Annotated in this window: 44 protein-coding genes (2 of these 44 running past the window's edge); 24 read left to right on the top strand and 20 right to left on the bottom strand. The window is 66.4% G+C overall.

The features are described from left to right. Positions 1-185, bottom strand: partial view of a TIGR03915 family putative DNA repair protein gene (locus DES44_RS00700; RefSeq protein WP_058936642.1) — the beginning only. 655 nt of this gene lie to the left of the window's left edge; only the first 185 of its 840 coding nucleotides appear in the window; it begins with the start codon at positions 183-185; the stop codon falls past the left edge of the window. Then, positions 182-1,486, bottom strand: a complete 1,305-nt coding sequence (locus DES44_RS00695) for a putative DNA modification/repair radical SAM protein (protein WP_083525878.1) — start codon at positions 1,484-1,486, stop codon at positions 182-184. Before DES44_RS00695 ends, DES44_RS00700 begins: the two co-directional genes overlap by 4 nt. A 201-nt stretch (positions 1,487-1,687) precedes the next feature. Here DES44_RS00695 and DES44_RS00690 point away from each other — a divergent pair, with 201 nt between their 5' ends. From DES44_RS00690 to DES44_RS00665, 6 genes are all read left to right on the top strand, one after another. Further along, positions 1,688-2,881, top strand: coding sequence for a zinc-binding metallopeptidase family protein (locus DES44_RS00690; RefSeq protein WP_116001242.1), 1,194 nt, complete (start codon positions 1,688-1,690; stop codon positions 2,879-2,881). Further along, positions 2,878-3,732 carry a transglutaminase-like domain-containing protein gene (locus tag DES44_RS00685; protein WP_058936644.1) on the top strand — a complete coding sequence of 285 codons (855 nt, stop codon included), beginning with the start codon at positions 2,878-2,880 and terminating at the stop codon, positions 3,730-3,732. Before DES44_RS00690 ends, DES44_RS00685 begins: the two co-directional genes overlap by 4 nt. Before the next feature lie 205 nt (positions 3,733-3,937). Continuing rightward, the gene (yccS, locus tag DES44_RS00680; protein WP_232309850.1) at positions 3,938-6,181 is read left to right on the top strand and encodes a YccS family putative transporter; all 2,244 of its coding nucleotides are present in this window, start codon (positions 3,938-3,940) and stop codon (positions 6,179-6,181) included. Between the two features lie 236 nt (positions 6,182-6,417). Next, positions 6,418-6,681 carry a hypothetical protein gene (locus DES44_RS00675; RefSeq protein WP_058936645.1) on the top strand — a complete coding sequence of 88 codons (264 nt, stop codon included), beginning with the start codon at positions 6,418-6,420 and terminating at the stop codon, positions 6,679-6,681. A 267-nt stretch (positions 6,682-6,948) separates the two neighbouring features. Further along, positions 6,949-7,164, top strand: a complete 216-nt coding sequence (locus DES44_RS00670; protein WP_058936646.1) for a cold shock domain-containing protein — start codon at positions 6,949-6,951, stop codon at positions 7,162-7,164. A gap of 52 nt (positions 7,165-7,216) precedes the next feature. Beyond that, complete coding sequence (locus DES44_RS00665) at positions 7,217-7,432, top strand: hypothetical protein (protein ID WP_083525879.1); 216 nt, start codon at positions 7,217-7,219, stop codon at positions 7,430-7,432. 47 nt (positions 7,433-7,479) lie between these two features. On the opposite strand, the gene DES44_RS00660 is transcribed toward DES44_RS00665, so the two are convergent. From DES44_RS00660 to DES44_RS00645, 4 genes are all read right to left on the bottom strand, one after another. Further along, positions 7,480-8,718 (bottom strand): PepSY-associated TM helix domain-containing protein, encoded by a 1,239-nt coding sequence (locus DES44_RS00660; protein WP_058936647.1) that lies wholly within the window; start codon positions 8,716-8,718, stop codon positions 7,480-7,482. 12 nt (positions 8,719-8,730) lie between these two features. After that, positions 8,731-10,977 (bottom strand): TonB-dependent receptor, encoded by a 2,247-nt coding sequence (locus DES44_RS00655; protein WP_198164832.1) that lies wholly within the window; start codon positions 10,975-10,977, stop codon positions 8,731-8,733. Positions 10,978-11,112: 135 nt separating this feature from the next. Continuing rightward, positions 11,113-11,733 carry a DUF4124 domain-containing protein gene (locus DES44_RS00650; protein ID WP_058936648.1) on the bottom strand — a complete coding sequence of 207 codons (621 nt, stop codon included), beginning with the start codon at positions 11,731-11,733 and terminating at the stop codon, positions 11,113-11,115. 183 nt (positions 11,734-11,916) lie between these two features. Next, positions 11,917-12,696 (bottom strand): MBL fold metallo-hydrolase, encoded by a 780-nt coding sequence (locus DES44_RS00645; protein ID WP_058936649.1) that lies wholly within the window; start codon positions 12,694-12,696, stop codon positions 11,917-11,919. Positions 12,697-13,360: 664 nt separating this feature from the next. On the opposite strand from DES44_RS00645, the gene DES44_RS00635 reads away from it, so the two are divergent. Together DES44_RS00635 and DES44_RS00630 are read left to right on the top strand one after the other, a co-directional pair. Next, positions 13,361-15,115: a hypothetical protein gene (locus DES44_RS00635; RefSeq protein ID WP_058936650.1), complete on the top strand. Its 1,755-nt coding sequence runs from the start codon at positions 13,361-13,363 to the stop codon at positions 15,113-15,115. After that, a complete protein-coding gene (locus DES44_RS00630) occupies positions 15,116-18,247 on the top strand; it encodes an AAA family ATPase (protein ID WP_058936651.1) in 3,132 nt (1,043 codons plus the stop codon). A gap of 249 nt (positions 18,248-18,496) precedes the next feature. Here the strand turns inward: DES44_RS00630 and DES44_RS00625 are convergent, their stop codons facing one another. Next, positions 18,497-21,430, bottom strand: coding sequence for an adenosylcobalamin-dependent ribonucleoside-diphosphate reductase (locus DES44_RS00625; protein WP_058936652.1), 2,934 nt, complete (start codon positions 21,428-21,430; stop codon positions 18,497-18,499). Between the two features lie 159 nt (positions 21,431-21,589). Between DES44_RS00625 and DES44_RS00620 the strand changes: the two genes are divergently transcribed. After that, complete coding sequence (locus DES44_RS00620; RefSeq protein ID WP_058936653.1) at positions 21,590-22,252, top strand: PleD family two-component system response regulator; 663 nt, start codon at positions 21,590-21,592, stop codon at positions 22,250-22,252. A 104-nt stretch (positions 22,253-22,356) separates the two neighbouring features. On the opposite strand, the gene DES44_RS00615 is transcribed toward DES44_RS00620, so the two are convergent. Further along, positions 22,357-23,016: a DUF1134 domain-containing protein gene (locus DES44_RS00615; protein ID WP_058936654.1), complete on the bottom strand. Its 660-nt coding sequence runs from the start codon at positions 23,014-23,016 to the stop codon at positions 22,357-22,359. A gap of 259 nt (positions 23,017-23,275) precedes the next feature. Between DES44_RS00615 and DES44_RS00610 the strand changes: the two genes are divergently transcribed. Together DES44_RS00610 and DES44_RS00605 are read left to right on the top strand one after the other, a co-directional pair. Then, the gene (locus tag DES44_RS00610; RefSeq protein ID WP_147306908.1) at positions 23,276-23,701 is read left to right on the top strand and encodes a hypothetical protein; all 426 of its coding nucleotides are present in this window, start codon (positions 23,276-23,278) and stop codon (positions 23,699-23,701) included. Positions 23,702-23,906: 205 nt separating this feature from the next. Further along, on the top strand, positions 23,907-24,287 hold the full coding sequence (locus tag DES44_RS00605) for a PilZ domain-containing protein (RefSeq protein WP_083525881.1): 381 nt from the start codon (positions 23,907-23,909) through the stop codon (positions 24,285-24,287). A gap of 112 nt (positions 24,288-24,399) precedes the next feature. Here DES44_RS00605 and DES44_RS00600 read toward each other — a convergent pair whose 3' ends face one another. Continuing rightward, positions 24,400-25,248, bottom strand: a complete 849-nt coding sequence (locus DES44_RS00600) for an alpha/beta fold hydrolase (RefSeq protein ID WP_058936657.1) — start codon at positions 25,246-25,248, stop codon at positions 24,400-24,402. 101 nt (positions 25,249-25,349) lie between these two features. Here DES44_RS00600 and DES44_RS00595 point away from each other — a divergent pair, with 101 nt between their 5' ends. After that, positions 25,350-27,653, top strand: a complete 2,304-nt coding sequence (locus DES44_RS00595; protein ID WP_058936658.1) for a molybdopterin-dependent oxidoreductase — start codon at positions 25,350-25,352, stop codon at positions 27,651-27,653. Here DES44_RS00595 and DES44_RS00590 read toward each other — a convergent pair. From DES44_RS00590 to DES44_RS00575, 4 genes are all read right to left on the bottom strand, one after another. Next, positions 27,616-28,611, bottom strand: a complete 996-nt coding sequence (locus DES44_RS00590) for a hypothetical protein (RefSeq protein ID WP_058936659.1) — start codon at positions 28,609-28,611, stop codon at positions 27,616-27,618. The genes DES44_RS00595 and DES44_RS00590 overlap by 38 nt on opposite strands. Positions 28,612-28,924: 313 nt before the next feature. Beyond that, positions 28,925-30,355 carry an efflux transporter outer membrane subunit gene (locus DES44_RS00585; protein ID WP_058936660.1) on the bottom strand — a complete coding sequence of 477 codons (1,431 nt, stop codon included), beginning with the start codon at positions 30,353-30,355 and terminating at the stop codon, positions 28,925-28,927. Between the two features lie 48 nt (positions 30,356-30,403). Beyond that, positions 30,404-33,568 carry an efflux RND transporter permease subunit gene (locus tag DES44_RS00580; RefSeq protein WP_058936661.1) on the bottom strand — a complete coding sequence of 1,055 codons (3,165 nt, stop codon included), beginning with the start codon at positions 33,566-33,568 and terminating at the stop codon, positions 30,404-30,406. 28 nt (positions 33,569-33,596) lie between these two features. Then, positions 33,597-34,853, bottom strand: coding sequence for an efflux RND transporter periplasmic adaptor subunit (locus DES44_RS00575; protein WP_058936662.1), 1,257 nt, complete (start codon positions 34,851-34,853; stop codon positions 33,597-33,599). A 259-nt stretch (positions 34,854-35,112) separates the two neighbouring features. On the opposite strand from DES44_RS00575, the gene DES44_RS00570 reads away from it, so the two are divergent. The 3 genes from DES44_RS00570 (at position 35,113) to DES44_RS00560 (ending at position 39,180) form a co-directional block, all read left to right on the top strand. Then, positions 35,113-35,865: a TetR family transcriptional regulator gene (locus DES44_RS00570; protein WP_083525882.1), complete on the top strand. Its 753-nt coding sequence runs from the start codon at positions 35,113-35,115 to the stop codon at positions 35,863-35,865. 12 nt (positions 35,866-35,877) lie between these two features. After that, on the top strand, positions 35,878-36,381 hold the full coding sequence (locus tag DES44_RS00565; RefSeq protein ID WP_058936663.1) for a hypothetical protein: 504 nt from the start codon (positions 35,878-35,880) through the stop codon (positions 36,379-36,381). Positions 36,382-36,453: 72 nt separating this feature from the next. After that, positions 36,454-39,180, top strand: coding sequence for a YgiQ family radical SAM protein (locus tag DES44_RS00560; RefSeq protein ID WP_170156572.1), 2,727 nt, complete (start codon positions 36,454-36,456; stop codon positions 39,178-39,180). Positions 39,181-39,303: 123 nt separating this feature from the next. Here DES44_RS00560 and DES44_RS00555 read toward each other — a convergent pair whose 3' ends face one another. Both DES44_RS00555 and DES44_RS00550 read right to left on the bottom strand, forming a co-directional pair. Then, positions 39,304-39,639, bottom strand: coding sequence for a hypothetical protein (locus DES44_RS00555; RefSeq protein ID WP_058936664.1), 336 nt, complete (start codon positions 39,637-39,639; stop codon positions 39,304-39,306). Beyond that, positions 39,639-40,022 carry a phage holin family protein gene (locus tag DES44_RS00550; RefSeq protein WP_058936665.1) on the bottom strand — a complete coding sequence of 128 codons (384 nt, stop codon included), beginning with the start codon at positions 40,020-40,022 and terminating at the stop codon, positions 39,639-39,641. Before DES44_RS00550 ends, DES44_RS00555 begins: the two co-directional genes overlap by 1 nt. A gap of 149 nt (positions 40,023-40,171) precedes the next feature. On the opposite strand from DES44_RS00550, the gene DES44_RS00545 reads away from it, so the two are divergent. Further along, entirely contained in the window at positions 40,172-42,421 is a 2,250-nt protein-coding gene (locus DES44_RS00545; RefSeq protein WP_058936666.1) for a putative bifunctional diguanylate cyclase/phosphodiesterase, read from the top strand. 219 nt (positions 42,422-42,640) lie between these two features. Here DES44_RS00545 and DES44_RS00540 read toward each other — a convergent pair whose 3' ends face one another. The 3 genes from DES44_RS00540 to DES44_RS00530 all read right to left on the bottom strand — a co-directional run bounded on the left by DES44_RS00540 (position 42,641) and on the right by DES44_RS00530 (position 44,865). Beyond that, positions 42,641-42,943 carry an ElaB/YgaM/YqjD family protein gene (locus tag DES44_RS00540; RefSeq protein ID WP_058936667.1) on the bottom strand — a complete coding sequence of 101 codons (303 nt, stop codon included), beginning with the start codon at positions 42,941-42,943 and terminating at the stop codon, positions 42,641-42,643. Between the two features lie 163 nt (positions 42,944-43,106). Beyond that, positions 43,107-43,385, bottom strand: coding sequence for a hypothetical protein (locus tag DES44_RS00535; RefSeq protein WP_058936668.1), 279 nt, complete (start codon positions 43,383-43,385; stop codon positions 43,107-43,109). Further along, positions 43,375-44,865: a C25 family cysteine peptidase gene (locus DES44_RS00530; protein WP_058936669.1), complete on the bottom strand. Its 1,491-nt coding sequence runs from the start codon at positions 44,863-44,865 to the stop codon at positions 43,375-43,377. The genes DES44_RS00535 and DES44_RS00530 overlap by 11 nt, the downstream gene beginning before the upstream one ends. Before the next feature lie 202 nt (positions 44,866-45,067). Between DES44_RS00530 and DES44_RS00525 the strand changes: the two genes are divergently transcribed. From DES44_RS00525 to DES44_RS00495, 7 genes are all read left to right on the top strand, one after another. Then, positions 45,068-46,648, top strand: a complete 1,581-nt coding sequence (locus DES44_RS00525; protein ID WP_058936670.1) for an AAA family ATPase — start codon at positions 45,068-45,070, stop codon at positions 46,646-46,648. Between the two features lie 15 nt (positions 46,649-46,663). Continuing rightward, a complete protein-coding gene (locus tag DES44_RS00520; protein ID WP_083525883.1) occupies positions 46,664-47,650 on the top strand; it encodes a hypothetical protein in 987 nt (328 codons plus the stop codon). Between the two features lie 11 nt (positions 47,651-47,661). Further along, positions 47,662-49,485 (top strand): vWA domain-containing protein, encoded by a 1,824-nt coding sequence (locus DES44_RS00515; protein WP_232309853.1) that lies wholly within the window; start codon positions 47,662-47,664, stop codon positions 49,483-49,485. A gap of 140 nt (positions 49,486-49,625) precedes the next feature. Then, on the top strand, positions 49,626-50,204 hold the full coding sequence (locus DES44_RS00510) for a hypothetical protein (protein ID WP_232309854.1): 579 nt from the start codon (positions 49,626-49,628) through the stop codon (positions 50,202-50,204). 5 nt (positions 50,205-50,209) lie between these two features. Next, positions 50,210-51,559, top strand: a complete 1,350-nt coding sequence (locus DES44_RS00505; protein ID WP_058937631.1) for an AMP-binding protein — start codon at positions 50,210-50,212, stop codon at positions 51,557-51,559. Then, positions 51,556-52,188, top strand: coding sequence for a nicotinamide riboside transporter PnuC (gene pnuC, locus DES44_RS00500; protein WP_058936673.1), 633 nt, complete (start codon positions 51,556-51,558; stop codon positions 52,186-52,188). The genes DES44_RS00505 and pnuC overlap by 4 nt, the downstream gene beginning before the upstream one ends. Then, entirely contained in the window at positions 52,185-53,279 is a 1,095-nt protein-coding gene (locus DES44_RS00495) for an AAA family ATPase (protein WP_083525884.1), read from the top strand. The genes pnuC and DES44_RS00495 overlap by 4 nt, the downstream gene beginning before the upstream one ends. 70 nt (positions 53,280-53,349) lie before the next feature. Here DES44_RS00495 and DES44_RS00490 read toward each other — a convergent pair whose 3' ends face one another. Beyond that, complete coding sequence (locus DES44_RS00490; RefSeq protein WP_083525885.1) at positions 53,350-56,364, bottom strand: di-heme oxidoredictase family protein; 3,015 nt, start codon at positions 56,362-56,364, stop codon at positions 53,350-53,352. Between the two features lie 484 nt (positions 56,365-56,848). Here DES44_RS00490 and DES44_RS00485 point away from each other — a divergent pair, with 484 nt between their 5' ends. After that, positions 56,849-57,400: a hypothetical protein gene (locus DES44_RS00485; RefSeq protein WP_058936674.1), complete on the top strand. Its 552-nt coding sequence runs from the start codon at positions 56,849-56,851 to the stop codon at positions 57,398-57,400. A gap of 190 nt (positions 57,401-57,590) precedes the next feature. Here DES44_RS00485 and DES44_RS00480 read toward each other — a convergent pair whose 3' ends face one another. Beyond that, positions 57,591-57,671 carry the final stretch of a hydroxymethylglutaryl-CoA lyase gene (locus DES44_RS00480; protein WP_269465239.1) on the bottom strand. It continues 855 nt past the right edge of the window, so 81 of the gene's 936 nt are visible here — the last part of the coding sequence; its start codon lies beyond the right edge, outside the window; it ends in the stop codon at positions 57,591-57,593.

Raw genomic sequence — 57,671 nt, 5'->3', positions numbered from 1 at the left:
AAGCGGGATGACGCGGCAGGCGGGGTGTCGGCGTCCTCGTCCTGCATCGAACTGAACAAGTCGTCGGCCTGCCCGACCGTGGCCCACACCACCTGGTCTGGCGGGACATCTGCCGCCGCCAGTGCTCGTGCCTGGCGACGAAAACCGGCCACGTCCGCCGGCCCTTGCAGAACGACGCGCCTCATGCGAACAGCCCCAACTGAACGGGTGCATGAGTGGGTGCATGAGCACGATCCGACGTCGCGGGGGCCGCCCACTGCCGAAGGAGATGCTCACCCACGTCACCGCGAGGCCGGTGCCCGTCCACCTCCACAAACGGCAGCACCTTGCGCAGCCCCACCTTCATCTGCTGCAGGTCTTCCGCGCGGATGCGGCGCAGGCGCCTGGCCTGCAGCAGCTTTCCCACCGACTCCACGCCCAGGCCCGGCACCCGCAGCAGCAGTTCCTTGGGCGCTGCATTCAGGTCCACCGGAAAGCGCTCCGGATGGGCCAGCGCCCAGGCCAGTTTCGGGTCCACGTCCAGGCGCAGCAGGCCGGTGCCGTCGTCCACGATCTCCTCATGGCCAAAGCCGTAGAAGCGCATCAGCCAGTCCGCCTGGTAGAGCCGGTGCTCCCTCACCAGCGGCGGCGCCTGCAGCGGCAAGGCGCGGGATGCATCCGGAATGGGGCTGAAGGCCGAGTAGTAGACCCGGCGCATGCGATAGGTGCCGTAGAGCGTGGCGCTGCTGCGCAAAATGCTGCGGTCATCGCTGCCATCGGCGCCGACGATCATCTGGGTGCTCTGGCCCGCCGGCGCAAACCGCGGCGGCTTGGCCGGTCGGGCCCCCGCCCCGGGAATGACGCGGATGGGCACCGCCGCGGACGACTTGCGCGCCTCCTTGGCATCGTCGATGTGCAGCTTGAGCCGGCCCATCGAGCGGCGGATGGCCACGCCGTCCTTTTCCGGGGCCAGTTGTTGCAGGCCTTGTTCGGTGGGCAGTTCGACGTTGATGCTCAGCCGGTCCGCATAGCGGCCGGCGCGCTGCAGCAGGTCCTCGCTGGCATCGGGAATGGTCTTGAGGTGAATGTAGCCGCGGAAATCGTGCTCTTCCCGCAGCACTCGCGCCACCTCGACCACCTGCTCCATCGTGTAGTCCGGACTCTTGACGATGCCGCTGCTGAGAAACAGCCCTTCGATGTAGTTGCGGCGATAGAAGTCCAGCGTCAGGGCCACCACTTCATCCACGCGAAAGCGCGCCCGCGCCACATTGCTGGAGGCGCGGTTCACGCAGTAGAGGCAGTCGTACTGGCAATGGTTGGTCAGCAGGATCTTGAGCAGCGAAATGCAGCGGCCGTCCGGGGCATAGCTGTGGCAGATGCCCATGCCTTCGGTGGATCCGATGCCTTTGCCCTTGGACGAATCGCGTTTGTCCGTCCCGCTGGAGGCACAGGAGGCGTCGTACTTGGCGGCGTCGGCCAGGATGGCCAGCTTGCGTTGGGTGTCCATGGAAGTGTTGTCAAAACTGCTGGATGAATATACAGGCTTTGCCAACTTGTTTGTGTCAGCAAGCCTTGCGATGTGGGTATTCATCCGCGTGTCGCCACATTGACTCAGGATTCATGCAGGCAGGCGTGTCGGTTCACACGGGCAGGCGTGACGGTTGCCTGTGAAGCACTCCTTCATTCCCTCCACGCTCCCGGTGCCCTCATGACGTCCACGCTGGCTCGAAATTACCAGTGCAGTTGCGGCAAGCCTGTGTTCTTCCGCAACTCCTCCTGCCTGTCCTGCGGCTCGGCGCTGGGCTATGTGGCGGACGAGGGGGCGCTGCGCGCCATGCGACCCACGCAGGCGCCGGACCGTTTCCATCTGGACGGAAATCCGTCGGTCACCTATCGCCGCTGCCAGAACTTTTCCAGCGCCATTGGCTGCAACTGGCTGGTGCGGGATGACGGCGGCACCACGGCCCCGCTGTGCCTGAGCTGCCGCTTGAGCCGGATGATTCCGGACCTCTCGTACCCCGGCAATGGCGAGCTGTGGCGCCGTGTGGAAGCGGCCAAGCGGCGACTGGTCTCCCACCTGCTGGGACTGGGTCTGCCGGTGGTTCCGAAGGCGGACGACCCGCAGCGCGGACTCGCGTTCGACCTGCTGCATTCACAGCCCGGCATGCCGGTGATGACAGGCCATGCCACCGGCGTCATCACCATCAACATCGAGGAAGCGGACGATGCCTACCGGGAGCGGGCTCGGGCGCAATTTGGGGAACCCTACCGGACCCTGCTGGGGCATCTGCGTCACGAGGTCGGGCACTATTACTGGGACCGGCTGGTGGCCGGCACGGAGTGGCTGGCACCCTGCCGGGCGCTGTTTGGCGATGACCGCGAGGACTACGCTGCCGCGCTGAAGCGCCATTACACCCAGGGACCGGTGCAGGGCTGGCAGCGGCGCTACATCTCCGCCTATGCGGGCGCGCATCCCTGGGAAGACTGGGCCGAGAGCTGGGGCCACTACCTGCACCTGCGCGATACGCTGGACACCGCCCAGAGCTTCGGTCTGGTGGCGGACGCCCAGTGGCTGGAGGGGCACGAGCGACAGGAGCCCAGCGTCTCGCCATTCAAGCCCAGCGACCTGTGGCGGGAGGATCACCCCACCGGCGCGGAATTCCTGACGCTGCTGCATGACTGGGTGGCGGTGACCTGTGTGATGAACGAGATGTCCCGCGCGATGGGACAGCCCGACTTCTATCCCTTTGTGCTGCCGGCGGCGGCGGTGGCGAAGCTGCACTTCATCCATTGCCTGATCGATGCCCATGTGCGGGGCGCGCTTGGGGCGGAGCCGGAGGTGACGGCAGCGTGGGGGGCAGCGACGGTGGCAGCAGGCGGGCCCGCGGAGGTGGCAGCATGATCCGGATGCAACTGCACTTCGAGCTGGACTATCTGGTGAAGGATGCCCGGGCCAGCCTGCTGTTCAACGTGCAGCCGGCGGTCACGGCACTTCAACAGGTGGCGCAGGAACGCATGGAGCTGACGCCCGGCTCGACCTGGCATGAGCGGGAGGTGCCCGGGTCGTCGAACCGGCTGATCAGCGTGAAGGCGCCGGCGGGGCGGTTCCACCTGACCTATGAGGCGGAGGTAGCAGCCCAGCCCGTGCTGGAGCCAACGTCCCCGCTGGCGGAAGCGGATGTGGCCGGCCTGCCGCACGACGTGCTGCTCTACCTCATGCCGAGCCGCTATTGCGAGTCGGACCGGCTGATCAATTTTGCGGAGGCAACTTTCGGCCACCTGCCTTCGGGTTATGCGCGGGTCGTGGCGGTGCGGGACTGGGTGCGCAAGAAGCTGCGTTATGCCAGCAGCGGCTCGACCACCCGCACCTCCGCGGTAGAGACGCTGACCGATCGCGTGGGGGTGTGCCGGGACTTTGCCCACGTGATGATCGCCCTGTGCCGCGCCTTGAGCATTCCGGCCCGCTATGTGACCGGCACGGACTTCGGGGCGGACGCGGGCAAGCCGATGGACTTTCATGCCTACGTGGAAGTGTGGCTGGGCCAGCGCTGGTATGTGTTCGACCCGTCGGGCCTGGGCATTCCCATGGGCTATCTGCGCATCGGCACCGGCCGCGACGCAGCGGATGTGCCTTATGCCATGCTCTTCGGCGATGTGACCTCGGACTATGCACCGCTGGTGCGCGTGAAGGCGGTGGAAGGGCCGGGGCTGGAGTTGCCGCGGCATGTGGAGGAAGCGCTGTCCACAGCATGACTCACATGCAGCATCTGGTGAACGCTTCGTTCAAGAATGCTTCGACGTCCGGCATGCCTTGTCGATCCATCCTTTCACACCGACGCCGTGCATCGGCGTGACGAATTTGTCGGCACTTGCACCGTAGGCCACCTTGTCGGCTTGATACTTGCTTTCTGGAGGCCCGGGCGTCAGAGGGGTCAGACAGGCCAGGAAAGGTAAGACAGTGCTGAGTGCAGGCGAAGTGCGGGGATGGGGACAGTGGGCCTACCAACTGTGGCAACGGGAAGCCGTGTCCGGCAGCTTGCGCGCCTTGCTGGCCCTGGCCTGCGTCATGGCCGGCTGCTGGTGGGCGGGGCGGATGTCCGCCGCCTTGCCGCTGCTGCTGGGCGTGATTGCCAGTGCGCTGGCGGAGACCGATGACAGCTGGCAGGGCCGGCTGCGGGTGCAGGTCATCACGCTGCTGTGCTTTGCTGTCATGGCGCTGGCCGTTCAGGCGAGCCTGGGGCACCCGTGGCTGCTCGGGGGCCTGCTGGCGGCCGCCGCCGTCGGCCTGACCCTGCTCGGCGCACTCGGCGAGCGCTATCGCACCATGGCCTTCGCCACGCTGGTGCTGGCCATCTATGCGTCGCTGTCGTCCAAGCCCCATGCGGTCGAAGCCATCGCCTTCCTGCTGCTGGGCGCCGCCTGGTATGGGGCCATCTCCGTCCTGTGGGCCGCGCTGCTGCCGACGCCGCCCGTGCGCCAGCACCTGGCCGCCGTCTATGAAAGCCTGGGCGAATATCTGCGCCTCAAGTCCGGCCTGCTCGAACCCGTGCGCGGCGCCGATCTGGAAGGACGTCGCGTGGCGCTGGCCCTGCAGAGCGGCCGCGTGGTGGACGCCCTGAGCCGCTGCAAGGAAGCGCTGTTCAGCCGCAGCGGTGCCGGCACACCCGCGCCCTGGTTGCGGGAAGCGATGCAGGCCTACTTGGTGGCGCAGGACGTGCACGAACGCACCAGTTCCTCCCACGAGCATTACGAAGTCCTGTCCCAGCAGTTCTTCCACAGCGACGTGCTCTACCGTTGCCAGCGGCTGTTGGCGCTGCTCGGGCGGGACTGCCGCAGCCTGGCCCGCCACATCCGGCGGCAGCCGCCATGGAAACGGCACGGCACGACGGCGCACGCGATCGAAGATCTGCATGAGGCGCTGCGCCATGTGGAACAGACGCCCGGCCCCTGGACCGAAGGTCGAGCGCGAGGGCTCGCGGCCCTGCGCGGCCTGGCCGCCAACCTGAGCGCGCTGGACCGCTCGCTCTCCAGCGCCCTCCAGCCCCCCGAACAGTCCGCCGACACGACCCTGCTGGACCGCGATCCCCGCAGCCTCTCCGAAGCCTGGCAGCGGCTGCGCGCCCAATGGAACTGGAGCGCCCCGCTGCTGCGTCATGCGCTGCGTCTGGCGGTGGCACTGACGGCCGGTTATGCGGTCATGCTCAGTACTGGCGACAGCCACGGCTTCTGGATCCTGCTGACCATCGTGTTTGTCTGCCAGCCCCAGTACGGCGCCACCCTCACCCGATTGGCGCAGCGCATCAGCGGCACGGTGCTGGGGCTGGTGGTGGGATGGGCGCTGCTGCGCCTGTTCCCCGACCTGCTGCTGCAAGCGGGATTCACCGTGGCCGCCGGCGTGGTGTTCTTTGCCACCCGCCACACCCGCTACACGCTGGCCACGGCGGCGATCACCTCGCTGGTGCTGTTGTCCTTCAACCAGGCCGGCGACGGTTTCGGGCTGATCCTGCCCCGCCTGCTGGATACGGTCGCGGGCAGCGTGATTGCAGGGCTGGCGGTCTGGCTGATCCTGCCGAGCTGGCAGTCCCATCAACTGCACCGGTTGGCGGGGCAGGCGGCGCGCGCCCAGGCCCAGTACCTGCGCGAGATCATGGCGCAGTACCAGTCGGGCAAGCGGGACCACCTGGCCTACCGCCTGGCCCGCCGCAATGCCCATCTGGCGGACGGCGCCCTGTCCCGCGCGCTGGCGGCCATGCGGCTGGAGCCGGCGCGCGCGCGGATGCTGGCGCCGCAGGGCATGCGGTTTCTGGTGCTGTCGCACACGCTGCTGAACTATCTCTCGGCACTCGGCGCGCATCGCAACCAGCGGCTGGCGCTGTCGGACGAGGCCGCCCCATCTCGGGCCGCTCACCTGCTGGTCACGACACTGGAATCGATGGCCAACGCGCTCGAGGCGCAGCCGCCCGGCGTGGCGCAAGATCTGGACCTGCCGCAGGATCTGATGACCGCCCTGATGACGCCGGCATCGGCTTCCGAGCCAGGCGCTGACACCTTGCGTCTGGTCCAGGCCCAGCTCGCGCTGAGCCTGCGCTTGCTGCCCGAGCTGCATGCGCAGGCGGTCGCCCTGGTGGCGCCGCCGCAAGACGACGTGGACGGTGCGGGCGATGGCGCTGCCGGCGATCTGCGGCTCAGCCGCTTCCGCTGACAGGATGAGGGGACTCCGACCGCAAATACTTCCTGGCCTGCCGGGTTCAAGGCGTACGATGCACGCATAGACCGTGAGGTTGTCAACCCGACGTCCTTGGTGCGCTCTCACCTTTGTTGAGCGTCCCAGCGTGCTCGCCTTGATCGCTTGGCGCCTCTGTTCTGGCCATATGTCATGGCCAGACCTACAAGGAATCGGGACATGCCGTCACTCATCCAGTCCCGCGCGAGGTCAGCATGCTGATCCGCATTCACCTGGCGAGCCTTCGCGGGCTCCGCATCACGTCGTTCGACCAGGTGTCGGTGGGACGTGCCGGCCAGCGGGTCGGGGACATCGTCTTCCAAAGGCCGGAGCCATCGCAGCGGCGTGAGCTCTACGTGCACGCGTCTGCCGCGGACATGGCGGGCGCCGCGCACGCCATCCAGTTGGCGCTGGACCCTGATCGCGGCGCCAACGGCTGGATCGCGCAGGACGGTCCAGAGCATCCCCTGCTGGCCTGAGCGCCGCGCGCCGTGGCATTGCACCGGCAATGGCCCTTTTCACAAAAGGTCACCTGCTTGCCGCAGCTCACGTGTTAGAGTCGGCTCCATAGATTCGCCCAAGACCTTTCCTCTGAGGTCTTTTTCTGCGGCCCCGCTGGTCTCCCCAAGACCCCTTCCTGCGAGCGGCTCGCTTCAGCATCACCCCCCGCTGTCAGTTCTTGCGTGTGTCTTACCCTGTGTGCGTCCGCATGCCGGGAACTTTCGTTCATCCTTCAAGGACACATCATGACCACCAAGCAAACCGGCACCGTGAAATGGTTCAGCGACGACAAGGGCTTTGGCTTCATCAGCCCGTCTGACGGCTCCAAGGACCTGTTCGCCCACCACAGCGAAATCCGCAGCGACGATGCCCGTCGCAGCCTCGCCGAAGGCGCGCAGGTTGAATTCGAATCGAAGAACGGCCTCAAGGGCCTGCAAGCGACCAACATCCGCGTCTTGTGACGCCGGGGCCGCAGGTCGGCCCTCTCTCTTCTCTTTCTCTTACAAGAACAATATGCAACACAAGAATCTTGCCGTGGGACGCTATACCGTCTCCCCCATGAGCCACGCCGCCACTGAAGGCCACTTCGTCGCGTCAGTCTCGATTCGATCCGGCTCTGGCGCGTCCAGCACCGATCGCGTCTGGCGTTTCACCCACCAATTCCCGTCGTCGGCTTCGGCCCTGCGTTACGCCACCACCGAAGGGGCGAACTGGGCGCGTCGCCACTGATGGATTGAGCCAGGGCGCACGCAAGCCGGGCGCCCCGGCGGTGACGATCAGGCTGCGCGCAATGCCGCGTCGGGCCGCGCCCGGGCCACCGCCCGGCGGCGTCGCCACCACAGCCACAGGCCCGTGCCCAGCAGCAGCGTGGGCAGCAGTCCGAACACACTCCACACCACGCGCAGCACCGCGCCAAACGCTTCGGCACTGTGCAACGGGAACAGCCAGTTCAGCAGCACATTGCCGGCGGGCGCGTTCAGTGGGTCGTAGCGATTCAGCACGACGCCTTGAGGACTCAGCCGGACGCGGGTGTTGCCCGTGTCGGCGCGTGGTTCTCCGGGCTGCAGCAGCCTCACTTCCACAGGACCATTGCCGACCGGCATCGTCACGCGGCTCCAGCGCGCGGCAGGAAACTGCTGCTGCGCCATGTCCACCCAGTCGTCCGGGGAGGCCTGGTCGTTTAGGCGGGTGTCCGGCTTGTCGGTCTTGTCGGCCTTTGAGATCGTGCTGGGTGTCGTGTCGGGCGTGGCCTTGGAGGTCGTCTTGGCACGAGCCATGCGGACATCCGCCTGCGTTGGCAGCACGGCAGCGACCCACGCACGTGCCGTGTTGCCAAACACCAGCGCGGCGCCGGTCAGGCTGATCAGCAGCAGCACCGGCAGCAGCCAAAGCCCCACGGTGCGGTGCACGTCGTACCAGCGCCGCGCGGGTGCTGAGTCCCACCGGATGGTCAGCACACGGCGCCACGATGCCCAGCGCAGCGCCTGCCGCGGCCAGGCCAGCACAAGGCCGGTCAGGCCAAGTCCGAACAGCACCAGTCCGCCGGTCCCCGCCACGGTGGCACCGCTCTCGCCACTCCAGAAATAGCGGTGCAGTTCATAGACCGTCGGCACGAAGTGGGCAGCGTCCCATCGCACGAGCCCGCGGTCGCGAAAGCCCAGATACCGTCCGCAGGTGGGGTCGATGAAATGCTCGCGACGCACGCCTTGCCGGTCGCGGCGTTCCCACACCTGATAGGCCGCTCCCGCTTCATGCGGTGCCACGACGATGCCGGCCTGGCGACCTGGAGCCGCTTGCGCGAGCAAGGCCAGCACACGGGCCACGGGACGGTCCTGGGCAGTGCCTGCGACACCGGCCCCATCACACGTCGGCAGCGCACGGAACCAGCCAGGATTGAGCGCCGCATCGAGCTCCGCCTGCCAGACCAGCAGACTGCCGCTCAGGCCCAGCACCACCAGCACCAGTCCCGCCATCAGCGACACCCAGCGATGCAGCCAGCTCAATCCCTTGCGCAACACACCGTCTCCTTAGAAGCTTCGACGCCAGCTGAGCGTCAGTGAACGACCGCGACCGGCGTAGTAGTCGTCATTGGTGCCCGAATAGTTGGCCTGCGAGTAGTAGGTCAGGTAGCGACGGTTAAAGAGGTTCTCCATGCCGGCGCCCAGTTGGCCCCAGGGTGAATCCCAGCTCACCGAGACATCCGACACCGTGTACCCCTTGAAGCGTTCCTCCAGCGACGTCTTGCCGGAGAACTTGCCCACGTTCGCGTCCCGCGAGAAATACACCGACTGGGTCCAATGCGCCTGCCAGCCCGGCGCCAGACGCCAGAGCGCGCCCAGCACGAGCTTGTCCGGACCCTGCGAGCGTGCGCCGAGGTCCAGGTCCAGCGCGCCGCCGGCGGTGCTGGCGGTCCGTCCGCGGGTCAAGGCATAGCTGCCGGTGAGCTGCCAGTCCCGCGTGGGCCGCCATTCACCGCTGATCTCGAAACCGCGCACGGTGATCGGCACGCGCTGCAGCGAGCCGATGCCATTGCTCACCACCAGTTGACTGCCCAGGTCCGAATGCGACCGGTAGACCGATGCAGACACGCTTCCCTGTGCCCCGCGCCAGGCCAGCCCGGCCTCGACGTTGTCGGTCAGGATCGGCTGCAGGTCCACCAGCGTGGTGACCGAGCGCCCCGCCGTGTTGACCGCCCGCAGGATCAGGCCCACGTCCGGCGATCCAAAGCCCTCGTTGTACGACACGAAGCTCGACCAGCCGCTCTGGCCGAAGCGCCAGACCGCACCAAGGTTTTTCACCAGCTTGCTGGCACTGCGCTCGCCCCCTTGCACCGCGCGGCTGCCGTAATAGGCCAGGGTGCTGTAGTCGTCCACCCGCAGGCGGCTGTGTTCGTCGCGCAGGCCACCGCGCACGGTGAACGGGCCCCACTCATATTCGAGCTGGCCGAAGGGCGCGAGGCTGCGGTAGGCCATCGGCGGCACCCAGACGCGGCCGGTCTGCGTCAGCCGCTGCTGGGATTCGTCGTCCAGGTAGTCGGTGCCCAGCGTCAGTTCCAGGCCCGGCGTCCACAGGTCCGGACGCACCCAGCTGGCGCGCACGCCCCATTTGTCGGCCTTGATTTCGCTCTGGTCCACCAGCGTGCCGACGGGCGCGATGCTCGCATCCTGGAAGGTGGTGATCACGCCGCCGCTGTAGCGGGCACTGAAGTTCTGCTTGAAGAGCTGCACGGAGGCAGCCCCCTGCGCCAGATCCGAATGGGTCCATTCCAGGCTGGCGGACCGCACCTCATTGCGCGGCGCCTCATAGGGCAATGTGCCGCGAGCCGAGGTGGTGGGCTGGCCGGTGGCGCGGTTGCCGGGCACATCCACCCGGTCGTCAAAGCCATCAGCGTGGTAGCGGTTCAGCATCAACTGCACGCGCTGAGGCCCGAAATCTTTGCCGATCTTGAGGAAGCCGTCGGCCGATTGGTGCAGGGACTCGGTGGCCAGCGCCCGACCGGCACCGTCCACGCCAATGTCCTGCGTCCGGGCGCCGACGTAGGCCACCACGTCGAAGTCACTCTTGTGCTCGACCATGTAGCCGGCCTTCCAGTTGGCGGTGTCGCCATGGAACTGGGTGCCGTATTTGAGTTCGACCGTCTGGCGGGTGCCCGGCTCGGTCGGACGGCGGGTGATGGTGTTGATGATGCCGCCGGTGGCGCCCATGCCTTGCGCCGCGGATGCGCCGGAGACCACCTCGATGCGGGAGACGATCATCGGATCGGCGAAATAGCCTTCCCGTCCGCCCAGGCGCAGGGGATTGGTCTGGGGAATGCCGTCGAGCAGCAGCAGCGCATTGCGGCCGCGCAGCCCCTCGCCGAAGTTGCTCAGTTTCTGGCGCGAGGGCGCGTAGCCGGGGATCTGCAACGCGAGCAAGGCGCTGGGGTCCTCGCTGACTAGGCCCTGGGCCTCGATCTCCTGCCGGCTGATGACGCTGACGGCGCCGGGGATCTTCTCGAGCGCCTTGGCGCCCCGGGTGGCTGTGACCACGACCTGTCCCAGCGTCTGGGCGGTTTGGGCGGTTTGGGCGGTTTGGGCGGTTTGGGCGCTTGGGGCGGTGGGGCCGTTGGCGGGGATGCCCTCGGTGGCAGCGGCGCCCGGCTCAACCGACGGTGTGGCCGCTGTAGCCGGTGTGGTGGGCACAGTCGGCGCGGCCTGTGCCGTTTGCGCCTGGGTGGAGGACAGACCAAAAAGACAAACGCTGGCCCAGGCCAGCGCATTCAAACGCAACTGCATGGAGGACTCTCGAAGAGCAGACTCGGTGGGGTGGACAGGGCCACCGGCTAGTCCGCCACAACGGTTGGCTGAGCCCCTTGGCGGGCGATTCTATCCGTTGTTGAGAATTGCTCTTATTTGGGCACCAGTGCCGCATCAGTGCCGATTAAGGCAGGTGCGGTTGTAGTTGTCCTGCATGGTCTGGAGCAGTTCGCGCTGGCGGTCGTTCAGCGACGCCAGATTGGCCCGCTTGTCCGCGATGACGGCCCGCATATTGGCGCACTGGTTGTCCACCCGCTGGCTCTCCGCGAGCTGCGCTGCGGCCGCCTGACGCTGCTCGATGCGCGCGCGGTCCTGCTCCCGCCGCTCCGCATAGAGCTTTTCCTGGGCGTCACGGACCTGGAACTCGCAGCGGGTGCGGTAGTCCTCATACAGACTGCGCAGCGTGTCACCGCGGATGCCTCGCACGGGTGCGGTCCGGATGGCTTCTTCCATTTGGGCGCATGGACCAGTGAGGTACTTGGCGTGCTCGGGCGGCTTCGGAACCGTCGGGGTGTAGCTGTAGGAGCGGCTCTGGGTCTGGCCCGTGTCCACCGGGCCGGCGGTGCCCAGCTTGGTGGAGCCGTTGGCAGCGTCGGATGGTCCGGCGCAGGGGCGATCCGAGTAATACACCTGCCCGGTGCCCGACGTGCAGCGGAAGGTGGCAGCCGCTGCGCCATCAGAGAAGGACAGGGCCATTGAGGCCAGGAGGACCAGCAGCCAGACGCGCACGGGCATGGATTTGTCAGATTTGTGAGCCAATGTGAACGCGCATTGTGGAAGCGCTTTCGGCTCCCGCCGCGAGAGGGAACCCGCTCTCCCCCTTGAGGGTGAGACGGGTGTTGCGGATGGGCGTCACAGGATCTTTCAGCACCTGCGCGCGAAGCGCTGAAGCACGCCACCGCCGCCAGTCCCCATCATTTACCGGGCCGGGGCGGCCTCATAGTTCAATGGCACCCACTCAAACGCCGCGCCGACCTTGCGGATGTGCCCCACGCCCGGGAACGACAGGTGAGCCGCGGCGATCAGCGTCCGGCTCTTGGCAGCGGATGAGAAAAGACTGATGCGGCTCTCGCGCGCGGCCACCGCGCTGGAGTCATAGGTCACGGTGACGTCCGGATGCGGAAGCTGAAGCGCCCCCACATGCACCAGGTCGCCCACGACGAGCAGCGTCTGGCCCTCACTCGAGAAGGCATAGCTCAAGTGACCTGGGGTGTGCCCGGGAGACTCGACCACGGACACCCCTTCATCGATCGACCCCGCGCCTTCAATGGCCCGCAGATGACCCGACGCCTTGTAAGGCGCGAGGGACGTCACCGCAGCGTCGAAGAATGTCGACAGAAATGACGGCGCTCGCGCCTTGTCTGCCTCCGAGTTCCAGTAGTCGATATCGGCCTTTGACGCTCTCACGACGGCATTCGGAAACACCGCCCGGCCGTTGTGGATGATGCCGCCCACATGATCCTTGTGCAGATGCGTGAGCAGCACGAGGTCCACCTGCTCCGGTGCATAACCGGCAGCGCGGATGTGCCGCTCGACCTGGCCGCAGCAGTCGCCATACAGCGCACCGGCGCCAGCATCGACCAGGATCAGCTTCTTGCCGGTATGGATGAGGAAGGCGTTGATGGATCCGGCCGGTGGCCTGCTGAGGAATTTTCGGTCCAGGGCCTCGCCAATTTGTGCGGGGCTGGTCCCCTGCATCACGGTGTCTGATACTTTGCATACCTGCCCAAGGCCGAATGGCAGGTCCGAAACTAGACCCCGCGACTCCCTCTAGGGCCCAAAGCCCGAAGTAAAGACTGGGGCTGGATTCGGTATTCGACGTTGTAGCTCGGACGGTGTCTTCATCCGTGAGCAGCCCTGAGGTCCGCCACCTTCTCGAAGCACTGGATGCCATGGCATGACCTGGAGGCGTGCACAACATGGCTTACTCCAGCACATCTCAACGCGTCAAGCGACCTGCCAGAAGTGGCACGAGCGCCAGAAGCCCCGCAAGCAGCCAGAACGCGGTTGAGAGGCCCACCACTTTCGCGAGGAACCCAACAAGGGCCGGCCCAAGGAGCACTCCTGCGTAGCCCGCCGTTGTAACTGCAGCGACGGCGAAGGCAGCCGAGCTTGCTCGCCTCTTGGATGAGTAGTCCGCTCTGACCTCGTCGTCCTGACATCCGCTGAGCAGCGTTGTGGTTCACAGCCCCTGTAGTTCCGTCTCAGCCCGTTGCACCAGCAGCCGCAATGCGCCCGCCCATCCCGCTGCCCCCCTCGTACAGGGGAACGAGAAGGGCGCAGCCCCGTAAGTGGCTGGTAACTGATTGATACAATAGGCCGCACAACGAAGAGACCAACACAGGCACATCAGGGAGGCCGTGTGAGCATTTCCATCCGCGACGTGGAGGGCATCCTTTCCGCGCGCAATCTGCAGAACCCATCGCTGGATGCGCTGCGGCCGGACCACCAGCCCTATCGGACGCTGCTGCTCCAGCCATCCGGCCCCATCTTGGCCGACGACACGCGCATTGGTCCGCTTGACCTTCAGTTGGCTGACCAGCAAGCCCGCAGCTTCCTCGAGCTTGCCATGAAGGGTGGGCACCATCTCGTGGTCACGCCGGAGTACTTCCTCCCCATCTCGACGCTCGTGTGGGCCGTTCAGGGCCCGACCTTCCCTGCGGTGGGGACGCTATGGGTTCTCGGGTGCGAGAGCATGACTCCGAAGCAGCTCGAAGGTTTGGTGGAGGCCTGCAGCGGGCATGCGGACGTCATCTTCGAGAAGGATGACTCGGCCGCGGTGCAGGGCGTGTATTTCGACCCGGTGGCGTACTGCTTTCAGACGAAGGATGGAGAAGGAAACTTCAAGCGGGTGGTCTTGATTCAGTTCAAGACCATCTCGTCGCGCGACGCCCACTTTTTCGAGAACAAGAATCTCCGCTGCGGAACGACTCTCTACCAGTTCAAGGGCGACGAGGACGTGCTCTCGCTGGCCACCATCATCTGCTCAGATGCCTTCAACGTGGCTCAGGACGACCTGTTGCGAAGGAAGCTGTCCAACCTGGCGACGCTCATCCACATCCAGCTGAATCCGAAGCCGAGGCATTCGGACTACCTTCGATATCGCATCGACACCTTCAGCAAGAACAAAGCACTCAACAACTGCGACATCGTCTGCCTCAACTGGGCCGAGAACATGGTGCAGTACGACGCTCCTGGCGGGAAGCACGAAGCATGGAAGAACGAGAGCGGCTCAGCGTGGTACATCTCCGACGACCGCTGCTCATCAAAGGACGAGGAAGTTGAACGAAACGAGCGCCTTGGCCTGTACTACTCGCGTCACGTCAAGCATCGCCACGTTCTGCATTTCCACTTCGCTCCCGCCGCATTCGAGCTCACCGTCGCGAAAATTGCTCAGACCGGCTCGTACGTTCATGACAACGTCACCGGCCCCAAGCTGGATGCCAGGTACACCTGGGACAGTGGCAGCCAAACTTGGGCATCGAACGCCGACTCTCCGGAGTCAGGTCTCACGTCGCTCTGCTCATTGACCGAGCGGGTCGGCGAAGCCTTCTCCACGCTCCGAGCCAGCGATAGCCGCCTTCGCATTGAGCGGGCAATTGCGTTGTCGTGTGGATTGACCAGCAGCAAGCCGAGTTGGTATGGCGCTGCGAGCCTGGAATCCTGCAGGCTCGGCGAAGACGAAGTTGTCCGGCGCGACACCCTCGCGTTGGACCGCGATGCCTCCGCACAGTCAACCCGTGAGGAGCGCGCGAAACGAGTGGGCTCTCTGAACCACATCCTCAGTACCGAGACGCTGCCGTTCAACATCCGAGACCTCGGCAAGGGCGGTATTCGCGTGGATTGGCGGCCGGACAAGCCCCACGTGAACATCTACAAAGATGGGGTTCAACCAGCCCTCGTCGCATACCTGGGGATGGACCCTCACCCTGACCTGGTGCGTGGGGTCGGAGACGCCGCCTTCGAGTTATTGAGGCTTGAGAACAAGCAGCATCAGGACCGTGTGGCGGTCTGCTATCGCGACCAAGACGGGCGGGCGGTGTTTGCGCGCATGACGCAAGTTACTGATATCACCCGCGGTGGCGGCAAGGCCACCAACATCGACGAGGGGCTTTGAATGGAGCAGCTGGAATCGGCCCGCAAGAAGGTTGTCGAGCTACTTGGCCAAGTTGACGAGGTGGACGACGGCGTCGTCCGCGCGGAGCGGTCCTACAACGGTAAGTGCTACGCCGTTGCCTATTTTGACCTCGCTGACGACATCGTCGCCAGAGCAAGCTCGCTTCAGGACTTCCAAGAACGGATTCTCGGCGATGACTTCTTCGGCACCCCCGGAGACTTGCGTTGGAACAAGTACCTCTACTTCGTCGCTGGACCTAACTCACGCAGCAACGGTGGTTTCGAGAAGGCGAAGGCCACCATTGAGTCGGACAAGGAGTACGCGCGCAAACGCGTGGTGACGGAGGAAGAGCTCGAGGCACTTCTTGGCAACGTCAAGCACTTCACGCCCGGTACCGGCGACAAGGACTACAACGTCGTTGCCGAGTGGGAGAAGCGCCTAAGTGCCGTTGGCCTCGACGAACTCCTCGACAAGCCGACGCGGAAAGACGTCGTCGAGCGCATCGGCTCGGGAACAGTCGCACGCGTGCCCGTGGCAGAGAAGGTAGTGGCTCTGGTTGATGCGGATAGGCCCTTAGCTAGCACTTGGTTGGAGCGAATCTCCATCGACAAGTTCCGCCCGGTGCATGACGGTGAGACCTACAAGTTTGGGCAGGTGACGCTCATCGTCGGTCCCAACGGCACAGGCAAGACGTCCCTTCTTGAAGCCATCGAGCACTTCTATTGCGGCTACAACCGCAGACCCGGCACCTCAGGCAACCCAAAGATTTCCGGCACGTTGGTCGGCGCTGCCGCCCCAATCGCCTCGCCAACTGACCCGGGGCGCATTCGCGCACGTTGCATCAGCTGGTACAACCGAAACGAGCAACGGTCCAACCGAATTCTTGAAGCATTCACCCGCTTCAACTTCCTCGACACCGATGCAGCCTTCCGTCTGGCGACCGACTCGGGTGCGGACGCGCCCGACATCCCGGGCGACCTGGGCCGACTGCTGGTTGGCTCTGACGCGTCCGGGATATCGGACTACCTCTCGAAGCTCGCTCCAGAGGTCACAACTGCGCTCACTGGCGCGGTGTTTCGCGCCGATGACCTCACCACAAAGCTCACCGAGGCCCAACTCCAGCTCAAGGAAGTCCAAGGTCGTCCGTCAAACAGCAAGGCCCTCGCAGACGCTTTCCGTGCCGCTCTGGTTGCACTGAAGTGGAAGGCAGCACCGCCTGCAGGCCCGCTCCCGACGCAAGAAGAGAGTGGCAGCCTGCAAGAGAGCATTGGCCACCTTGAAGGCGTCCTATCTGCCGGCGCTGGCGCCACAACCCCGGCCGCGCTGTCGGCGCGCATCGAAGTCGTCCGGCAGGCCCACGAGGCCGCCAAGCCGTTCGAACTGACTCGCGTCGAGAGCGCGAAAGCCTCCAAAGAGCACGGTGACGCGGCGCTACGCGATGAGCAGACCGCAGGTTTGCTCGACCGATGGCTCACTTATCTGAGCGCGGGTTATGCGACCACGCTCGCTCGATACCAGGCCGCGAAGGTCAATGCTGATACGGCGCTTGGCAAGCTCGGTCGATACGCTGCTGCCGACACTCCAGAAGTGCCCGAGGAGTACGCAGGAATCTCGCTGGAAACCGCGTTGCGCGAAGCGCGGTTGAACCTGCAGAACGCGGAAGCTCAGGTTCTGAGCCTTGAAAAGCAGGCTGCGGCGTTTGGCAAGCAGGCGGCCCTGCGTGCAGAGGCGGCCCGCCAGCTACAGAAGGCGGCGCAAACTTCTTTGCACTCGGGACACCCTCCGGACGACTGCCCCATCTGTCGCGCCAAATATCAGCCCAGCGAACTTGCCAGTCTGATTGCAAACATCACAGTTGCGCTCGAGCAGCCTGCGGAACTTTCCTTGGTGTCGGAAAGCTTGATTAACGCACGCAGGGACGTCGAATACTTTCAGGGGTGGGTCAAGTTCTTCAACTTCATTACGAGTGCAGCTGACTTCCTTGGCATCCCTCCCGACGCCGAGTGTGCAGAACTTCCACGGACGATTATCAAACTAAAAGCTGGGCTGACGCAAGCAGACGCTGAACTCCAATCAGCGGAGAAGGACTGGACGCAGCTATCAAACTCCGGGCTGTCTTCGAACGAACATGACCTTCTTCTTTCGAAAGCCTCTGTACTCGTAGACACGGTTGACGAGATTTATGACCGTTCAAAGGTTGAATCCCTGAAGCAGGCCCTTTTGCTTGGCGCCGCAGCGTCGAAGCAAGTGCAAACACAATCCCTTCAGCGTCTACGTGAGGCAGAAGGCCAGTTGCAGCTTAGACTAACGGCTGTACTGAGCGATTCTTGGCCCACCCGAGCGGGCAGGGATAGTGGATTCGCTGGGCTCCAAATCTTGCTCCAGGAGACAACCGCAGTTCAGAATCGCCTGGACTCCCTGTTGCGCATGGTCGAAATTGCTGAGCACCAGAACCTTGCGGACGTCTCCAACGCTCTGGTTTCGGCGTCAATGCTGCTGGCTCAGACTTTGGAGGCGGCAAAGGCTGAGAGCACATCGTCGCAGACCATCATCGAACTGAATTCCAGCATAGAGCGGCTAACCAACCAGTCGAACGCGGCCAAATCACGCGTCAAAAATCTCCGCACCGCTTCCGAGACTCTGGATGCACTGCTGCTGGAATGCTCAATTGAACATGCGACCAAAGAATCTCTGCTTGCCATCGGCGCTCAAATCAATGAGATTTTTAGCCGCATTCACGCGCCGAACGAGTACGAATATGTCGGCAGCGATGGGACCCTCTTGCGAACAGTCGCGACAAACCAGACGAGAAACCTTCAACAAGTAAGTACAGGACAACGTGCCGCATTCGCACTATCTGTATTCTTGGCGATGAATCGAACAGCGGCTGCGGCGCCGCCCGTCATACTTATCGATGACCCCATTGCACACATTGACGACCTCAATGCACTATCCTTCTTGGACTATCTTCGCGACTTGGCTGTAAATTCCAATCGACAGATATTCTTTGCTACCGCCGACACAAAGATTGCCGCACTCTTCATTCGAAAGTTTGGCTTCCTCGGCGACGCGTTTAAGCAGATTCCACTGTCTCGGGAATCCAAACAACCGCCCGCTCCAGTCGCGCCCTGATTCAGAGCCAAGTGGCACGACGCGGAAAGGGCTGAGCCACCGTCTTGGCTTGGCGCAAGAGTTGCGACCGATGTGGCCCATCAGTCGCAACTTATGGGGCCAAAATTGCTGCTGTCGGGGTGCAACGGAGCGACGTCTTTTCTCGAAGGTCTCGCTTTACGGGAACGGTTTGCCGAAAGTCGCGTTTTATGGGGTCGATTAGTCTCGGCATACGGGCCCAAAGTCTCGGCATTTGGGGCATCGAACAACTCACCCACACTGCCCCACAAACCCACAAGCCGTACAGAACTCACACCCATCCCGGTGAATGACGGTGAGGTTCCCGCACTCCGGGCACTTCTTGCCCGCCATGGCCGGCACGCCGGCCGTGGTGGCCACCGTCCGCCCGCTGCTGGCCGGCGCCTGCTGCAGCAGCCCCATGTCCACCAGCGGGAAGCCCTGCTCATCCAGCACGCCCAGCATGGCATAGCGATGGATGATCAACCGCGCCACATAGGCCACCGTGGACGGCCACACCTGCTGCCGCCGCTCGCCCGACAGGGTCGGCACCGGCGCCATGAAATGCCCCAGCGGCTCGCCCACATTCAGTAGCTTGCGCAGCTTCATGCCAATCCAGCCCGGGTCCAGCACCCGCATGTCCAGGGACAACAGACGCGCCAGGCCATCCAGCGCCTTCGGATAGTTGCCCGAAAATCCCATCGCACACGGCCGGGTCACCGAGCCGCCCTCCGGCGTCGGCAGGCTGACCTCCTTGAGCGTCAGCGTGAACACCTCCCCGGTCGCCGGGTTGTCCACGTCCACTGCCCAAGCCAGCGTCCCCATCGTGCCGGTGCGAGGTTCCTCGCGCGAGAACATCGCGTCCATCACCGGGGTGGGTCCCCCGTCCTGCAAGGCGCCCAGTTGCTCGCAGCGCCAGCGGATCACCGCCGCCGTCGCGGCCACCACGCCAGGGAACAGGCGGGGCTCGCCCATCGGCGGCATCGGCATTTCAAAGGAGCGCTCCTCGGCCACCGTCGCCAGCGCATCCAGCTTCAGGCGCAGCCAGGCGGTGTCATTGGTGCGCAGGTCCATCGACAAGGTCTTGGCCAGCGCCGACAGGCCGCGCGGTTGCTCCGCCCCGTTGACCCACACCTCGAAGGGCAGCGTGCGGCCGAACAGTCCCGCCTCCGGCCCTTCCGCCGGCAGCTCCCCCACGAACAGCGCAAAGTCGCCATGCGGATGCCGGATCATGGTGGACCAGGCCGGATTGCCACCGGGCAGCTCCGGACGGCTCGGCCAGCGCAGCGACGCCAGCACCGGCTTGGGCAGGCGGTCCACCCGCAGCCGCTGGTTGGGTCCCACCTCCGGTTTGAGCGGCTCCGGCTGGGCCACCGGCTCCACGCTCAGCACCGACCCCAGCACCTGGTTGGGACGATAGGTCGCCAAGCCCTTCAAGCCGCTTTTCCAGGCCAGCCGGTACAGGTCCTGGAAGTCCTGGTAGGGATAGTCCGCCGGCACGTTCACCGTCTTGGAGATGGACGTGTCCACATACGGCGCCACCGCCGCCACCATCGCCTCATGGTCGGCGGCCTTGAGTTCCAGCGCGGTCACGAAAGCCTCCGTCAAGGGCGCGTCCGCGCCATGCAGGTGCCGGTACAGACGCCAGGCATGGTCCTCCACCGCATATTCCTTGAAGCTGTTGTCCGGCATCCGCTTCTTGCGGGTGTAGCTCCAGGAGAACGGCGGCTCGATGCCATTGCTGGCGTTGTCGGCAAAGGCCAGGCTGATGGTGCCGGTCGGGGCAATTGACAGCAGGTGCGAGTTGCGCAGGCCCTGTGCCCGGATCTTGTCCTTCAGCCACGGCGGCAGGCGGGACGCGAAATTCCCGCCGGACAGGTACAGGTCCGCATTAAAGAGCGGAAACGCCCCGCGCTCCACCGCCAGATCGGCGCTGGCTTCATACGCCGCATCCCGCATCACCTCGCTGATGCGCCGCGCCATCTGCCGCGCCGCTTCGGTGTCGTAGCGCAGGCCCAGCATGATCAGGGCATCCCCCAGCCCGGTGAAGCCCAGACCCACCCGGCGCTTGTTGGCCGCCTCCTGCGCCTGCTTGGGCAGCGGCCAGGGTGTGACATCCAGCACGTTGTCCAGCATGCGGGTGGCCACACGGCATACATCGGCAAAGCCGGCTTCGTCGAACCGCGCCTGCGGGCCAAAGGCGTCCTCCACGAAGCAGGTCAGGTTGACCGACCCCAGGCAGCAGCAGCCATACGGCGGCAAGGGCTGCTCGGCGCACGGGTTGGTCGCGCTGATGGTCTCGCAGTAGTGCAGGTTGTTGTCCGCATTGATGCGGTCCAGGAACAGAACGCCCGGCTCGGCATGGTCGTAGGTGGAGCGCATCACCTGGTCCCACAACTTGCGAGCTCTTACGCGTCGATACACCCACTGCCCGTCGGCCCGCTGGACGGCCCCGGCCGCCCGCACCTTGGCGCTGGGAACGGCCTTGTGGACCAGCTCCACCTCGGCGTCCGCCTCCACCGCTTCCATGAAGGCATCGGTCACGCCGACCGAAATATTGAAGTTGCGCAGGTCCCCCTGGTCCTTGGCGTGGATGAATTCTTCGATGTCGGGATGGTCACAGCGCAGCACCCCCATCTGAGCGCCGCGACGGGATCCGGCGGACTCCACGGTCTCGCAGCTGCGGTCGAATACCCGCATGTAGCTCACCGGTCCGGACGCACTGGACTGGGTGGATTTGACCCACGCGCCTTTGGGCCGGATGCGGGAGAAGTCATACCCCACGCCGCCGCCCCGGCGCATGGTTTCGGCGGCTTCCGTCAATGCGGTGTAGATGCCGGGAACCCCGTCTTCCTCCTCGGCAATGGAATCTCCGACGGGTTGCACAAAGCAATTGATGAGCGTGGCCGACAACTCGGTCCCCGCTGCCGATGCAATGCGTCCGGCCGGCACAAAACCGCGCTGCTGGGCCTGCAGGAATCGCGCTTCCCAATCCTGCCGATGCTCCGGCGATTCCGCCTGGGCCAAGGCCCGCGCCACCCGCCGCCGCACCTCTTCCAGGTCGCGCTCATGACCCTTGGCGTACTTCTCAAGCAGCACTTCCGCGCTGATGTCCTGAGCGGGCAGCGTGTCCGCGCTCGCATGCGGGAGGGCGGGAACAGCGGAGGGCACAGAAGGCTGGGTCATTCGAAACTCCACAAGGCGATCGAACGATATTAGTCCTGCCAATGACTACCGACCTGAGCTACATCAAGACACAAAGCTGCAACTAACGGCCCGTGAGCAGCCACTCCGCTGGGAAGCCCCAATGGGCCAATGCACAACAGCGGACTATTCTTGAATCCCATGAACCCCGACAAGGTCTTGCGATCCAGCCCCGGCACCCTCGGTGAGCTGGAACTTGAATGCGCTGAAGCCCGACGCCTGATCCAGGACGGGGACTTCACTGCTGCCCGTGATCAGCTGCTGGCCCTGCAACGTGCCCATGGCGACGAGCATGCGCCGCTGCAGGAAGCCTTGAGCGCCCTGGCCGAAGCCGAGCAGGACTGGGCCGCCGCGCTGCGCTTTTACAAGCGTTTCCATGCGCTGGCGCTGCAGGCGGGCAGCTCGCCCCTGGCCTCGCGGGACCAGTTGTTGTCGCGGTTGGCGGAGCATCAACGCAGCTCGCCCGACCTGTCCTGGTGTCTCGTTGCGCTGGGCGCTATTCGCGCGCCGGCCGGTGTGCTGCCGCAAATGCTGCGTCAGCAATGCCGCTCGCAGGATGTGCTGGCGCTGGGCAAGGGCGAAGCGATGCTGATGCTGCTGCATGACGTGGACCTGCCCACCGGCCGCAAGGTCTGCGAGCGGCTTCGCACCGTGTGGTTCCAGCAACACTCGGGCGCTGGCGCCCTGGCCATGGGCCTGACGGCCTGGCGCGGCCCGGGCGACACCGGCGGCGCCTTCCTGGCGCGGGCCGAAGGCGCCCTGGAGCGCAGCCAGCGCGAAGGCGGCCCGCTGCGCACCGGCTGACTCGGGCGTCGCTGGAAGGCAGTCGGCAATCGGCAATCGGCAATCGGCCATAGGCAATCGCCGACGACCCACCGCTCGCGCTCGGTGAGGGTCGCCGCTCTCCCTCAGAAGGGGTTGTAGGTCTTCTCTCGGCGGTAATGGATGTAGCCCACGCTGGCGCCTGCCCGCAGCCCCACACCCAGCCGGATCGGCGCCAAGGTGATGCCGTCCGCCCGCTGGTAGTTGATGCCGGCGCCGCCGACGTAATACAGGCTGCCGTCGACGCCGGGGAAGCGGCGGTAGATGGCCGCGGGCTTGGGCAGCTTGTAGACCAGCGTGAAGACCTTGGACGCATTGGCACCCAGGTCGAATCCCACCGACGGCCCGGCCCAATACACCTGCGCGGTGCCGCCATGCTTCATCACCAGCGTGCCGTCCCCGTAGCGCAGCCCCACCGTGATGGCCGCCCCGGCTTCCTGGCCCTTGATGTAGGCATTGGGCCGGCCCTGTTCCTTGAAGGCCTTCTCGATGACCTTGGCCAGCCCTTCGGTCGTCTGGCCGAAGAACTCGGCGGCGTCCTTGAGGACGGAGTCCTGGTCGAAGGTGTCGTCTTCGTCGTTCTTGTCACCCCTGTCGCCGGGGCTGCCCTTGTCTTCGGCCGCCAGCGCCGGCCAGCTTGCACCCGCCGCCACAGGCAGGATCAGCCCGCCCGCCGTCAGCCGCCCCAGCCGGGTCAGCGCGCCGCGGCGAGACGCGGCCAAGTCTTCGGACTCCATACGATTCATGCTCACTCTCCGGGTTTTCCATGAGGCCGGCGCACAAAAGGGGTGCGGTTCTCCGGTCGGACACGTTTTGCAAGACGATGCTACGCCTGCTTGTGACAAACGGCGCGACAACCCGGTGCGCCGTTCTATACACTGCGCGAACGCCAACGCGGAGGGTCGCGGAACGACGACAAGATTGGCAGATGAAGACCGATCCACCGATTCCTATCGACGACCCATCCGCACACAAAAGCGAAGATAAGCAGCAAGGAGGACCCCCGTGAGTGATTTGCCCCGTCTGGCGAGAGCCCTGGAATATCTGGACATGGCCTCGGCCCTGTACATGGCCGGCGGTGCCGATCATTCCGCACAGTTGCTCGCCGCCGCCGGTGAGCGCTTGCTGGGGGACCTGGCGCGGTTGATCCAGTCGCCGGAACACGGGCCGGAAGTGCAGCAGTTGCTGTCACGGGTGGCGCAGACCCATCCGGGGTATTCGCTGCCGGAAGTGCCTGGGCATGCGCCCAATCGACAGCTGCAGCAGATGATGTCCCGCGAGGATTCGCCGGAGCTGATGGCGCTGCGCCAGGCGACTTCGGCGCTGCTGCGGGCGTCTTGGTATTTGCTGGAAACGATGGGCCTGGAATCGCTGGCGCCGTCGCGCCTGCACCAGGCCATCGAAAAATCCACCATCTACGCAGAGCTCTAGACCCCCCCTACGCGCTGCGCGCGCCCCCCAAGGGGGCAAGACGGAGCCCGGCGGAGCCGGATCTCCAGTCTTCGCTTGGCTCGGGCGACAGGGCGACTGGGTTCACCTATCTCGGGCAAGCGGTCGCCCTTGGTCGGGGGGCAGCGGCGGGCTTTGACGAAGTGCGTCGGGAAGCGGATAGTCTGCCGAAAACGCCGGAGTTGTGATGTCCAACGATTCAAACCGCGAACGCCGTCATTTCTCGCGTATCGCCTTCGCCAGCGCCGCCCACCTGGTCACCGTCGATCACCGCATCACCGTCCAGGTGCTCGACCTCTCCCTCAAGGGCGCCCTCCTCCAGTTGCCCGATAACGCCCCCGTGGAACCCGGCATGCTCGCCCTCCTCGACCTGCCCCTCCACCCCCACGACGGCCGCATCTCCATGGCCGTCCAAATCGCCCACATCGACGCCTCCAAAGCCGGCCTCCTCAGCCTCGGCATCGACCTCGAAAGCATCACCCATCTGCGACGATTGATCGAACTCAACCTCGGCGACCCCGCCCTCGCAGAACGCGACCTTCGATCTTTGGCCGCCTCCCCCGCCTGACAGCCAACACCGAATCGCGTCCACGATTCGGTTCCTCGACACGTCACCGTGTCAGCACCTCGGCGTGTCAACGCACTGCCGTGCGCCGCATTGCCGCGTCAGCGCACCCAGCTCACTGGGCAATGAACCGCCGCAGCACCTCGAAGGCCGCCACCGGATCGTCCCGCCAGGCACCGTGACCCACGCCCGGGAAACGCGCCAATTGGCGATGTTGCGCCGGCAGGGCCTCGAAAATCTCCAGCGCATCTTCCAGCGGGCAGACCGGGTCGTCCTCCCCCACCATCACCAGCACCGGACACATCGCGCGCGCAAGACCCTGCAGCAGCCCCAGGTCCTGCTTCTCGCCCGCCACAAAATGCAGCAGGATCTCCAGGTTGGCCAGCGTGCGGCTGCCCGCTTCCGGGTCCGCCGCCGGCTGCGTGTTGTAGAGGTGTCGCACACCCGACCAGTACGCCTCAAACGTCGCATGGCTGGGATGGGCCCAGAACCCCTCCGCCAGCGCCCGCGCCTGCGGCCCGCCGCGCCGCTCGAAGGCCGCCAGCTTGCGCTCCAGACCCATGTGGTGCGACGTGCTCGACAACACCACCTTCGACGCATGCCCAGGGTGCCGGGCGATGTAGCGCTGCGCCACAAAGCCGCCAAAGGACTGCCCCAGCACAATAGGCTTTTCAATGCCCAGCGCGTCGCACAGACGCACCACATCGTCCGCCCACACATCCAGGTTCCATTCGCTGGACGGACGCGGGTCGCTGCGACCATGTCCGCGATGGTCGTAATAAACCACCTGCGCCAGATCCGTCAGTTGGCCAAAGGCCGGCTTGAAGGCACTGTGGTCAAAGCCCGGCCCGCCGTGCATGCAGATCAGCGTGGGCTTCTCCCGCATGCGCGGGCCGTCCGGCACCAGACCCGCCCCGTCCACATCCACATAAAGGCGAACGCCGCCACCGATATCGATCTTCATAGGCGCCAGTATGCCGCGCCGCAGCTTGTCGCCTACATGACGACGAGGGCTCGCAGCCCGTCCCACAATGGTCCGCACAAGACGAAGCAACGGAGACTGCCATGGCCATCGACGCCCCACCCCGGTTGGAGGGCGAGGACCCGCAGACGCACTACCGCATCTGCCCCTTGTGCGAAGCCAGCTGCGGGCTGGAAATCCGCACCGCCGCCGCCACGGACGGCACCCCCGCGCGCCACGTGGTGAGCATCCGCGGCGATGAGCAAGACCCGTTCAGCCAGGGCTATCTGTGCCCCAAGGGCGTCGCCCTCAAAGACCTGCATGAAGACCCCGATCGCCTGCGCCAGCCCATGCGCCGCGAGACCGACGGCCGATTCGTGCCGATCAGCTGGGCGCAGGCCTTCGACGAGATCCACCGCCGCCTGCCAGCCCTGCGCCAGACCCACGGGCCGGACGCCGTGGGCCTGAGCATCGGCAATCCAGCCTCTCACAAGATCGGCCTGTTCAGCTACTTCCCAGGACTGGCGCGCGCGCTGGGCACCCGCAACATCTTCTCCGCCTCGACGCTGGACCAGATGCCCAAGCAGCTCGCCTGCGGCTGGATGTACGGCCACTGGCTGAGCGTGCCGGTGCCGGACCTGCCTCGCACCGACCTGTTGATCATCCTGGGCGCGAACCCGGCCGTGAGCAACGGCAGCCTCTGGACCGTGCCGGACTATCGCGGCAAGGCCAAGGCGATGCGCGCCCGTGGGGGCCGCATCATCGTCATCGATCCGCGCTTCACCGAGACCGCACAGGCCGCCGATGAGCACCATGCCATCCGCCCCGGCGGCGATGTCTTCCTGCTGCTGGGCATGCTGCACACGCTGTTCGACGAAGACCTGGTGCGTCCCGGCCGACTGGCCGATCACATCAACGGCCTGGACAAGGTGCGCGCCCTGGCCGCGGACTTCCCCCCCGCGGTCTGTGCCCCGCAGGCCGGTCTGTCCGAGTCCGTCATCCGCCAGTTGGCCCGCGACCTGGCCGGGGCCCGCAGTGCCGCGCTGTATGGCCGCATCGGCACCTGCACCCAGCGCTTTGGCACGATCAACAGCTGGCTGATCGACGTGCTCAACATCCTCACCGGCCACCTGGACAGCCCCGGCGGTCTCATGTTCCCCAAGGCCGCCGCCTTCGCGGCCAATACGCTGGGCCGACCGGGCCAGGGCAAAGGCGTCACCACCGGCCGCCGCCACAGCCGCGTCAGCCATGCCCCCGAGGTGATGGGGGAACTGCCCATCAGCTGCCTGGCCGAAGAAATCGAGACACCGGGCGACGGCCAGATCCATGCGCTGATCACCGTGGCCTGCAATCCGGTGCTGTCCGCGCCCAACGGCGCACGGCTGTCCCGCGCCCTGGACGGGCTGGACTTCATGATCAGCCTGGACCCCTACATCAACGAGACCACCCGGCATGCCCACCTGATCCTGCCGCCACCGTCCCCGCTGGAGGACTGGCACTACGACCAGGTGTTTGCGCAGCTGTCCTGGCGCAATCATGCGCGCTGGTCGGGCCCGGTGTTCCCCGCCGAGGTCGGTGCCGACGCGCCGCAGTCCGAATGGCAGACGCTGCTGCGCCTGACCGCCATCGTGAACGGCCAGGGCCCGGACGCAGACCTGCAGGCGCTGGATGACCAGATGCTGATGACCGAGCTGCGTCGCAGCGCCGGTGACCGTGCGGCGGAATGCCTGTCGCTGCTGGACGGCGGCGCCGGACCGGCCCGCTGGCTGGACCTGGCCCTGCGCACCGGTCCCTATGGCGACGGATTCGGCCACACGCCCGACGGGCTGACGCTGGCCAAGGTCCGCGCCGCGCCGCACGGCATCGACCTGGGCGAGTTGAGCCCCCGCATTCCGGAAGTGCTGCGCACGCCCTCAGGTCGCATCGAGCTGGCGCCTGCCGCGCTGCTCGCCGAATTGCCAACGGTCCAGGCGGCGCTGCAGCGCCCGCTCACCGACGAACTGCTGTTGATCGGGCGTCGCGAGACCCGCAGCAACAACAGCTGGATGCACAACCTGCCGGTGTTGGCCAAGGGCAAGGAGCGCTGCACCTTGCTGATCCATCCCCAGGATGCTGCCCGCGCCGGCCTGGGTTCCGGCCAGATGGCGCGGCTGGGCAATGCCCGCGGCAGCGTGCTGGCGCCGGTGGAGCTCAGCGAGGCCATGCGACCCGGCGTGGTGAGCCTGCCGCATGGCTGGGGCCACGATCTGGCCGGGACGCAGTTGCGGCTGGCCGCCCAGCACCCGGGCGTCAACATGAACCTGCTGCTGGATGAGGACGACCGGGATCCGGTGTCCGGCACCTCGGTGCTGTCGGGCGTGGCGGTGCGTCTCAGCGCGGCGGAAAACGCCCCGACAACAGACCACTGACCAGCTCCAGGTGGTGCATCAGCTGCCACTGCCGGGCCAGCGCCTGCGTGGGCGGCACGCCGCGGATGTGGCACGCAACGAAACGGCGCACCGCTTCGGTGGGACCGAAGCAGGCATCGCGCCGGTCCAGGGCCTGGTGGAACTGCTGCAGGGCGCGCACGAAGCGGGCCTCCGCCAGGCGCTGCGGCGGGAACTGCCGCTCCGCCACGAAGAACTCCAGGCACAGCGCCCGGTCCATCGGCCCGCCGATCTGATGGAAGCTGAGATGGAAACAGCCGGTCGGCCCGCTGCCCGGATACGGTAGTGACGGCAGGCAGGTGTAGTCCGAAAAGCCGGGCCCGCCCACCTCGCGGTAGCGGGAGACCGCATCGGAGAAGAAGCGGCGCTCCTGCAGGAATCCGCCCAGCCCCACCCGCTTGAGGGCTTCGGGCATGCTCGCGTCCAGCGGCTCGACCCACACCACCGGCACCGGCGCCAGCCGCTCGCGCAGGGCGGTCGAGCAAGGGCCGCTCTTGAGAAACACCCGCCCCACGTGCAGGCCCTTCAAGGCGTCATACAGATGCATCAGCGACGGCGGCTCCTCCGCCATCACCACCCCCACCACCTGGCCTGCGAAGCTCTGCGCAAACAGCCGCACCACCTCCAGCGTCACCCCGCCATGCAGCAGCAGCGTGGGACACAGATGCTTGCGCGGCTGGATGGAGGCCATCAGATGCCGGCCCCAGCTCAGCGCCGGGGCGGCGCCGACGCCGTCGAATTCCTGCAGCATCGGATTGACCACCATCCACACCGGCAGCCCCTCGTCCTCGCAGGCCTGCAGCGTGTGGGTGAGCGAGGCCAACACATGACGCACCGGCTCGATCACCGGCTGGACACAAGCATCGGCGGCCAGCAGCGGGACGGACTGGCGCAAGGCCAGCATTTCCTTCTGCATGCCGTGAAGGTAGGGAAAGTACATGGGATCGCCACAAGTCACACCAGGGGCGCTGATGATGCAGAGTGCGCGGGCGCTCGTCAGCGATGGCGCTTGCTACGTTGCGTTGAATCAAGCTAGCAAATGCGATCCCAATTGCGGCTAGAGATCCACAAATATTGGTAGTGGAGCGGCCTGAAAAACTGATTCAACGCCGGGCTTGAACTCGTTGTCAGACCCCTGCGCAGCGCCCATGAAAAACGGCATCGGCCGCTGCTGCGAACCGATGCCGTCGGAGGCCAGGTACCCCGTCGTTCAAGACGCGGGACGGTGGCCGGTTTGCGGGGCGCTTCGCTCCTTACTGCGTGCGCGCGGCGTCCTGCTGAGCCGGTGCCGGCTCGGTCCCGCCGCCCAGCACCTTGTAGAGCTGGACCTGGTTCTGCAGATGGGCCAGGCGCACCTGCAGGGCCGACTGCTGCGCGGCAAAGCTGGACCGCTGGGCATCCAGCAGGTCCAGGTTGGACGCAGCACCGTTGCGGTAGCTCAGCTCCACCAGTTGCAGACGAGAGGCTTCGGCCTCGGCCTGTGCATCCTGCGCGCGCAACTGCTCGTCCAGCGTCGCACGACCGGCGAGCGCATCGGACACTTCCTTGAAGGCGGTCTGCACTGCCTTCTCGTAGTTGGCCACGGCAATCTCGCGATTGGCCTTGGCCGCATCCAGGTTGTTGCGGTTTTTGCCGAAGTCGAAGAGCGGCATCAAAGCGGTGCCGCTGATGCTCCAGGCACTGCGCTTGAACAGGTCGGACAGGGCGCTGCTGGCGGTACCGGCGCTGGTCGTCAGCGAGATGCTCGGGAAGAAGGCTGCGCGGGCCACGCCGATGTTGGCTTCCGCCGCCACCAGTTGCTGCTCGGCCTGACGCACGTCCGGACGCTGGATCAGCACTTCCGACGGCAGACCGGCCATGAGTGCGCCCATCGTCTGGCCGCTGAGCGGCTGCGCGGGGGTCAGCGTGTCGGGCAGCGGCTGGCCCACCAGCAGGGTCAGGCTGTTCATGTCCTGCATGCGGGTGCGCTGCAGCTGGGCCAGCGTGGCGCGGGCCGATTCATACGACGACTGCGCGGTGTTCAGGTCCAGCTTGGACGAGGCGCCGTTGTCGAACTTGAGCTGGGTCAGCCGCAGGCTGTCCTGGCGGGTGGCCAGGGTCTGCTCGGTCAGCTTGAGCAGCTCGTCATCCGCCTGCACTGCCAGGTAGGCCGTGGCCACGCTGGAGATCAGCGAGATGCGCGCAGTGCGGGCCGCCTCGCCGGTGGCCAGGTAATTGGCAAACGACGCTTCGCTGGTGTTTTTCAGGCGGCTGAACAGATCCAGCTCATAGGCATTGATCTGCAGACCGGCCTGGTAGGTGCTGACCACGCGCGTGTCGCCGTTGGTGGTGGTCTGCGGTCCGCGGGTGCCGGTCAGGCCGACGTTCACGGTGGGCCAGCGGTTGGCCGACGCCACACCTGCCTGCGCACGGGCCACTTCCACATTCAGCAGGGCCACGCGCAGGTCGCGATTGTTCTTCAGCGCCAGGCTGATCAGCTCGCGCAGACGGGCGTCATGGAAAAACTGCTCCCACTGCAGCTGGGCAGCGGCCTGGGCGCCGGGGGCTTCCGCCCCGGGCCCCTGCGGCCACTGGCCCGCCACCGGCGCCTCGGGACGCTGATGGTCCGGCGCCAGGTTGATGCAGCCGGTCAGTGCCAGGGCCGCAACGGCCGAGGCCAGGACGGTCAAACTGTTTTTGATCATTCGAATTCTCCGTGGGGCCCCGGCTTGCGCCGGGGCTCGCAACGTTCATCACACGCCGTCGGCGTTCTTGACATTGGTGCCGTCCAGCTCATGCGCATGCATCTTGCGCTGGCGCTCGCTGCCCTTGAAGAAGCGGCGCACCACCAGGAAGAAGACCGGCACGAAGATCACGGCCAGCAGCGTGGCGGTGATCATCCCGGACAGCACGCCGGTACCGATCGCGCGCTGGCTGGCCGAGCCCGCGCCGGAGGCGAAGAACAGCGGCGTCACGCCCAGGATGAAGGCCATCGACGTCATGATGATCGGGCGGAAACGCAGGTGGGCGGCTTCGAGGATGGATTCCACCAGCCCCTTGCCTTGCGCCTGCAGGTCCTTCGCAAACTCGATGATCAGAATGGCGTTCTTCGCGGACAAGCCGATGATGGTGATCAGGCCCACCTTGAAGTAGACGTCGTTGGGCATGTCGCGCAGCGTGGCACCGGCCAGCGCGCCCAGCAGACCCAGCGGCACCACCAGCAGCACGGCCAGCGGGATCGACCAGCTCTCATACAGCGCAGCCAGGCACAGGAACACCGCCAGCAGCGAGAACGCCAGCAGGATGGTGGCCTGCGAGCCGGACAGCTGTTCCTCGCGGGACAGACCGGTCCACTCGTAGCCGATGCCCGGCGGCAGCTTGGCGATCATGCTTTCCAGCTCCTTGATGGCCTGACCGGTGGACGCACCCGGGGCCGCATCACCGGCCAGGCGCATGGCCGGGTAGCCGTTGTAGCGGGTGGCCTGCATCTGACCGGTGATCCAGCGGCTGGTGGCGAATGCCGACAGCGGCACCGCCTTGCCATTGGCGTTGTTCACGTTCAGCGCCAGCACGTCTTCCGGCGTCATGCGCTTGGGCGCATCGGCCTGCACCACCACCCGCTGCATGCGGCCGGCGCTGGGGAAGTCGTTCACGTAAGCCGAGCCCAGCTGGGTGCCGAGCGTGGCCGCGATGGTGCTGTAGTTGACGCCCAGGGCCTGCGCCTTGGCACGGTCGATGTCGATCTGCAGCTGCGGCGCATCTTCCAGACCGTCAGGACGCATGCCGGTGATCAGCTTGCTCTGCGCAGCCATGCCCATCAGCTGGTTGCGAGCCGCCAGCAGAGCCTCGTGGCCGAGGCCGCCGCGGTCCTGCAGACGCAGGGCGAAGCCGGTGGCGTTGCCCAGTTCCGGAATCGGGGGCGGCGACAGCGGGAAGATGAAGGCGTCGCGCACGCCGCCCATCATCGCCCCGAAGACGCGGCCGGCCACGGCGCTGGCGCTGTGCTCGGCGCCCTTGCGCTCTTCCCATGGCTTGAGCGGCACGAACACCAGTGCGGCGTTCTGGCCCTGGCCGGAGAAGGAGAAGCCGATCACGCCGATGGTGTCGGCCACTTCCGGCTGCTTGTGCAGGAACTGCTCGACGGCGGCCACGGCGGCTTCGGTCCGGTTGGACGTCGCGCCCGGGGGCAGCTGCACGTTGACGATCAGGTAACCCTGGTCTTCATTGGGCAGGAAGGAGGTGGGCATGCGCACATACAGCCAGCCCACCACCGCCACGATGGCCACGAAGGCCAGCATCATGGTGGCGCTGCGCTTGAGCAGACGCGACACCCAGCCCTCATAGCCCTTGGCCGTGCGGGAGAAGCCGCGGTTGAACCAGCCGAAGAAGCCGCGCTTTTCGTGATGGTGACCAGCGTCCACCGGCTTGAGCAGCGTGGCGCACAGCGCCGGCGTGAGCGACAGGGCCATCAGCGCGGACAGCGCCATGGACGCCACCATCGCCAGCGAGAACTGGCGATAGATGTTGCCCACCGAGCCGGCGAAGAAGGCCATCGGCACGAACACCGCGATCAGCACCGTGGTGATGCCGATGATGGCGCCCGAGATCTGGCCCATGGCCTTCTTGGTGGCCTCGCGGGGGGACAGGCCCTCCTCGCTCATGATCCGCTCGACGTTCTCCACCACCACAATGGCATCGTCCACCAGGATACCGATGGCCAGCACCATGCCGAACAGCGTCAGCACGTTGATGGAGAAGCCCAGCGTCAGCATGATGCCGAAGGTGCCCAGCAGTGCCACCGGCACCACCAGGGTCGGGATCAGCGTATAGCGCCAGTCCTGCAGGAAGAGGTACATCACCAGGAACACCAGGATGATGGCCTCGACCAGGGTCTCGACCACTTGCGAGATCGAGATCTTCACGAACTTGGACGAGTCATACGGCACCGCGTACTCGACGCCAGCCGGGAAGTACTTCTTCAGCTCTTCCATGCGCTGCTTCACCGCCGTGGCGGTGCCCAGCGCATTGCCGGTGGGCGAGAGCTGGATACCGATACCGGTGGACGGCTGGCCGTTCAGGCGGGCGTAGGTGGCATAGCTCTGGCCGCCGAGCTCGATGCGGGCGACGTCCTTGAGCTTGACGGTGGAGCCGTCGGTGTTGGCGCGCAGGACGATGTTCTCGAACTGCCCCTTGTTCTCCAGCTGGCCCTTGACCACGATGGTGGCCGACATCGTCTGGCTGGTGGTGTTGGGACGGTCACCCAGCACACCGGCCGGCACCAGCGCGTTTTGCGCGGAGATGGCGGTGTTGACCTCGGTCGGGGTCAGGTTGTAGGCCAGCATCTTGGCCGGGTCCAGCCAGATGCGCATCGCGCGCTCGGAACCGAACAGCTGGGCCTGGCCGACGCCGGGCACCCGCTGGATTTCCGGGACGATGTTGCGCGCGGCATAGTCGCCCAGCGCAATCGGGTCCATCGAGCCGTCCTTGGAGGCCAGCGTGACGAACAGCAGGAAGTTGGAGCGGGACTTGTCCACCTTCACGCCCTGCTGCGTTACCGCCGACGGCAGTCGGGGTTCCGCGCGCGAGAGGCGGTTCTGGATTTCCACCTGCGCCAGGTCGATGTTGGTGCCGGACTCGAAGGTCACGGTGATCGTGCCCGTGCCGTTGGCCTGGCTGACCGACTCCAGGTAGGCCAGCCCGGGGGCGCCGTTGAGCTCCTGTTCGATGACGGAGATCACCGCCTCGTCCAGGGTCTTGGCGGACGCACCCGGGTACACCACGCTCACCACCAGGGAGGGCGGCGCGACGGTCGGGTACTGCGCCACCGGCAGCTGGGTGATGGCGACGCCGCCAAACACCAGGATGAAGAGAGCGATCACCCACGCAAAGATGGGGCGATCAATAAAAAAACGTGCCATGTCTTGAATCCTTCCTGAGCGTCAGGGCTCAGTGGCTGGCGGCCGAGGCGCCCGCGGGGGCACCACTGGCGGCGCTGGCCGGCGTGAAGGGCACCGGATTGACCGGCGCGCCCGGCACCATCATCTTTTGGAAGCCGTCGGCGATGACCTTTTCACCGGCCTTCAGGCCGTCCGTCACCACCCACTGGTTGCCGACGGCGTTGCCGATGCGGATCTTGCGGGACTGCGGCTTGTTGTCGGCGCCCACGACCAGCACGGTGTCGCCGTCGCTGCCGCGGGTGACCGCCTGCTGCGGCAGCAGGATGGCCGAGGGCAGTTCCGCCTGGGCCAGGCGCACGCGCACGTACTGGCCAGGCAGCAGGCTGTTGTCCGGGTTCGGCACTTCGGCGCGCAGGGTGACCTGGCCGGAGGTGGTGTCCACCGTCAGGTCGGTGAACAGCAGCTTGCCGGGACGGCTGTAGACCGTGCCGTCATCCATCACCACCTGCACCTGGGCGGCGCCGGTCCCGGCGCTGCGCAGCTGGCCGTTGGCCATGGCGCGGCGCAGGTTCTGCACCTCGTTGGCCGACTGGGTGAAGTTCACATAGACGCTGCTGACCTGCTGGATCAGGGCCAGCTGGGTCGCTTCGGTGGAACTGACCAGGGCGCCCTCGGTCACCATGGCGCGGCCGATGCGGCCGGAGATGGGTGCGGTCACGCGGGCGTAGTCCAGGTTCAGCTTGGCCTGCACCACGGCGGCCTTGGCGGCCGCCACATCGGCAGCGGCCGACTTGGCGGTGGCCACCGAGGTGATGTAGTCCTGCTGGCTGATCGCCTTGGCTTCGGCCAGCGGCTTGTTGCGCTCGGCCTGGGCATTGGCCTGGGCATAGTTGGCTTCAGCCTTGGCCACGTTGGCATTGGCGCTGTCCAGCGCGGCCTGGTAGGGGGCCGGGTCGATCTGGAACAGCGGCTGGCCGGCCTTCACTTCAGCGCCTTCGGTGAACAGACGCTTGAGCACGATGCCGGTCGCGCGGGCCCGCACTTCTGCGGTGCGCAGCGCTTCCACCCGGCCGGGCAGCTCGTTTTGCAGGGCCACCGCCTGGGTGCCCACTGTGACCACGCCCACCTGGGCGGGCGGCATGCCGCCGCCCTTGCCAGGACCGGCGGCCTTTTCATCCTTGCCGCAAGCGGTCAGGACAGCGGCCAGCGCGACCACTAGCGGCAGCAGATAAAGCACGCGGGCATGAGCCGTCGTGGGATTAGGGCGCGCCGCCCCCGGTTGTTCTTGTGACTGAGGGAAGGACATCACGATGGGGTTCCTCTTGTGCATCAGGGGTGGCTTGTTGGTGTTTTTACGTAGCGTTTTCAGCGTCGGCGCATCATCGGCAAAGGTCGATCCTCCTGCAACGCCCGCTGGGTGAACGGCCGGTTAAGGCGGCCGGCCAGCGAACGGGCGCTCGGGATGGAGAACTTCGCCGGACGGGCAAGGCCCAATCGACTACAGAACGGGCTGGAGTATATACATACATTCGCGCATGTATGTTTACCCCTCTACAATGCCGGACATGGCCCGACGAACAAAACAGGAAGCCCAGGAGACTCGCACCCGCCTGCTGGACGCCGCTGAACAGCTGTTCCATGAGCGGGGCGTGTCCCGCACGTCCCTGCAGGACATTGCCCAGACGGCGGGGGTGACCCGTGGCGCGGTGTATTGGCACTTTGAGGACAAGGTGCAGCTCTTCGACGCCATGATGGAACGCGCCACCATGCCGCTGGAAGAAGGCATTGAAGCGGCCACATCGCCGTCGCCGGACCGTCCGCTGGAAGATTTGCGGCTCGGTCTGCTGAACGTCTTTCACTGCACGGTCAACAACACCCGCACCCGCCGCGCCTTTGAAATCGCCAATCTGCGGGTGGAATTCGTGGGGGAAATGGCCCGCATCCTGGAGCGCAAGGTGGCGGCGCACCGGGACTGGACCCTGCACAACCGCAGCGCCTTCGAGCGGGCGATCGCCCTGGGTCAGCTCCCGGCCGACCTGGACACGCAGCGGGCGGCCATTGGCCTGATGGCGCTGGTCGGCGGCCTGCTGCACCACTGGATGCTGGATCCGGAATCCTTTGACCTGGTGGAACTGGGTCAGGCGCAACTGGAACACTACTTGTCCAGCCTGGCCGTGCCAGTGGCCAACCGCTTCCCGTCGCTCACCGAGGCTGAACGCCGCACGCTGGGCCGGCAGGCGGTCTGCGACGCCAATCGCTCCCGCGATGCCACGCCGGCGGATAGCCCCGCCCCCCCGCCTGCGGCGGACCCCACCTGACCGCTTGCAACCATGAACGTTTCCGACCTGTTCAAGTTTTTTGGGCACGCGAGTGTCTACGAGCCGTTCGACGACTTCCTCCTGACCCTGGGCGTGAAGAAGCGGCCCAAAGACTCCGACGACTATCCGTACATCTTGAAGCTCAAGGATGCGGGCGTGTCTCTCGGCTTTGAAGACGATCCCGCCGATCTTGGGATCGAACGCAAGAGCGATGGAACTTTCGTGTTCGCAAAGGTCCACCTCGATCTCACCAAAAAGGGCGGTTTCTCAGGCGACTTGCCATTCGGCGTCGGGAAAGCCCGGACGAAAAGCGAGATCGTCGCCATTCTGGGAAAGCCATTGTCTGAAGGAGACAAGCCGATAGGGGACGGCGTCGGAATGACCTACTTTGTGGACGGCTTGGTGTATGTCTTCGTGTGGGCCGATCGAGCGGCGACTCAGCTGGAATACGTCAGCCTTGCCCTGCCGAACGACGCAGACCGGCAACACGGACACGCGCCCGATTCAGCGCATTGACCCGCCATTTGCCCTGCGAAATCCCTGGTTTTGTGAGGTCTCCCCTGGGGTGAACCCCGAGGAGCGGCGACAATGTCCGGTTACCCCCGCCGAGCCGCCGCCGTGTCTGCCATCCTGCCTCCCACCTCCGCGCCCGAGTCCGACAAGAGTTCTGCCAAGAATACCGGCAAGGGTTCTGGCCAGAAGTCCGGCTCGAAGTCCGCCTCCGCTGCCAAGGCCCTGACTGCCTACCGGCCGTTCTGGGCCAAGCGCTTCGGCCCGGCCCCCTTCCTGCCGATGTCGCGCGAGGAGATGAACCAGCTCGGGTGGGACAGCTGCGACATCATCATCGTCAGCGGCGACGCCTATGTGGACCATCCCAGCTTCGGCATGGCGGTGATCGGTCGCACGCTGGAGGCGCAGGGGTTCCGCGTGGGCATCATCGCGCAGCCGGACTGGCAGTCGGCCGACCCCTTCCGCGCACTGGGCAAACCGAATCTCTTCTTCGGCGTGGCGGCCGGCAACATGGATTCGATGATCAACCACTACACGGCTGATCGCAAAATCCGCTCCGACGACGCCTACACGCCGGGCGGCGAAGCCGGCAAGCGGCCGGACCGGGCCACGCTGGTCTACACCCAGCGCTGCAAGGAAGCCTACAAGGACGTGCCGGTGATCATCGGCGGCATCGAGGCGTCACTGCGCCGCATCGCCCATTACGACTACTGGCAGGACAAGGTCCGCCGCAGCATTTTGGTGGACTCCAAGGCCGATCTGCTGGTCTATGGCAATGCGGAGCGGGCCATCATCGAGATCGCCCATCGGCTGGCGCAGAAAAAGCCCATCGAATCCATCACCGACGTGCGCGGCACCGCCTTCATGCGGCGGCCGGACGATCCGTCGCTGGACGGCTGGTTCGAGATCGACTCCACCGAGGTGGACGCGCCGGGCAAGGTCGAGGCGCTGATCAACCCCTACATGACCACCGACGAGGTGGCGGCTGACCAGGGCACGGATTGCGCCAAGCAGCAATCGCAGGCGAGCCAGGCGGCTGGCGCGGCGACCGGCGCTGCAGCCTCGGGCGCCGCCGCTGCGACCGCCCCGGCCTCCGCCGAAGGCAGCGCGCCCGCCAATGCCCTCTCCGCCGCCATGCCGGAGGTCAAGCCCATCCGCATCGTGCGTCAGCCCATGGCCCGAACGGGTCAGGATGGCCGCGCCCTGATCACCCCGCGGGACCGCACCGTCATCCGCCTCCCGGCCTACGAGAAGGTCAAGAGCGACCCGGTGCTGTATGCCCATGCCAACCGCGTGCTGCACCTGGAGACCAACCCGGGCAATGCCCGCGCGCTGGTGCAGCGGCACTCCTCCAGCGGCGTGGACCGCGACGTCTGGCTGAACCCGCCTCCCATTCCGCTGACGACCGCGGAAATGGACCACGTCTTCGACCTCCCCTACGCCCGCAGCCCGCATCCCCGCTATGCCGACGAGCAGGGCGGCCATGACGGCAGCACCAAGATCCCGGCGTGGGAGATGATCCGTTTCTCGGTGAACATCATGCGCGGCTGCTTCGGCGGCTGCACCTTCTGCTCCATCACCGAGCACGAAGGCCGCGTCATCCAGAGCCGCAGCGAGGACTCGATCATTCGCGAGATCGAGGACATCCGCGACAAGGTCAAGGGCTTCACCGGCATCATCTCCGACCTGGGCGGCCCGACCGCCAACATGTGGCACATCGGCTGCAAGAGTCCGGAGATCGAGGCGGCGTGCCGCAAGCCCAGCTGCGTTTATCCCGGCATCTGCCCGAACCTGCACACCGACCACGGCCCGCTGATCAAGCTCTACCGCCGTGCGCGCGGCCTGCGCGGCGTCAAGAAGATCCTGATCGGGTCCGGCCTGCGGTATGACCTGGCCATCGAGTCGCCGGAATACATCCAGGAGCTGGTCACCCATCACGTGGGCGGTTATCTCAAGATTGCGCCGGAGCACACCGAAGGCGGACCGCTGTCCAAGATGATGAAGCCGGGCATCGGCACCTACGACCGCTTCAAGCAGCTGTTTGAGCAGGCCAGCGCGGCAGCCGGCAAGAAGCAGTACTTGATTCCCTACTTCATTGCGGCGCACCCCGGCACGGCGGACGAGGACATGATGAACCTCGCCCTGTGGCTCAAGCGCAATGGCTTCCGCGCCGACCAGGTGCAGACCTTCTATCCCAGCCCGATGGCCACGGCCACGGCCATGTACCACTCCGGCAAGAATCCGCTGAAGAAGGTGACGCGGGACAGCGAGGCGGTGGACATCGTCAAGGGCGAGCGGCGCCGTCGCCTGCACAAGGCCTTCCTGCGCTACCACGATCCCAACAACTGGCCGTTGCTGCGCGAGGCGCTGAAGGAGATGGGCCGCGCGGACCTGATCGGCAACGGCAAGCATCACCTGATTCCGACCTTCCAGCCGGCCACCGATGGCGGTTATGAGTCGGCGCGTCGGAAGAACTCGACGCAGGCGGGACAGAAGACGGCGCCCAACAAGCCGCGAGCCGGTCAGATCCTGACCCAGCACACCGGCTTGCCGCCGCGGGAAACCGGGGCGGCCAAGCGTCCGGCGGTGGGGCCGGCACGATCCGGCACCACGGCGACCGCGCGGGCGGGGGGTGTGGGTGGCCAAAAGATGGGCCAAAAGATGGGCCAAAAGACAGGGCAACGCGCTCATGGCGCGCAAGGCGCTCAAGCCCCTCAGCGCAGCGCCAGCCCTGTGCGCAGCAACACCTCCGCACGCAGCGGCACCCCAGTCCGCAGCGGCGGGATCAAGCGCGGCCGTCCCTGATCCGGAGCGGTCACGAGGCCTGGCTGGCCTCGTGGGCAAAGCGGTTGATGGTGGCGTTTCGGGCTGCGCCCATGCCGAGGGCCGCCCCGAAGGCCGCCGTGAGGGCCACCGTGATGGCCACCCTTAGGGCTGTCCAGGCTCGCGTTCCCGCGCCGGTTTGACAAAGCGCCAGACCCGGCGCGCCAGCGTCAGCCAGGTCCACAGCCGTGCCAGACGTCCGGGCTTGCCGAACAGGCGGGCCAGTCCGACCAGCCCGCCGATGCCCCCCAAGGCTCCCAGCGCCTTCCAGGCCTTGGGCAGGCTGCGCATGAGGCGCCACACGCCCTGGGCCCGGTCCGCCCACTGCAGCGGCTGTTCCAGGCTTCGCACGTCCTGGGCCAGCTGAACCCGCAGCTCCGCACTGCGCAGCTGAAGGTCAATCTGGCGCAGCTTCAGCCGCTGCTGCATGTCACGCCACATCAGCCCGCCTCCGTGTCACCCAGGGCACGCGCGTCCCGGGCCAGCTCGGCCAGACTGGCGCCAAAGGGGTCGCCTTCCGCCAGTTGCCGCTTGGCCCATTGCCAGCTCAGCACCGCCGCCAGGGCCATGCCCAGACCCAGGGCCAGTCCCAGCGGGGCCCGCCAGGTGTCCGGCACCCAGAGCAGGGCGGCGAAGATCAGCATCAGCAGCGAAGCCACGCCCAGCAGCAGGGCCAGCAGCAGGCCGGTGAGCGCGGCAAACAGGCGCAGCAACTGGGACTGAAGCTCCACGCCCAGCAATTCCAGACGCACCCGCGCCAGCGACAGCGTCCGGGCGGCCATCCGGCGCAATCGGTCGGCCAGATTGAGCTCCTGCGACTCCATGTGACTTTCTCCTCGTCCTCGACCGTGTCACCCTACCACTGAATCGGGGGAAACGATGGCGTACAAGCCACATCGGAGAGGGAGGCTTGGGCTAAAGTCAAGGCAACGTCTTGCGCCGCCGCGCATGGGCGTCACGACAAGGTTTCTCAATGTCTGATCGCCAGCATCCGTCGAACTCTGCCGTCGTCGAGGACGACGACGTGCTGCAGTTTCTGGACGACCCAGACACCAGCCGCGAGACCCCGCCCAGCGCCCTCCCCTGGCGCGTGCTCATCGTGGACGATGACACCGACGTCCACAAGGCCACGGAACTGGCCATGCAAGGCCTGCTGGTCGAAGGCCAGCCGCTGAGCTTCCTGCATGCCCGTTCGGCCCTGGAGGCCCGTCGCCTGCTGTCCCGCGAGCAGGACATTGCCGTCGTGCTGCTGGACGTGGTGATGGAATCGGACGACGCCGGTTTGCAACTGGTGCGATATATCCGGGACGAACTGCAGCTAAGCGCCATCCGCATTGTGCTGCGCACCGGCCAGCCGGGTTATGCGCCGGAGATCGAAACGATCCAGGCCTATGACATCAATGACTACAAGACCAAGTCGGAGCTGACCCGCACCCGTCTGTACACGGTGCTGACGGCGGCCATTCGCTCCTACCGGCAGATCCGCGCGCTGGAGGCCAGCCGCGAAGGCATGGAAATGATCGTGGAGGCCAGCGCGGAGCTGGGCCGGCTGCGCGGCATGCAGAGTTTCGCGGAAGGGGTCATCACGCTGCTGAGCGCGCTGCTCGGCACCCTGCCGGACGGACTCGTGTGCGTGCAGAGCGAAACCGACCCCAGCGGCGAAGCGCGGGTGATCGCGGCCGCCGGCCAGTACAGCTCGCTGCTGAACCGTCCACTGCGGCATCTGCCGGTGCAGCGGGTGCGACAGCTGCTGAGCCGCGCCTTCACCCTGGCGGACCATCTGCATGACGACGGCTGCACCGTCATGTACTTCGGGCTGCCCAATGGGCGGGCGATGGCGGTGCTGGTGGAGGTGCCGCGTCCGCTGGGGGACCTGGACCAGCAGTTGCTGCGCGCCTTCAGCTCCAACATCGCGGCCGGTTTCGAGAACGTGGTGCTGTATGGCCAGCTCTCGGACCAGGCCTACAACGACCCGCTGCTGCAGCTGCCCAACCGCACCCGTTTCATCGAGGTGCTGGAGCAGAACCTCAAGTCTCCGGACGGCATCACGCTGGCGCTGATCGACCTGGACGACTTTGCCGACATCAACGACGCCTTCGGCCACCGCTTCGGCGACCAGGTGCTGCAGGCCGTGACGCTGCGCATGGCGGGCCAGCTGGGCCACAACACGGCCATGGCACGGATCTCCTCCAATGCCTTTGGTCTGCTGGGGCCGGAAGAGCTGGTCAATGGCGACCGCATTGCGGAGCTCTTCCAGGACCCGTTCACCGTTTCGGGCGAGCGTTTGCAGCTCAGTGCCACCACGGGCCTGGTGCGACTGGCTGAATCGAGGGCGCTGGGTTCGGAGCTGCTGCTGGATGCGCAGATTGCGCTGAAGCGGGCCAAGGCCATCAATCGCGGCGCCTCGCAGTATTTCCATGCCGAAATGGGCATCGATGCCCGTGAGCGCTTCAAGCTGCTCAAGGGACTGCGGGCCAGCTTTGAAGAGCGGCGGCTGTTCGTGGTCTACCAGCCGCAGGTGGAGCTGGCGACGCAGCAGGTGATCGGGGCGGAGGCGCTGCTGCGCTGGCGCACCTCGGACGGCCAGTTCGTGCCGCCGGACCAGTTCATTCCCTTGGCGGAGCAATCGGGGCTGATTGTCCCGATCGGCGAATTTGTGCTGCGCACGGCGTGTTTTCAGATTGCGCAATTGCGGCGCAATGGATTCAGTGACTTCCGCATTGCGGTGAACATCTCGCTGGCGCAGTTCCGGCACCCGGGTTTCATTGATTCCATTCGGCGCGCATTGAGGGATGCCGAGATTCCGGGCGGTGCGCTGGAATTGGAGATCACTGAATCGATGGCCATGGAAGAGATTTCCACGGTGCTGCGCGTGTTGGCGGAGATCCGCAGCACTGGCGCCACGGTGGCCATTGATGATTTTGGAACGGGGTTCTCGTCGCTCAGTCAGCTCCGTCGCCTGGATGTGGAGCGTCTGAAGATCGACCGCGCCTTTGTGCACGAAGCGCAGAGCAGTGCGGCCGGCGCCACGATTGCGCAGTTGGTGGTGAACCTGGGCTGCAGCCTCGGCATGCGTGTCGTTGCCGAGGGCATCGAGACGGAGGAGCAACGCCAGCACCTGCTGGCGCTAGGGTGCCACGAGGGTCAAGGCTGGCTCTTCGCCCGCCCCATGCCCGCCGACCAGCTCGAAGAATGGATCAGGAATAGGCCCCCCAGTCGCTAACGCTCCTGCCCCCAAGGGGAGAACACTGGCCCCCCAGTCGCTTCGCTCCTGCCCCCAGGGGGCGCCTCCCAGCGGCCTGGCAAAGCCAGTTCCGCGGAAGGACAGGCCCCCCAGTCGCTTCGCTCCTGCCCCCAGGGGGCGCCTCCCAGCGGCCTGGCAAAGCCAGTTCCGCGGGAGTGGCTGGAGGGAGGCCCCAGTCTGCGACTGGGGCCGTTTTTTTCAGCGTCGCGAGATCAAGAGGCCCAGCAGGAGGCCGACGCCGGCGGCGACGCCGATCGATTCCCACGGGTTGGTGTGAACGTATTCGTCAGTGGCCTTGCCCGCCGCCTTGGCGCGGTCGATGGCGGCGGACTGGAAATCACCCAGGCTGCCCTTGGCACGGTCCAGCGTCGCCTGCACACGCGCCCGCAGCTCCGACGCCGTGGCACTGGTCTGGTCCGACGTCGCGCGCAGCAGCGACTCCGCGTCCGTCACCACCTGGTGCAGATCCGCCAGCAGACGGTCGGAAGGATTCTTGGCCATGCTTTTTCTCCTGTTCGTTGAGTTGCTGTTGCAGTGATTCCATCAAGGAATCCAAAGAACCTGGTCACCCTCGCGGGTTCATCACACCTTGTACGTCGTTCCCACCCCTCGCAGCAAGTCAGTCCAGGTAACCGACCCCACTGCACGGGCATCACGCGAACGGTTATTGATTTTGGTCATGCGCCGGATCGAGATCCTGCACAAGAAAATAGCCGTCACGCTGTTGTCCAAACACTCGCAATACCTGTCCCTCCAAGGCCTCCAGCACGGGGTCACGGATCGGATGCCCGCCCTGCCTGCGCAGCAGCACCCGCCGCCCGTCCTCGAGCACCAGCAGCAGCGCCGGCCTTTCGCTTTTGCTGCCACCATCAATCACCTCACGGACCAGCCGACCCGACAAGCAGGTGCGGCCGTCCGCGTCCGGAGGAAACTCAGCGGGCATGCATGCGCCTCACATGCAGGAGCGTGCCGTCCTGCTCGGTCACGACCAGCGCCAGCAGGCGCGCCGCGTTCCATCCTTTGAACACATGGATCCGCCGCTGCCCTGGGGCCCCAGCCACCGTGTAACTGACCCGGCTGCAGGTGGCCGGCGACAGGCCGGACTCCTTCAGCATGGGCTCGATGGCCGACTGCACCGCCGAGGACGGAGGCTGATCGCTGGACTTCAAAGTGGGCAAGGCGCGTGCCAGGTAACGTCCGTCGCGCTCCAGCTTTTCCCGACGAAGCCCACGCACGCCGCGGTCCTGGACCGTCGCGAAGGCTTTGCGGTAGGCCTTGGTGCGGGTCAGCGCATGGCCGGCGAAGGTCACCGGCTGCAGGGACGGATCGCCAAGCAGGTAGAACTGGCCCAGGGTCTTGAGATCCATCGGATCGAGATGAGTGCGCTCGCCGGCAAATTTCTGCCGTGCTTCCAGCAATGCGCGTCCGGTCGACGCGCCGGAGAGCACCCGCTGCAGGAAATACTGGCACAGCAGGTCCGCCGAGCCGTTGCCCTCGCTCGGGCCGTAGGCGATGGTGGTGCTGCCCAGAAAGGCGCAGGCACCGTCCCCCAGATAACGCAGCGCCATCGGCCATTGGCCTTCCGCCAATGCCGGGTCGAACAGCTGCGCCCCATAGCAGCATTCAGCAGCGACCACGGTGCCCGCAGTGATGCGGTCACGGATGAGCGCGGAGCGATGAGACACCGGATAGTCGTCCCCCTGCTGTCCGTAGTACTCCGGCATGTCCTTCTGCCCATGGCAATTGATGAAGTGCATGCGCGGCGCCAGGTCGGCCTTGGTCCAGCGCGGGCCCTGCGGCGGCGAGAGGTGCAACTGGTCGGCATGGCCAAAGGTGTTGGTCAGGCTCAGGCGCGTGGAGGCCTGCCACACCTCGGCCGACAGACCGAAGCTCTCCAGGTAGTTCTCCCTCGGCTGCGCCTTATGACGGGCTGCGGCACGGATCAGTTGCAAGAGCAGGTCGGGCCGGTTCGCGCCCGCCAGGTCGGGCAGCCGGCCGACCACGCGGCTCGGGCCCATGAAACGGTTGGGATCGGTGCTGTAGGCGGCGTCGCAGGCATAGGGCAGGTCGCTGGGCACGACCGGGTCGCTGTCGCCCAATTCACCGCCGTGGGCGGGATTGCGCAGCGGCACCATCGGCAGCACATCCGGGCCGCCCAGCAGCACCACGTAGTGGGGGGCACGCGTCTGCACCAGGGCGTCGATGGCCTTCTTCAGCAGGCGCGCATCGGCCGGCCCCTGCACCGGCGCCAGCCCGATGGCTTTCATCGGCGCGGTCATGTCGATGGCCAGGAGCTGCGTCTCCAGACCGCGGCGCTGGTCCGCAGCCACCAGTTGTTTCAGTGCGGCCTCGATGCGGGCCAGTCCTTCGCTCCGATACTTGCTGCGCAGGGCGCCGCGATGCATGACGATGACTTTGTCCATGATGTCCTTCCCTGTTGGAAGTCCGATTGTGGACAGGACGCACAAGCGCCGCAATCAGGCGCCCCAATCAGCGCCGCGATCAGGAGCCAGCGTGTGCCGCGCAGGCGCCCAGGCTCACGTTTGACTGAGCTGGCCACAATGGACGCACAATCCAGCGCATCGCCTCGCGCAGCAGCCCCAGCAGCTACCAGCAGCCCTCTTCATGCCGGCCTTCGATCTCTTCAAGCGCATCTCCCGAGCTCCGACCAATCCCGGAGCGGCGCCCCCCTCGAGGCAGTTCGACGTCGCCGACCTGTATCGCGGTCCCATCACCACCGGTGCAGACGGTAGCGCCGATCCGGTGCGTCTGGATGAGAAGCTCCGCCAGGCTTATTTCTGGATCGTCAACCACGCCATCATCAGCCCGCATTACGATATCGAGTTCAATGACGGGCCGCCCACCACCTTCACCGTGGGCGACACGCGCCGCACCCTGACGCTGCCTTCGGCGCAGAGCTATTCCAGCTTCATCCTGCTGCCGCTGCTGACCTTTGCCACCCGCCGCAAATGCCTGTTTGTCGGTGGCCCCGGTCGGGGCAAGACCGCCAGCGCCCTGCTGATGGGCGTCCTGGCCGGCTACCCGGTGCGGGACGTGCGCCGCGCCATGCAGCACGGCCATCCGCAGATGACGATCGCGGACCTGCTGGGCAACCCCCTGCCCGGCGACCTTGTCCAGGCCCAGCGCATGGAGGACATCCGCATTGCATGGCGCAGCTGGCTGGGCATGCGGGTGAAGATCGTGGACGAATACAACCGCATTCCCACCCGCACCCAGAGCGCGCTGCTCACGGTGATGGGCGACAACTATGCGGAGATCCTGAACCACCTCTATGAATGTCCGGAATCTGCCTGGTATTTGACGGCCAATGACGACCAGGGCGGCGGCACCTACCAGGTGATCGAGGCCCTGCGCGACCGCATCGACGTGGTGGTCCAGGCCCTGGCCTTCAATCCCCGCTTCCTGGAAGAGCTGCAGATGCGGGTCGAGGAAAACCTCAAGCCCGAGGAGATGGTGCCGCCGCAGATCGTCTTCACCGAGCAGGAGATCGACCAGATGGGCGAGGCCATCCGCGCCATCGAGATGCCGGCGCCGGTGCGACGCCGGCTGGAATTCTTCTGCAGCCAGTTCGAGCTGCTGGAGCCGGCCGGCGTGCAGTTCGAATACATGAGCAAGGACACGGCCCGCCTGTCCGGCGTGGAATGGGCCGAGGTGCTGGCGGCGGACAACGGCCGCGACCGCATCAAGGACCTGGGCTGTCAGACGATGAACGGCGTCTCGGTGCGCAACCTGATGTCGCTGCTGCTGTATGCGAAGGCGCTGGCCTACTTCCGGGGCCAGGCCCGCGTCGAGCTGGAGGACCTGCGCCAGATGCTGCCCTTCGTGCTGCACGACAAGCTGCAACCCGACCTGGAGGCGCCCTTCTTCTCGGTGCCCGGTCATGCGGCCTATCGGACGGATCGCCTGAGCTGGCTGCGCCGCTTGTTCGACTTGTCCTGCGAAGAATATGACCGGCTGGACCTGGACCGCGACGATCCGGTGGGCCGTCTGGCGCAGACCTTCGCCGCCGGCCTGGATGGGGTCTCGGAATCCGAGACCCGCAAGCGTCTGGCCGCCATCGAGCGCCTGGTGGGCGAGCTGGTGAAGGGCCGCAAGCTGTACGGCCCGCTGCATGACGACCTGCAGAAGCTCAAATACCTGCATCAGCGCTACACCAACTATCTGCACTGGCTGCGCACGCAGTAACGGAGGGGCGAGGACATGCTGATCTCCCCGCCCCTGGCCCAGGTGCTGGCCGCCGGACGGCGGCAGTTCAACCAGCGCGTGGAAGAGACCCGCCGCCGCACGCCGGGTTTCGATGGGGCCGCCTTCTCCGCCTTCCTGCAGCATCAGCTGGATCCGCTGGTGTCAGCCGTCCACGCGGTCACCCCGGCGCGCACGGCCGCCGTGACCCTGGCCGCCTACGACATCGCCCTGGTGCTGTGCACGCAGGGCCTGGCCGGTCCGGGCGCGCGCCTGCCCCTGCTCAATGACACCTGGCGGACCTTGATGCCCCGGCTCGCATCGCTGATTGCTGAACAGCCGCATGACCTGCTGGGCGCGCTCAGCAATGCCGCGGTGCATCTGGGCACGGTGGAGGGTGCGCGGCCGGCCGAATGGGTGGCCCTGATGGCCGGGCTGGGCCCGCGTTGCGACACCCCGGCCCAGTTGCTGGCGCTGGGTCAGGTGCTGGCCTGGCGGGCCGGCCTGGCCCACTTCAGGAACGGTGCGCTGCGGGCCGCGGCGGCACTACCCGAGCCGCTGCAGCGCGAGGCCCTGCTGGTGCCGCCGGACACGGCGCCCGACGTTTGGCGCGGCAGGCTGGAAGCCACACCCTGGGCAGGCCCGGTGGCGCGGCCGGACGGCTGGACCCTGGGCGATTTCACCGGCTTTGGCGGGCGCTTTGCCACGCCGCCGGAGCTGCGTGTGGCCGACGCAGGGGTGCTGGTGCGCAGCGGTGGCCGGCACTTCATGGCGGTGGCCGACGCGTGTGGGGCGGTGCTGATGGCCAGCACGGCACACGCGTTCGATCAGGGCCAGGCGCCACAACGGCCGGCCTCCGTGCGCCTGCGCGGATCGACCCTTCTGTGGGCCGACCGCGAGCTGGCCCTGGATCTTCCGGAAGAAGGACTGGTGCTGGCCAGCACGGCCCACACGCTGGCCGTTGCATCGCCGTATTCCCATGCCTTGCGTCTGGTGCCGCTGTGAGGGACAGGCCCATGACGACGACATCCGTTTCCGCCACCCCTGAGCCCCAGAAGCCGATGCCTGCGCTGAGCGTCCTCGAGCGCTGGCAGCAGGCCTGGCCCGAGGCGCTGGCCCACTGGAGCCGCTACACCCGGCTGCAGCTGCCGCATCTGTGCGAGAGCCGCGTGGAGGCGGCCGACCAGGGCCTGCAGGGCAGCTTCGCCATGATCCGGCTGGTGGATCAGCGCATCGTCATCGACCTGGCCGCCATCACGGCGCTCGGGCTGGAGGACTACGGCGTGGAGATCCTCGCCCATGAGATCGGCCACCACGTGCTGGTGCCCGGCAACATGACGGATCAGCTGCGCCTGCTCGCCCGCATCCGGGCCGGTCTGCCCACGCTGGAGCGGCTCGCGCCGATGGTGGCCAATCTCTATGCCGACCTGCTGATCAACGACCGACTCCAGCGCCAGCAGTCCCTGCGACTGGCGGACGTCTACCGCCGCCTGGCCGGCGAACGCACGCCGGGCACCACCGAGGTGACCAGCCGCGTCTGGGATCTGTATCTGCGGATCTATGAGCAGTTGTGGAGGCAGCCGCCCGGCAGCCTGGGGTCCGGCCCACGAGACGCGACCCTGGATGGCGACGCCTGGCTGGGGGCGCGACTGGTCCGGGTGTACGCCTCGGACTGGCTGGCCGGTGCAGGTGGATTTGCCGCGCTGCTGCTGCCCTATCTCGTGGAAGATGCGGAACGGGCCGAGCAGGGCGCGGTGCAACATCTGATGGACACACGGTCTGCCGGTGAAGGCGCCGAGCCGTATGGCGGACTGGAGATCGACGACGGCGAAGGTCAGGTCCGGCATCCGGCGAGCGATCCGGCCGTCACCGGCGACGACGCCGCCGAGACGACGCACGAGCACCGCGAGCCGGCGGAAGACGCGGCCTCGGACCTAGCCCACGGGCAGTGCCGGGAGCCGTTTGAATACGGCGAACTGCTGCGTGCCGCCGGCCTGACGATCGACGACCATGAAGCCGCCGTCCGCTATTACCGCCAGCGCGCCCTGCCCCACCTGATTCCATTCCCGCGCCGCAGCCGCCCCGGACGCCCCGAGCCGCTCGTGGAAGGCCTGGACCCCTGGGACATCGGGGATGCGGTGGACCTGATCGATCCGCTGCAGAGCGTGCTGGTGTCGCCCCGCGTCATCCCGGGCGTGACCACGGTGCAGCGCCACTATGGCGAGGACCCGAGCCCCCTGCCGGTGAAAACTCCCATCGATCTGGACCTGTATGTGGACAGCTCGGGCTCGATGCCCAATCCGCAAGTGCGGGTGTCCTATCCGAGCCTGGCCGGCGCCGTCATCGCGCTGTCGGCGCTGCGGGCCGGGGCCCGGGTGCAGGTGACGCTCTGGAGCGGCAAGCAGCAGGAGATGCACACCGACGGCTTTGTGCGCGATGAAGCGGCGATCCTGCGCATCCTCACCGGCTTTTACGGCGGCGGTACCGCCTTTCCGATCCACCGCCTGCGCGAGACCTATCTCACCGCCCGTGCGCGCAGCCGCTTGACCCATGTGCTGATGATCTCCGACGACGGCATCAGCACGATGTTCGACCGCGATGAACGGGGCAACGACGGATGGGACATCTCCGCCCGCGCGCTGTCGGCAGCCGGCGGCGGTGGCAGCATGGCGCTGCAACTGCCGGAAGGCTGGGAACAGATGACCTCCGGCTGGCAGGCGCAGGCCCTGGAGTGCCTTCGGCGCGCACGTAAGCAGCAGGGCTGGGAGATCCATGCCATCCGAGACCTGGAAGACCTGCTGGGCTTTGCACGGGGCTTTGCGCGCCGGCATTACGGGTGATCGCGTGCACCGCGGGATGTACGCCTTCCATGGATTCCGCCGCTTGCGCGAGCTCCGCAGCTTCGACGTCCGATCACGCCCGATTTGCGACAATGCCCCTTCATCGCCTGCTCCCGCGCAGGCCTGACTGCCCCACCCTCATGCTGCTGCCCGGCCCCCCGCTCGACACCCTGCTGCGCCGCCTGACGGACCTGCCGCCGGACTTCCTGGACGAGCCGCGGACCGACAAGGGCGGGCAGGTGCACGTGGCCGCCGTCGTCAACGACCTGCTGGCCCGCGGCCCGGGACGTGCCTCGCTGCAGGAGCTGCGTCGATTCGAAGGGCGCAGCGCCGATCTGCCGCGGCTGCGCATGGCGCTGGTCATGGCGTGGCTGCTCGCCGACGACAGCTTCGCGTCCAGCCGCCTGCCGCGCGCCGCCCTGCTCCATGTGCTGGACGACACGGCCCACGAGCTGGCCGGGCTCGCCCCGGTGCCGACCTATCTGAAGGATCCGGACCGCCGCGAGGAACTGGTGCGGGTGGTGCTGGCGCGGCTGGATCTGCGCCCCGACGGAGAAACTGCGGCGCAGGCCGCTGACCGCCTGTCCGCCCTCAGCGCCACCGAGCGGCGGCGTCTGCTGGAAGCCAGCAAGGCGGCGCAGGCACGGGCGCGTGAGATTCGCGAGGCGCTGGTCAAGAAGGCGGCCGAGGCCTCGGCCGACAAGTGGACCCGCGAGTGACCGGCATGCCGCTGCGCGAGGAGGACCTGGCCTTCTGTCCCACGCTCACCGAGGCGGGCCAGCGCATGCTGGACTTCCTGCGGGAGCATCCGGCCGCGCCGCGCTTCACCAACCAGAGCGGGCCCCGGTTGCTGGCGGCGGAGGTGGAGGCGCTGCGGGACTTCGTGGCGGACGTGCAAAACGCTGACGTCGGCTGGCCACCCGGCGGCCGGCCGGACTGGCTGGACGACTTCGTGGCCCAGACCTGCCGGGAGGTGCCGGCCTACCGCGAGCTGCCCACACTGTCGGGCGGATTCGACGCCCTGCCCACCACCCGCCGCGCCGATCTGGCCGCCGACATTGCCCGCTTTGTGCCGGACCCGGTCCCGGTCGACCGGATGATCAACTTCCGCACCACGGGCACGACCGGGACCCCGCTGCTGATTGCCTCGCATCCGGTGGTGGCCGCGCGCTACCTGGCGTTTCACCTGCGGGCGCTGCGGCGCGTGGCGGTGCAGCCGCATCACCGGCGCGGCCAGGTGGGCGTGGTGCTGCTGGGCATGCAGCAGCGCTGCTTCACCTACGTCAGCGTCACGCCGCTGATGGATGAATCGGGACTGGCCAAGATCAATCTGCATCCCGGCGATTGGCGTCATCCGGACGACCGCACCACCTACCTGGATGCGCTGGCGCCGGAGGTGATCGCCGGAGATCCGCTGTCCTTCGGGGAGCTGCTGACGCTGCCCCTGACCTGCCGCCCGCGTGCGCTGCTGTCGGTCGGCATGACGCTGTCCACCGGCCTGCGGCAGGCGCTGGCGCAACGTTTCGAATGCCCGGTGCTGGACCTCTACTCGATGAACGAAGCCGGGCCGATCGCCGTGTTCGACCCGGCGCTGGGCGGACACCTGCTGCTGCAGCCGCGGCTCTATGTGGAGATCCTCGATGACGAGGGGCATCCCGTGCCGGACGGAGAGCGCGGGGAAATCACGCTGACCGGTGGCTTCAATTTTTGCCTGCCGCTGCTGCGCTACCGCACCGGGGACCACGCCGCTTTGGTCCACACGCCGCAAGGCCCGGTGCTCAAGGGCTTGATGGGGCGGGCACCGGTTCGCTTCCGGACGTTTGATGCGCGCTGGATCAACAACATCGACGTGACCCATGCCCTGGCGCCGTGGCCGCTGACGCAATATGCGCTGCATCAGCACGCCGACGGATCGCTGCAGCTGCGTGTGCCTGCGGCGGCTCTTGACCAGGGACCTGCTCTCACCGGTGCATTGACTGCGCTGCTGGGCCCGCTCCCCGTCGCCCTGGCCCCGCTGCAGGCGGACGACAAGGTTCTGCAATACACATCCGACCTGGAGGCCTGCGGGCCATGACCGATCCGATCGAACTCAGCGCCAGCGCCTTCACCACCCTGTCCATCCTGCTGGCGGCCCGCAACAGCGTGCACACCTGGTGGACCGGCATCGTGGGTTGCGTGCTCTTTGCCGTCACCTTCTTCCAGGTGGCGCTTTATGCCGACGTGACGCTGCAGGGCTTTTTCCTCGTCACCAGCGTGCTGGGCTGGTGGCACTGGCAGCGCGGCCAGGGGGGTGCTTCGAAACCGATCAGCCGCACGACGCGTCGCGAATGGACGGTCGCCGTGCTGATGTCGGTGGCGGTGACCGGCGGATATGGATGGCTGCTGGGTCGCCTGACCGATGCCTATGCGCCCTTCCTCGATTCGGCGGTGCTGGCCTTGAGCGTGGTGGCACAGATCTTTCTGCTGCGTCGTCGGCTGGAGAACTGGCCGGTGTGGGTGGTCGTGAACACCTTGTCGGTGCCGCTGTATGCGAGCCGGGGGCTGTGGCTCACGTCGCTGCTCTATGCCGCTTACTGGATCAATGCCTGGTATGGGTGGTGGACCTGGCGACGCCTGTATCGCGCGCAGAGCCGGGCTGCTGAGTCCGCACCCGGCGGGATGAGCACGGCCATGGCATCGGTGCCTGCGGGCCCTCTCGCATGAGCGGCCCGCACGTCCTTCCGCGACGGTTCCCGCGCGGCCTGGTGGTGGGCAAGTTCTGCCCTCTGCATCTCGGGCACGAACACCTGATCCAGCACGCGCAGCAGCACTGCGACGAGCTGGTGGTGCTGAGCTACACCGAGCCCGGCTTCCCCGGCCTGGACCGGGAACGACGTGCGGCCTGGCTGGCTGCACGTTTTCCGGCGCTGCGCTGCCATGTCCTGGACCCTGAACATCTTTCGCGTTTGTGTCATGACCATGGCGTTGCGCCCCGGCAGATTCCCGCGGACGACGCCCCTGGAGACGTGCATCGCCACTTCGTCGCCGGATTGATGCTGGATCTGTTTGGAGGCCCGGTCCAGGCGGTCTTCACCAGCGAAACGTATGGCGACGGCTTTGCCGCGGTCCTGTCACAGGTGTTCGGAGCACCGGTGCGCCATGTCTGCGTCGACCTGCATCGAGTGCAGGTGCCCGTCTCGGGCACGCAGGTGCGAAGGGACCCGCTGGCCCATCGGCATCTGCTGAGTCCGGAAGTATTCGCCGACTTCATGCCCCGCATCGCGCTGCTGGGCGGGGAGTCCACCGGCAAGACCACCCTGGCCCGTGCACTGGCGCAGTCGCTGAACACGGCCTGGGTGCCGGAATTCGGGCGCACGCTGTGGGAGCAGCAGGCGGGACGCCTGAGCTTTGAGGACATGGCGCTCATCGGCAGCACGCAGATCGCGCATGAGGTGCAGCAGGCGCAGCGCGCGCAGGGCTGCCTGATCTGCGACACCACGCCGCTCACCACGCGTTTGTACAGCGAGTGGATGTTTGGCCAGGTGGACCCCGTTCTCAGCGCAGCGGCCGAGCGCCGCTACACCCTGACCGTGCTGTGCGACACCGACATTCCGTTCGAGCAGGACGGCACCCGGCAGGCGGCGGACTCCCGGCTGATGCAGCAGGCGCGCTACCGGCAGGAACTCTCGGACAGGAACGTGCCGTTTGTTGAGGTGTCGGGCTCGCTGGACCAGCGTCTGTCGATGGCGGTGCGGGCGATTCAGGCTGCTGTGAAGCGGGAGGATGGCGCGCATCCGGTGAAGAGCGCGCCATAAAGAAAAAGGCGGCCGAAGCCGCCTTGGAGGCCACGGGCCGCGGCGCTTGCCGACGGCCCGAGCCGTATCGTCAGAGTGAATTCAGGAAGGCCATCAGCGCCTTGCGGTCCGACGTGCTGAGGTTGACGAAGCGCTGACGGCTGGCCGCTGCTTCACCGCCGTGCCACAGGATGGCCTCGGTCAGGGTGCTGGCGCGGCTGTCATGCAGATAGCCCACCTTCACGCCGGTGCCCGCCACGTATTCCGTGTAGCCGATGCCCCACAGCGGCGAGGTGCGCCACTGGTTGCCGGCGGCCTGGGATTCCACCAGGTTGTCGGCCAGGTCGCTGCCCATGTCGTGCAGCAGCAGGTCGGTGTAGGGACGGATGGTCTGGTTGCGGTTTTCCGCCAGTTCGGTGCCCAGGCCGGTCTTCATCTCCGCCACGTGGCAGGCCGTGCAGCGGATGGAAGCGAACACCTTGGCGCCGGCGGCCACCTGCGTCGGATTCACATCCAGGTAGGGCAACGGCGTCACGCCCTTGGGGAATCCGCTGGTCAGGCTGCGCTGGGCGGGCACGCCCAGCAGGCCCACGTAGCGGGTGATCAGCTGCAGATCGGCTTCAGACAGGCCCTTCTCCACCTTGTTCTTGTTGCACTGGGCCGGGCCGGCCAGGCAATCGCGGTTGGGGTAGAGCGGCGAGGTGACCGACATGTCCAGCAGGGCGGCATTGGCGGACTGGTGACGCAGGCTGACCTTGGCGGCCTTCCAGCCGTAACGTCCCACCCGCACCGCGCCGGTTTCCGGGTCATAGACCAGGTTGGCCTGACCCTTCACGCCGTCCTCATCCGGCGTGCTGCGCACACGGGCCAGGATGTCCGCATCCGGAATCGCTTCCAGCAGACCCATGCCGATCATCGGCTGCGCGGCGCGCAGCGAGAACACGGCCGGCGTCGGGCCGTCGAAGCTCACCCGCGGCTTGCTCAGCGTCACGGCCGTGCCGTCGGCCAGGGTGACGGTCTTGGTGTCGAAGCCGGCCACGCGAACGGCCATGCCCCAGTCCTGCGGCGCACCGGTGGTCAGCGAACGGGCGTTCATCTGGACCGCCAGGCCGTAGGTCGGGTGCGGCACCTGCTTGCCGTTGGCATCCACGGCGGCGGTGCGCACGGCCATCGTGTCCAGGCGCTGGTTCAGCACCTGAGGCGCCAGGCCGCGCCCGTTGTTGATGTGGCAGGCAAAGCAGGTGGACTGGTTGAAGCGCGGGCCTTGCAGACCCACGCCGGCGGTATTGCGGTCATTGCCGGCTTCATTGTGGTCACCGGTCCACATGTTGGTGTGGATCCAGCGGCGGCCTTCGGTGAAGCGCTGCATGTTCTGCATGCCGATCTGCGTGCTCGGCTGCTGGAACATGAAGGTGGCGTTGTCGGCGTAGTCGTAGGAGATGGAGCCGGTGCCGCCCAGCAGTGTTTCTTCCGGCAGCGGCGCATTCAGCAGACGCGGCTGCACACCGTACCAGGGCCGCAGTCCGCTGCCCACCACGTAGGTCACTTCGTTGGTGTAGTAGCGGAAGTTGCCGTTGTCGCCGATGGCGTCCATGGCGGCTCGGCTGGAGAAGAACGAGCCCGTGAACTCGATGGCATCGCCCACCTTCAGATTGCGGGAGGCCACGTTCTTGCCGTTGGGCACCAGCACGCCGTTGGCGTCGGCGGAAATGTCGCGATAGCCGGGCACTGTATCCAGCACCACCGAGCAGCCGTCATTGGCGCCGATCACACCGTTGTAGCCGGTATTGGGCTTGGCCAGTGCGCCTTCGGGCGGCTTGGGCACCACGGGGCAGGAGGTCAGGTCCTTGAAGCCGTCGGTGTAGGTGGTGTTGTCCAGCAGTTGGCCGGGCGACATCCAGCCGTACCCAGTCACCCCCGGATCGTCGAAGCGGCGGAAGAACGAATGACCGCCACCGCGCTGCGCCTGCTGGTAGTACTGGTTGATGATGATGCGGGGCTTCGTGACGCCGGCCACGCGGCTGTTGTCGATGAACTCCACGCCCCAGGTGCGGTTCTTGAAGTAGTTGGCGATGAAGTTCAGGTAGGCGCCGGGGCCCTTGTCGCGCGGCTTGCCATTGGCATCGACCGTATCGTTGGTGCCGTAGCCGATTTCGGCCCAGTCTTCACCGCGCTCACGGGCATGGCGCGAGCGGCCGACGAAGCCGAAGCGGGTCACCAGCGTGCCGTCGGGCAGGCTGAACTGCACCTGTTCCAGCGGCGCCGTGATGGGCGGGGTCATCACCGACGCGCCGACGGGCGGCGTGGGGATGGCCGAGGTCGTCACCGAGGCCAGCGTGTTGTCGCTGCCGGGGGACTTGAAGCTGACCTCGAACAGGGAATAACCGTACTGCGTGGCCCGGGCCACGCCCTGGATCTTCACGTAGCGGACGTTGGCATTGAGGTTGAAGAACTCTTCCGTGCCGCCCTTGCCGCCGGCCACATAGCGCAGCTGGTACCAGGTCTGGCCGTCGTCGGAGACAAGGATCGAGTACTCCTTGCCATAGGCGTTCTCCCAGACCAGCTGCATATAGCCGATGGGGGTCTTGGCGCCGAGGTCGAACTGGATCCAGGCGGCATCGTCCGGCGCGCTGGCCCAGCGAGTGGTCAGGCTGCCATCCACGGCCTTGTCGGGCCCGTTGTTGTTGTTCTCGGTCGCGCTGGACGTGGCGGCGGCCACCTTCAGGGTCGTGCCGGGCTTGCTGATGTCGATCCCGGTGGGCAACTGCAACGAGGTGGGCAGGGACGGCGTCGCGGCGCTGTTGCCATTGCCGGTGGGCAGCGTGCCAGTGGCGGGAGGCACGGTCGATACCGGCGGCAGTTCCGGTTCCGTCTCCGGGCCGGAGGCTGCCGGTGCGGGCGCGGGGGCTGGCACCGGCGCAGGGGCCGGCGTACCGGCGGACGGATTGGTATTAGGGTCCGACGAAGAGGACGATCCGCCGCCGCAGCCTGCCAGCACGCCGACGGCGCTCAGGGCGATGACAGCACTGGCCACCAGGCCTCGCGCGAGGGAGGGCGGGGGCGGACACGCCAACTTGTGGTCGGTCTCTGATACGTTGTTGCGCATATGCGCTCCTGCAAGTCCGAAGGATCAAACCCCGGTGGCGCGCGATCACGCACCCCGGGAGGTATTTCCCGGTATTTCTTGCAGGGAGCGTGCCGGTTGCGTTTGGCAACAAAGTGGTAGCTACCAGTTCCTCTGACGTACTGAAAACCACGCCTAAAGAACTACAAAGAGGAGACACCGTGGCTTGCGAGGCCGCCGGTTTTTGTCAGGCCCGACAAATAGTGTCAGCCGACGAAGCTACCTCGGTCGAAGACGTCGCGAAATGTTGCAGGGACTGCAGTGTGGAGCGGCATGCTTTCATCGCACGGAACAGGCGAAGGCCGCGCACGCCTGATACTTTGATGCAGACCGTCCCCAAGAGTCTCGATCTGAGAGGACTTGAAAGCGTGCGTGCTACTCGCTGTTTCCATCGCTGCCGTGGCGGATACGCCCATGCGCGACAACGGGTTCTAACATGCGCGCACTTTCTCAATCGATCGCTGCGATGTCTGTCTTGCCTTCGTCCCCGATGTCTTTTCACCTGCGCCTGGCCCCTTTGCTGAGGACCTGCGCCTGGTTGGCGGGTGTGTTGTGGGTGGTGACGGTGGGCGTGGAAGCGCTGGCGCAGTATCGGACGGGGGCGTTCCCGTCTGTCCCGGCATTGATTCGGGTCATGGCGTTGCCGCTGGGCCTGGGCGCCCTGCTGGCGTTGGTCGACCTTGTGGTGGTGCTGGCCTACCCGGTGCGGGTGTTGCCGGAGGGCTTGCGCGGTTTCAATGCCTGGGGTGCGTACAAGACGGTGAAGTGGGGAGACATCCCGTCGGTGTCGCCGGCATCGTTGTTGCGGATGCGCTACCTGCGAGTCCCAGTCCCCGCCTCGACATGGCCGATGACCGTGCCGTTGGCCCTTCGGGACCTGCCCGGCTTTCTTGCGGCGATCGAGCAGCATGCTGGCCCGGAGCATCCTCTGGCCGCCGCTGTACGCCTCGCGCTGCAAGCCCGCTCCGAGGCGCCTGTGGCCACTGCGACGGCTGCAGACCCAAAAGTGGAGCCTTGATTCAGCGCAGCAGCGCACCGCACCGCACCACTCCCCCACTCTCAGCAGTTCACGATGCCGGGATCAGGAAGGCGGGGGGCCCTTCCCCGGAAGTCAAGGAATGAATGGCCGGCGAAGCCGGACAGAAGGGACATGGAGGGGAAGGGCCCCCCGCCTTCCTGATCCGAGCGCAGTCAAAGAACCCGCGCCCTCACCCTTGCCTTTTGGCCAGCACCGCGCGGCCTACGCGAGAGGCGGGCGGCCGCCCCAGCACTCCCGAGATAAACGCCCC

Origin of the sequence: Roseateles depolymerans, assembly GCF_003387155.1 — a bacterium.
GTDB lineage: Bacteria > Pseudomonadota > Gammaproteobacteria > Burkholderiales > Burkholderiaceae_C > Roseateles > Roseateles depolymerans.
Note: the sequence above shows the minus strand (reverse complement) of the source record. Positions and strands in the feature narration are given on the sequence as shown.

Bases quoted from the DNA above. Each gene is read 5' to 3' on its own strand.
- DES44_RS00495 (WP_083525884.1), top strand. From the start codon at position 52,185: ATGAGCGGCCCGCACGTCCTTCCGCGACGGTTCCCGCGCGGCCTGGTG.
- pnuC (WP_058936673.1), top strand. From the start codon at position 51,556: ATGACCGATCCGATCGAACTCAGCGCCAGCGCCTTCACCACCCTGTCC.
- DES44_RS00575 (WP_058936662.1), bottom strand. From the start codon at position 34,853: ATGTCCTTCCCTCAGTCACAAGAACAACCGGGGGCGGCGCGCCCTAAT.
- DES44_RS00515 (WP_232309853.1), top strand. From the start codon at position 47,662: ATGACGACGACATCCGTTTCCGCCACCCCTGAGCCCCAGAAGCCGATG.
- DES44_RS00505 (WP_058937631.1), top strand. From the start codon at position 50,210: ATGCCGCTGCGCGAGGAGGACCTGGCCTTCTGTCCCACGCTCACCGAG.
- DES44_RS00590 (WP_058936659.1), bottom strand. From the start codon at position 28,611: ATGTACTTTCCCTACCTTCACGGCATGCAGAAGGAAATGCTGGCCTTG.
- DES44_RS00620 (WP_058936653.1), top strand. From the start codon at position 21,590: ATGAACCCCGACAAGGTCTTGCGATCCAGCCCCGGCACCCTCGGTGAG.
- DES44_RS00540 (WP_058936667.1), bottom strand. From the start codon at position 42,943: ATGGCCAAGAATCCTTCCGACCGTCTGCTGGCGGATCTGCACCAGGTG.
- DES44_RS00695 (WP_083525878.1), bottom strand. From the start codon at position 1,486: ATGGACACCCAACGCAAGCTGGCCATCCTGGCCGACGCCGCCAAGTAC.
- DES44_RS00560 (WP_170156572.1), top strand. From the start codon at position 36,454: ATGTCCGGTTACCCCCGCCGAGCCGCCGCCGTGTCTGCCATCCTGCCT.
- DES44_RS00530 (WP_058936669.1), bottom strand. From the start codon at position 44,865: ATGGACAAAGTCATCGTCATGCATCGCGGCGCCCTGCGCAGCAAGTAT.
- DES44_RS00665 (WP_083525879.1), top strand. From the start codon at position 7,217: ATGCAACACAAGAATCTTGCCGTGGGACGCTATACCGTCTCCCCCATG.
- DES44_RS00485 (WP_058936674.1), top strand. From the start codon at position 56,849: ATGTCTGTCTTGCCTTCGTCCCCGATGTCTTTTCACCTGCGCCTGGCC.
- DES44_RS00565 (WP_058936663.1), top strand. From the start codon at position 35,878: ATGAACGTTTCCGACCTGTTCAAGTTTTTTGGGCACGCGAGTGTCTAC.
- DES44_RS00550 (WP_058936665.1), bottom strand. From the start codon at position 40,022: ATGGAGTCGCAGGAGCTCAATCTGGCCGACCGATTGCGCCGGATGGCC.
- DES44_RS00630 (WP_058936651.1), top strand. From the start codon at position 15,116: ATGGAGCAGCTGGAATCGGCCCGCAAGAAGGTTGTCGAGCTACTTGGC.
- DES44_RS00670 (WP_058936646.1), top strand. From the start codon at position 6,949: ATGACCACCAAGCAAACCGGCACCGTGAAATGGTTCAGCGACGACAAG.
- DES44_RS00600 (WP_058936657.1), bottom strand. From the start codon at position 25,248: ATGAAGATCGATATCGGTGGCGGCGTTCGCCTTTATGTGGATGTGGAC.
- DES44_RS00605 (WP_083525881.1), top strand. From the start codon at position 23,907: ATGTCCAACGATTCAAACCGCGAACGCCGTCATTTCTCGCGTATCGCC.
- DES44_RS00685 (WP_058936644.1), top strand. From the start codon at position 2,878: ATGATCCGGATGCAACTGCACTTCGAGCTGGACTATCTGGTGAAGGAT.
- DES44_RS00570 (WP_083525882.1), top strand. From the start codon at position 35,113: ATGGCCCGACGAACAAAACAGGAAGCCCAGGAGACTCGCACCCGCCTG.
- DES44_RS00655 (WP_198164832.1), bottom strand. From the start codon at position 10,977: ATGCAGTTGCGTTTGAATGCGCTGGCCTGGGCCAGCGTTTGTCTTTTT.
- DES44_RS00675 (WP_058936645.1), top strand. From the start codon at position 6,418: ATGCTGATCCGCATTCACCTGGCGAGCCTTCGCGGGCTCCGCATCACG.
- DES44_RS00625 (WP_058936652.1), bottom strand. From the start codon at position 21,430: ATGACCCAGCCTTCTGTGCCCTCCGCTGTTCCCGCCCTCCCGCATGCG.
- DES44_RS00490 (WP_083525885.1), bottom strand. From the start codon at position 56,364: ATGCGCAACAACGTATCAGAGACCGACCACAAGTTGGCGTGTCCGCCC.
- DES44_RS00535 (WP_058936668.1), bottom strand. From the start codon at position 43,385: ATGCCCGCTGAGTTTCCTCCGGACGCGGACGGCCGCACCTGCTTGTCG.
- DES44_RS00525 (WP_058936670.1), top strand. From the start codon at position 45,068: ATGCCGGCCTTCGATCTCTTCAAGCGCATCTCCCGAGCTCCGACCAAT.
- DES44_RS00520 (WP_083525883.1), top strand. From the start codon at position 46,664: ATGCTGATCTCCCCGCCCCTGGCCCAGGTGCTGGCCGCCGGACGGCGG.
- DES44_RS00545 (WP_058936666.1), top strand. From the start codon at position 40,172: ATGTCTGATCGCCAGCATCCGTCGAACTCTGCCGTCGTCGAGGACGAC.
- DES44_RS00580 (WP_058936661.1), bottom strand. From the start codon at position 33,568: ATGGCACGTTTTTTTATTGATCGCCCCATCTTTGCGTGGGTGATCGCT.
- DES44_RS00690 (WP_116001242.1), top strand. From the start codon at position 1,688: ATGACGTCCACGCTGGCTCGAAATTACCAGTGCAGTTGCGGCAAGCCT.
- DES44_RS00650 (WP_058936648.1), bottom strand. From the start codon at position 11,733: ATGCCCGTGCGCGTCTGGCTGCTGGTCCTCCTGGCCTCAATGGCCCTG.
- DES44_RS00645 (WP_058936649.1), bottom strand. From the start codon at position 12,696: ATGCAGGGGACCAGCCCCGCACAAATTGGCGAGGCCCTGGACCGAAAA.
- DES44_RS00595 (WP_058936658.1), top strand. From the start codon at position 25,350: ATGGCCATCGACGCCCCACCCCGGTTGGAGGGCGAGGACCCGCAGACG.
- DES44_RS00615 (WP_058936654.1), bottom strand. From the start codon at position 23,016: ATGAATCGTATGGAGTCCGAAGACTTGGCCGCGTCTCGCCGCGGCGCG.
- DES44_RS00555 (WP_058936664.1), bottom strand. From the start codon at position 39,639: ATGTGGCGTGACATGCAGCAGCGGCTGAAGCTGCGCCAGATTGACCTT.
- DES44_RS00510 (WP_232309854.1), top strand. From the start codon at position 49,626: ATGCTGCTGCCCGGCCCCCCGCTCGACACCCTGCTGCGCCGCCTGACG.
- DES44_RS00585 (WP_058936660.1), bottom strand. From the start codon at position 30,355: ATGATCAAAAACAGTTTGACCGTCCTGGCCTCGGCCGTTGCGGCCCTG.